Source organism: Candidatus Eisenbacteria bacterium, from assembly GCA_035712145.1.
Taxonomy (GTDB): Bacteria; Eisenbacteria; RBG-16-71-46; order RBG-16-71-46; family RBG-16-71-46; genus DASTBI01.
On sequence record DASTBI010000031.1, the window covers coordinates 1 to 44402 of the forward strand.

At 68.0% G+C, this 44402-nt stretch carries 33 protein-coding genes; 25 read left to right on the forward strand and 8 right to left on the reverse strand.

What is annotated here, in order from left to right; genetic code table 11:
* Positions 1–51: 51 nt before the first annotated feature.
* Together VFQ05_01605 and VFQ05_01610 are read right to left on the reverse strand one after the other, a co-directional pair.
* The gene (locus tag VFQ05_01605) at positions 52–492 is read right to left on the reverse strand and encodes a YciI family protein (protein ID HET9325445.1); all 441 of its coding nucleotides are present in this window, start codon (positions 490–492) and stop codon (positions 52–54) included.
* 35 nt (positions 493–527) lie between these two features.
* Entirely contained in the window at positions 528–950 is a 423-nt protein-coding gene (locus tag VFQ05_01610; protein HET9325446.1) for a YciI family protein, read from the reverse strand.
* A gap of 272 nt (positions 951–1222) precedes the next feature.
* Between VFQ05_01610 and VFQ05_01615 the strand changes: the two genes are divergently transcribed.
* The 7 genes from VFQ05_01615 (at position 1223) to VFQ05_01645 (ending at position 8573) form a co-directional block, all read left to right on the forward strand.
* A complete protein-coding gene (locus tag VFQ05_01615; GenBank protein HET9325447.1) occupies positions 1223–2908 on the forward strand; it encodes an ABC transporter ATP-binding protein in 1686 nt (561 codons plus the stop codon).
* Between the two features lie 25 nt (positions 2909–2933).
* Positions 2934–4811 (forward strand): ABC transporter ATP-binding protein, encoded by a 1878-nt coding sequence (locus tag VFQ05_01620; protein HET9325448.1) that lies wholly within the window; start codon positions 2934–2936, stop codon positions 4809–4811.
* A 203-nt stretch (positions 4812–5014) separates the two neighbouring features.
* Positions 5015–5236, forward strand: a complete 222-nt coding sequence (locus VFQ05_01625; GenBank protein HET9325449.1) for a hypothetical protein — start codon at positions 5015–5017, stop codon at positions 5234–5236.
* Between the two features lie 75 nt (positions 5237–5311).
* Positions 5312–6184: an SDR family oxidoreductase gene (locus VFQ05_01630; GenBank protein HET9325450.1), complete on the forward strand. Its 873-nt coding sequence runs from the start codon at positions 5312–5314 to the stop codon at positions 6182–6184.
* 79 nt (positions 6185–6263) lie between these two features.
* On the forward strand, positions 6264–6848 hold the full coding sequence (locus tag VFQ05_01635; protein HET9325451.1) for a hypothetical protein: 585 nt from the start codon (positions 6264–6266) through the stop codon (positions 6846–6848).
* A gap of 39 nt (positions 6849–6887) precedes the next feature.
* Positions 6888–7250 carry a hypothetical protein gene (locus tag VFQ05_01640; protein HET9325452.1) on the forward strand — a complete coding sequence of 121 codons (363 nt, stop codon included), beginning with the start codon at positions 6888–6890 and terminating at the stop codon, positions 7248–7250.
* A 348-nt stretch (positions 7251–7598) separates the two neighbouring features.
* On the forward strand, positions 7599–8573 hold the full coding sequence (locus VFQ05_01645) for a redoxin domain-containing protein (protein ID HET9325453.1): 975 nt from the start codon (positions 7599–7601) through the stop codon (positions 8571–8573).
* A gap of 313 nt (positions 8574–8886) precedes the next feature.
* Here the strand turns inward: VFQ05_01645 and VFQ05_01650 are convergent, their stop codons facing one another.
* On the reverse strand, positions 8887–9669 hold the full coding sequence (locus tag VFQ05_01650; GenBank protein ID HET9325454.1) for an enoyl-CoA hydratase-related protein: 783 nt from the start codon (positions 9667–9669) through the stop codon (positions 8887–8889).
* 187 nt (positions 9670–9856) lie between these two features.
* Between VFQ05_01650 and VFQ05_01655 the strand changes: the two genes are divergently transcribed.
* From VFQ05_01655 to VFQ05_01705, 11 genes are all read left to right on the forward strand, one after another.
* On the forward strand, positions 9857–10522 hold the full coding sequence (locus VFQ05_01655; protein ID HET9325455.1) for a TetR/AcrR family transcriptional regulator: 666 nt from the start codon (positions 9857–9859) through the stop codon (positions 10520–10522).
* A complete protein-coding gene (had, locus tag VFQ05_01660; GenBank protein ID HET9325456.1) occupies positions 10519–11625 on the forward strand; it encodes a 6-hydroxycyclohex-1-ene-1-carbonyl-CoA dehydrogenase in 1107 nt (368 codons plus the stop codon). Before VFQ05_01655 ends, had begins: the two co-directional genes overlap by 4 nt.
* Positions 11619–12722: a 6-oxocyclohex-1-ene-1-carbonyl-CoA hydratase gene (oah, locus tag VFQ05_01665; GenBank protein HET9325457.1), complete on the forward strand. Its 1104-nt coding sequence runs from the start codon at positions 11619–11621 to the stop codon at positions 12720–12722. The genes had and oah overlap by 7 nt, the downstream gene beginning before the upstream one ends.
* A gap of 28 nt (positions 12723–12750) precedes the next feature.
* Positions 12751–13488: a 3-oxoacyl-ACP reductase FabG gene (gene fabG, locus VFQ05_01670; GenBank protein HET9325458.1), complete on the forward strand. Its 738-nt coding sequence runs from the start codon at positions 12751–12753 to the stop codon at positions 13486–13488.
* A gap of 53 nt (positions 13489–13541) precedes the next feature.
* A complete protein-coding gene (locus tag VFQ05_01675) occupies positions 13542–14723 on the forward strand; it encodes a 2-hydroxyacyl-CoA dehydratase (protein HET9325459.1) in 1182 nt (393 codons plus the stop codon).
* A gap of 13 nt (positions 14724–14736) precedes the next feature.
* Positions 14737–16038 (forward strand): 2-hydroxyacyl-CoA dehydratase family protein, encoded by a 1302-nt coding sequence (locus VFQ05_01680; GenBank protein HET9325460.1) that lies wholly within the window; start codon positions 14737–14739, stop codon positions 16036–16038.
* Positions 16039–16056: 18 nt separating this feature from the next.
* The gene (locus VFQ05_01685; GenBank protein ID HET9325461.1) at positions 16057–16875 is read left to right on the forward strand and encodes an acyl-CoA dehydratase activase; all 819 of its coding nucleotides are present in this window, start codon (positions 16057–16059) and stop codon (positions 16873–16875) included.
* A complete protein-coding gene (locus VFQ05_01690; GenBank protein ID HET9325462.1) occupies positions 16872–17717 on the forward strand; it encodes an acyl-CoA dehydratase activase in 846 nt (281 codons plus the stop codon). Before VFQ05_01685 ends, VFQ05_01690 begins: the two co-directional genes overlap by 4 nt.
* Positions 17714–18067 carry a hypothetical protein gene (locus VFQ05_01695; GenBank protein HET9325463.1) on the forward strand — a complete coding sequence of 118 codons (354 nt, stop codon included), beginning with the start codon at positions 17714–17716 and terminating at the stop codon, positions 18065–18067. Before VFQ05_01690 ends, VFQ05_01695 begins: the two co-directional genes overlap by 4 nt.
* A 561-nt stretch (positions 18068–18628) precedes the next feature.
* Entirely contained in the window at positions 18629–20920 is a 2292-nt protein-coding gene (locus VFQ05_01700) for a protein kinase (GenBank protein HET9325464.1), read from the forward strand.
* Positions 20921–21218: 298 nt separating this feature from the next.
* Positions 21219–23600, forward strand: coding sequence for a FlgD immunoglobulin-like domain containing protein (locus tag VFQ05_01705; GenBank protein ID HET9325465.1), 2382 nt, complete (start codon positions 21219–21221; stop codon positions 23598–23600).
* A gap of 29 nt (positions 23601–23629) precedes the next feature.
* Here VFQ05_01705 and VFQ05_01710 read toward each other — a convergent pair whose 3' ends face one another.
* Both VFQ05_01710 and VFQ05_01715 read right to left on the reverse strand, forming a co-directional pair.
* Positions 23630–24274 (reverse strand): hypothetical protein, encoded by a 645-nt coding sequence (locus VFQ05_01710; protein HET9325466.1) that lies wholly within the window; start codon positions 24272–24274, stop codon positions 23630–23632.
* A gap of 52 nt (positions 24275–24326) precedes the next feature.
* Positions 24327–25418, reverse strand: coding sequence for a hypothetical protein (locus tag VFQ05_01715; protein HET9325467.1), 1092 nt, complete (start codon positions 25416–25418; stop codon positions 24327–24329).
* A 149-nt stretch (positions 25419–25567) separates the two neighbouring features.
* On the opposite strand from VFQ05_01715, the gene VFQ05_01720 reads away from it, so the two are divergent.
* Positions 25568–26227, forward strand: a complete 660-nt coding sequence (locus VFQ05_01720; protein HET9325468.1) for a HupE/UreJ family protein — start codon at positions 25568–25570, stop codon at positions 26225–26227.
* A gap of 18 nt (positions 26228–26245) precedes the next feature.
* Here VFQ05_01720 and VFQ05_01725 read toward each other — a convergent pair whose 3' ends face one another.
* From VFQ05_01725 to VFQ05_01735, 3 genes are all read right to left on the reverse strand, one after another.
* Positions 26246–26974 (reverse strand): CPBP family intramembrane glutamic endopeptidase, encoded by a 729-nt coding sequence (locus tag VFQ05_01725; GenBank protein HET9325469.1) that lies wholly within the window; start codon positions 26972–26974, stop codon positions 26246–26248.
* A gap of 158 nt (positions 26975–27132) precedes the next feature.
* Positions 27133–28938 (reverse strand): ATP-binding protein, encoded by a 1806-nt coding sequence (locus VFQ05_01730; GenBank protein ID HET9325470.1) that lies wholly within the window; start codon positions 28936–28938, stop codon positions 27133–27135.
* 157 nt (positions 28939–29095) lie between these two features.
* Positions 29096–29299 carry a cold-shock protein gene (locus VFQ05_01735; GenBank protein ID HET9325471.1) on the reverse strand — a complete coding sequence of 68 codons (204 nt, stop codon included), beginning with the start codon at positions 29297–29299 and terminating at the stop codon, positions 29096–29098.
* 237 nt (positions 29300–29536) lie between these two features.
* Between VFQ05_01735 and VFQ05_01740 the strand changes: the two genes are divergently transcribed.
* The 6 genes from VFQ05_01740 to VFQ05_01765 form a co-directional block, all read left to right on the forward strand.
* Positions 29537–30820 (forward strand): S1 RNA-binding domain-containing protein, encoded by a 1284-nt coding sequence (locus tag VFQ05_01740; protein HET9325472.1) that lies wholly within the window; start codon positions 29537–29539, stop codon positions 30818–30820.
* 140 nt (positions 30821–30960) lie between these two features.
* A complete protein-coding gene (locus VFQ05_01745; protein HET9325473.1) occupies positions 30961–34797 on the forward strand; it encodes an ATP-binding protein in 3837 nt (1278 codons plus the stop codon).
* Positions 34794–35738, forward strand: a complete 945-nt coding sequence (locus VFQ05_01750; protein HET9325474.1) for a cysteine synthase family protein — start codon at positions 34794–34796, stop codon at positions 35736–35738. The genes VFQ05_01745 and VFQ05_01750 overlap by 4 nt, the downstream gene beginning before the upstream one ends.
* Positions 35739–35762: 24 nt before the next feature.
* Complete coding sequence (locus VFQ05_01755) at positions 35763–37265, forward strand: DUF4403 family protein (protein HET9325475.1); 1503 nt, start codon at positions 35763–35765, stop codon at positions 37263–37265.
* An 88-nt stretch (positions 37266–37353) separates the two neighbouring features.
* The gene (locus tag VFQ05_01760; protein HET9325476.1) at positions 37354–42213 is read left to right on the forward strand and encodes a translocation/assembly module TamB domain-containing protein; all 4860 of its coding nucleotides are present in this window, start codon (positions 37354–37356) and stop codon (positions 42211–42213) included.
* Positions 42203–44402, forward strand: a 2200-nt coding sequence (locus VFQ05_01765) for a BamA/TamA family outer membrane protein (protein HET9325477.1), incomplete at its 3' end; no start/stop codon positions are given. The genes VFQ05_01760 and VFQ05_01765, both read left to right, overlap by 11 nt.

Below are 44402 nucleotides of genomic sequence, written 5' to 3' on the forward strand. Positions count from 1 at the left end.
CACGGCGACCGATCACACCAACTTCTCGCGCCTCGCGCAACCCCAGCCGGATCAGCGTTCCGGCCGTTCCCCGGCGCGTGTCTGCATCTCGGCAAAGCGATCGGCAAAGCCCGCCGTGGCTTGTTGGACGTCGGCGGGGAAGTCGGACATCTCCATCACCTGGCGAACCTCGATGACCTCGTTTTCGGAGGCCGGGCACCTCGAGGCCCACTCGAGCGCCTCCTCCTTGGACTTCACCTGGATCATCCAGTAGCCGCCCAGGACTTCCTTGGTCTCGATGAAGGGACCGTCGGTCACCTTGGGCTTTCCGCCCGCGAACGAGATCCGAGCGCCCATCGAGACGGGGTGCAGACCGTCGAGCGCGAGCAGCACGCCGGCTTTCTGCAGGGATTCGTTGTACTTCATCATCGCGGCCACGCCCTTGGCGTCGGGCATGGTTCCTGGCGCCGCCTTCTCGTAACCCTTCGGGATCATCAGCATCATGAAACGCATCGTGGTCTCCTCGGCGGTCTCGGCCGCCCGGTGGTTCAGCGCCTCGCGTCGATCTCGGCCTTTGCGCGCTGCCGCTCTCCCTGGGCGCGAAGCTCGGGCGTCAAGGCTTCACCGAAGTCCTCGGCTTCGAAGATCTGACGAATCTCGACCTCCGTTTGGTCGAACGGTGCTCGCTTCAGCCAATCGATGGCCTCCTCCCTCGACTTCACCTTCCAGATCCAGAATCCCGCCACCAGCTCCTTGGTCTCGGCGAACGGCCCATCGATGACGGTCTTCCGGCCACCCTCGAAGCGCACCCGGGCGCCCTTGGAGCTGGGAGCGAGCCCTTCCGCCGCCAGCAGGACCCCGGCCTTGGAGAGTTGCTCGTTGAACGCGCTCATTTCCCTCAACAATGCCTGGTCCGGAAGCACGCCGGCCTCCGACTCCTGGCTTGCCTTGACCAGCACCATGTAGCGCATGACTTCCTCCTTGTGGTCGCTTTCGGCCCTTCAGCCGCCTTCTACTTCCACGACGAACGAGGCGAAAGGAAATCGACAGGCCAATACTTCAAGAGTTTGTCCAGAGCAGGGACTCGGCGGTTTCGAGCGGGACGCGTCCGTCCTGAGACCGTACACCGTGCTAATCTGGCCGGCCTCGATCTCACCACGACGCTCCGCCAATCAGGGTCATCGCCATCGGACCTCTTCGCCACCTCCTGCCGTATCTGCGGCGCCACAAGACCGCCCTGATCCTGGGCGGGATCTCGGTCGTGCTCACCACGCTCTTCCAGGTGTGGTCGCCGTGGCTGGTCCGGCAGGCCGTGGATCACATCCAGGCCGGGGTCACCCGCGAGGGGCTGCTGCGGGACGCCGGTCTGATCCTGCTCGCGGTCCTGCTCCAGGGACTCTTCCTCTATACCATGCGCATGACGCTGATCCGCACCTCGAGACGGATGGAGTACGAGCTGCGGAACGATCTCTTCGACCATCTCGTTCGCCTGCCGGCCAGCGCCTATCGCGCTCGCAAGGTTGGCGATCTCATGTCCCGCGCCACCAACGATCTCGACGGCGTGCGCGACCTCCTCGGTCCGGGCATCATGTACTTCTCGAGCACGGCCGCGACGTTCGTGATGACCGTGTTCCTGATGATCCGCATCGATCTCTCGCTCACGCTGCTGGCGCTGATCCCGCTGCCGGTGCTGTCCTTGCTCATGGCGCGGCTCAGCGCTCGTCTCTACCACCACTACGAGGCCATCCAGGCGGCTTTCGCCGCGGTGACCGCCAAGGCGCAGGAGACGCTGGCCGGCATTCGCGTGGTCAAGGCCCATGTCGAGGAAGGAGGGGAGCTCGAGGCGTTCCGTGCGCTGCACGACGACTACACGGAAAAGAATCGCGCCATGATCCGCATCATGTCCGCCATGTGGCCGGCGCTGTCGCTCCTCGGCGGCATCGCCGCGGCCATCCTGCTGTGGGCGGGAGGAACCGCGGTCATCGGGGGCCGGATCACGCTCGGAGAGTTCGTGGCCTTCCAGATCTACCTCGGCATGCTGATCTGGCCGATGGTGGCGCTGGGCTGGGTGACCAACCTGTTCCAGCGCGGGGCCGCTTCGATGGGCCGCATTCGCGCGATCATGGACCTGCCCACCGAGGTCGACGTGCGACCCGAAGAGCAGGCGCCGACCACGGAGACGACGCTCGTCCTCGCGGGCGTCGGATTCCGCTATCCCGGCACCGAGCGCATGGTGCTCCAGGGAGTCGACCTCACGCTGCGGCCGGGCGAATCGGTGGCGATCGTCGGACGGACCGGTTCAGGCAAGACCACGCTCCTCAACCTGATCGCCCGGCTCTACGATCCCACCGAGGGCGGGATCTCGCTGGGCGGGGTTCCGGCGGAGCAGTGGCCGCGCGGCGCGTTCCGCAGGCGGCTCGGCATCGTGCCCCAGGAAACCTTCCTCTTCTCCGACACCATCCGCGCCAACATCGCCTTCGGAAGAGCGCCGGGCGAGGAGCCCGGCGATCCGGTCTCGGTCGCGCACCGCGCGGGACTCGAGCCCGATCTCGCGTCCTTCCCGCAGGGGTTGGAGACCATGCTGGGCGAGCGCGGCATCACGCTTTCCGGAGGACAGAAGCAGCGTGTCGCCCTGGCGCGGGCGCTGGCGCTCCAGCGGCCGGTGCTGCTCCTCGACGATGCCTTTGCGAGCGTGGACCCGGGCACCGAGGAGCGCATTCTCGAGACCCTGTTCACGCTGCGTCCCAAGCCGGCCATCCTGCTGGCCACGCACCGCCGCTCGGCGCTGTTGCGGGTGGACCGCGTCATCGTGCTCGACGAAGGACGCATCGTCGCCAGCGGGACCCACCACGAGATGATCGCGCGTGGCGGACTCTACGCGGATCTCTACCATCGGGAAGAGATGGTAGAAGAGCTGGAGGCGCTGTGACCCGAGCATCGGGAGAGCGAGGCTGATGGCCGGCCCATTCGATTCCGCGGCCGACGAAGTCGACTCACGCGGCGCGATCTACGACCGGCGTCTGGCGGGCCGTCTGCTGAGCTTCCTGGCGCCCTACCGCAAGGAAGTGGTGCTGTCGGTGTTCCTGCTCGCGGCCATCTCGCTGCTCGAGATTGCCGGTCCCTACCTGACCAAGATCGCGATCGACACGTACGTGAAGCCGGCGTCCGGGCGCGGAGCGCTGCCGGCTTCGGCGGGGCAGGGTCTCCTGGTGATCGCCACCGCCTACATCGCCGTTCTGGCCGTGGCCTTCGCCCTTCGCTACGTGCAGAGCTACATGATGTCGATGGTCGGCCAGCGCGCCATGCGCGATCTGCGGCTCGCGATCTTTCGCCATCTCGGCACCCTGACGCCGTCGTACTACGACGCTCGGCCGGTGGGGCAGATCCTCACCCGGGTGACCCAGGACGTCTCGGTGCTCAACGAGCTGTTCGCTCAGGGGGTGGTCGCGGTGCTCGGCGATCTCTTCATCCTCTTCGGGATCATCGGCGCCATGCTGTGGCTCGACTGGAAGCTCGCGCTGGTCACGCTCACCACGGTGCCGCTGCTGATCATCGCCACCGCCATCTTTCGCGCCAAGGTGCGGGTCTCGTATCGGCGGGTGCGGAGCCGGCTGGCGCGGCTCAACGGCTTCCTCCAGGAGCACCTGCAAGGCCTGGACATTCTCAAGCTCTTCAACGCGGAAGAGAAGGAGACCCGGCGCTTCGACGAGACCAATCAAGCGCACTATCAGGCGCACGTGCAGAACATCTTCTACTACGCCGTGTTCTTCCCGGCGGTGGAGATCATCGGCGCGCTGGCGATCGCCTTGATCCTCTGGTACGGCGGCGGCGGAATCCTGCAGGGCGCGGTGACCTTCGGCGTGGTGGTGGCATTCATCCAGTACGCCGAGCGCTTCTATCAGCCGGTGCGTGACCTGAGCGAGAAATACAACATGATCCAGTCGGCCATGGTCGCTTCGGAACGCATCTTCGAGCTGCTCGACACGAAGCCGGCCGTTCCCGATCCGCAAGAGCCGCGTGCGATCGGCCGGCTGCGCGGCGAGGTGGAGTTCGACCATGTCCGCTTCGCCTACGTGGACGAGGAGTGGGTGCTGCGCGATCTCTCGTTCAAGGTGGCGCCGGGCGAGAAGGTCGCGATCGTCGGCGCCACCGGCGCCGGCAAGACGACCATCGCCAACCTGCTGTGCCGCTTCTACGAATTCCAGGGTGGAGCCATCCGCGTCGACGGGATCGACCTTCGCGCCATCGAGCCCCGCGCCTTGCGCCGGCAGATCGGTCTCGTGCTCCAGGACGTGTTCCTGTTCTCGGGGACGGTGCGGGAGAACGTCGCCTTCGGCGATCGAGCACGCGCCGGCGAGGAGGTCGACCGCGCGCTGGCCGAGGTCGGAGGCCAGCGTCTCGCGGCCCGTCTGCCGCGTGGTCTCGACGAGGAGGTGGGAGAGCGCGGCGCCTGGCTGTCGATGGGCGAGAGGCAGATCCTCGCGTTCGCCCGGGCGCTCCACTACGACCCGAGCATCCTGATCCTCGACGAGGCGACGTCGAGCGTCGACGTGGAGACCGAGCGCGAGATCCAGGCCGCGCTGCACCGGTTGCTGCAGAGCCGGACGTCGCTGGTCATCGCGCATCGCCTGAGCACGATTCTCGACGCCGATCGAATCCTGGTCATGCACAAGGGCGAGCTCCGGGAGCAGGGAACCCACGCGGAGCTTCTGGCTCGGCGGGGGATCTACGCTCGGCTCTACGAGCTCCAGTACAGCCGTCAGCGGGTTCCCGAGCCTGCGTTCCAGGATCTGCCTGTCACCAGCGGAAGCCCCGGGGACGGAGCGTCGTAGGAACAAAGAGCGAATCGAGCCTCAGAGCGCGTTCTTACGAGCCGGTGATTTTTGCGCTTCCATTTCTACACGCGGCGCCGATCGCGTTCTTCCATGACGCGGATTCTCAAGCCACATGCCACCCTTCTCCGTGGTACGTCCGATGCTTGGCCCTCATGGACAGGTCGCACAACCGGACTGATCAACACGATGAAGGGACCATCATGTCGAACCGAGATCGAGAAGTGAATCGCGGGCGTGAGGACGACCGCCAGAACGACAACTGGGAGAACGAGGACGATCGTGGCTCACGTCAGGCGCCTGGACACGGCGGCTCGCAGGGTCGTCAGGGACAGCAGGGGGGCCAGGGCGGCCAGGGCCAGGGCCAGGGCCAGGGCGGCCAGGGGCGTCAGGGCGGCGGCGGGCAGCCCCGCAAGAAGAAGTAGTCCGCTCGATTTTCGAGCGTGGAAAGGGGCACGCGTACGCCCCTTTCCACGTGTTGCCGGGACCGAGATCCACTCATGCCGCAAAAACGATCGCCCAAGCGCCCGCTGCGTCCAGCTCAGCACCAGAACCGCCAGCCGGGCCGCGAGTCCCAGATGCGACCCAGGCCGCAGGTGGATGATCCCGAGCGGCGAGGCGCTGGGAAGCTGGAGCACAAAGTCGCGCTGATCACCGGCGGGGACAGCGGAATCGGGCGCGCGGTCGCCGTGGCGTTCGCCAAGGAAGGCGCGGATGTCGCGATCGTGTACCTCGACGAGCACGAAGACGCGCGCGAGACATTGCGCCTGGTCGAGGAGCAAGGGCGCCGCGCTCTGGCCATCAGTGGCGACGTCGGTGATGAACGCTTCTGCCGCGCGGCGGTGACGGCCACCGTGCGGAAGCTCCGCCGGCTGGACATCCTGGTCAACAACGCGGCTGAGCAGCACGTCTGTCCGAGCATCGAGGACATCACCGCCGAGCAGCTCGAGCGGACCTTCCGCACCAACGTCTTTTCCCTCTTCTTCATGACCAAGGCGGCGCTGCCCCATCTCGGCGAGGGCAGCGCGATCGTCAACACCACGTCGGTCACGGCTTATCGCGGCAGCGCCAAGCTGCTCGACTATGCGTCGACAAAGGGAGCGATCACGGCATTCACCCGCTCGCTCTCGCAAGCGCTGAACGAACGCAAGATTCGCGTCAATGGCGTCGCGCCAGGACCGATCTGGACGCCGCTCATTCCGTCGACGTTTCCGCGCAAGGACGTGAAGACCTTCGGGTCGGACACCCCGATGGGACGAGCCGGCGAGCCCGCCGAGGTCGCCCCGAGCTTCGTGTTCCTCGCCAGTGACGATGGCGCCTACATGACCGGACAGGTGCTGCACCCGAACGGCGGCGAGATCATCAACGGCTGACACTGGAGGTCTTCCGAAGCGTTTCGGGCGGTCTTTCGATCAGGCCACCACTCATTCCGCCATGAGGTAGATTCGGCCGATGCGGCGGACTCCGGTCACCCGGCATGGGTCGCTTGCGGCCCGTCTGCTCGCGTCGGCGTGCTGGATCGGATCGCTCCTTCTCGGTGCCATCGGCCTCGGCTGTTCCCCGGAGCGGCCGGGTGGCTCCAGCGAGCCGGCTGCGAAGCTGGCGGGCCAATGGCGTGGGCGGCTCACCGTGAACGCAGAGGGCGACACCACGGACCTGATCGTCGATCTCGACCGCGTGGCGGGACGCTGGACCGGACAGTTCGATCTACCGAGCTTCGAAGTGACGGACTACCCCGTCGAAGTCACCCTCGCGGGACGAGAGGTGACTCTTCGGCTGTCTGCCGCGGAGATCGAGTTCACCGGCGAGCTTTCGGAAGTCCTCGCCGGTGTCGCGAACACACGCGGCCATCCGGACTCCATCGTGCTTCGTCGCGTCGGAACGGCCGAGCTGTCCGAGGAGTTCCTGCGTCTCGAAGCCCTGGCCGAGGACTCGACACGGGTCGAGCACCTCTCGACCGCGGGCACCGAGCTGCGCAGGCAGTTCAACGAAGACCGGGCGCACCCCCGGCTCCTGATGCTGCTCTCGCCGACCTGACCAGGGTGCCAGCGCGGCGCCCGGCGGGTGCACGAGGCCGTGTTCCAAAGCATTTCGAATGACGAGTTGAAGGGCTATGCGGTGTGGGAACCGATCCTGCGAACGGACAACCTGCGTGGCGCCCGCAAGGCCACCACGATCCTTCCCGACGCACGGGTCCGTCACTATTGGGTCGAGGGACAGCAGGTCGCCGAAGCCTTCAGGCCCGCGCTCGGACTGAAGGACGAGCTTGCGTGGGACGTCTACCTCGTTTATCCGGCGGGCGTGGAGTGGAACGCGAATCATCCGCCGAAACCTTCCTACTACATGCATCAGCTCCACGAGCTGCCGAGCGCGCGATACCTGGATCCGACGAAGCTGGCTGCCCAGATCCGCGAGGCCATCTCGACAGCAGCCAGGTAGCCTGGCGTCCGGTCGTTACTGGTGCTGTCAAAGCGCGTCCTTCCGGGGGTAGGCATTCCCGCGGCCCGTGCCGATAAACAGGGGGAGTTTGCGCAGTATCCGGGAGGCGTCGGTGTGGAGAAGCGTGACTTCAAGGCTCCTGGCGAATGGAGCGCCGAAAGGATTCGGCGACGCGATCTGGATCATGCGAGGGCCTTCCGAGCCCTTGCCCTCGGTGTCCTCCTGATCGGAGCCGCTCCGACTTACGCTTCGACTCCGCCAGGATCCGGCTCAACCTCGCCAGCCACCCTGTTCGACCGGATGGCCAAGCGGTACCAGAATGCCACGCGCTACTGGATTCGGGCCGGCGTGACGAAGCAGCATTCGTCGCAGGCCGTCCAGACTTACGTGGTGGCAGCCGCCCCCGGCGGGAAGTATCGCAACGAGAGCCCCGACGCGCTCTGGGTCAGTGACGGCCAAACCCTCCACGAGAGCGTGCGATCGCTGGGCCAGCACAGCAGCAGCCCCGCACCCGGCGGCACGTTTCCGCTCGAGCCGATGCTGATGAATCTCGGGTTCCTCAGCCTGGCGGAGATCCTGGAGGCCGAGTCGCCGCGCTTCCTGCGGCGTCAAACTGTCGTCGCGGATGGCAGGCGTCGCGATGCCGTCGTCATGGAAACGACCAGCTCGCTCGGCTGGAAGATCACGTTCTGGATCGATGCCGAGCGAGCGCTCATCCTGCGCGACGAGACGCGCATGGATTTCACCGGAGCGTCCGGGGCCTTGCTTCCTCCTGGCCTCCGAACTGCGACCATGGTGGTGACGGACTACGTCACCCTAGCGTTCGACGGGCCGGTGCCGGACAGCGTCTTCGCGCCCTCGGCGCTGGCCGGACGGCGGGTTACGAGCCTCGACTACACGGCGCCCAGGCGCACCCTCGAGGGAACGTCTGCCCCGGATTTCACGCTGCCTGATCTCACCGGGATCCGGTGGACGCTCTCCGCTCGAAGCGGTCGCGTGGTGGTCCTGTACTTCCGGACGCTCGATGCGGTTGCGTTCCAGCCCGGCGACGATCTGCAGCTTCTCCGGAGTGTGGCAGGTTTCGGCGTCGAGCCGGTAGTGATCGCGGTGATTATGAGTCCGGACATCATCCGCGACGGCATGCGTCGATCCGGCCTCACCTGTCCGGCCCTCTTGGACGAATCGGGTACGGTCGCGGCCACATACCACGCCCTGCCCGGGATGTTCGTCGTCATCGGACGCGACGGTCGCGTGACCAAGTGCCTGGTGTCACCCAGCCACGAGCAGCTCTCGGCGGCACTCCGCGACGCCACCATGCGCTAGGAACGGGTGTCAGTGCGGTGTCATGACGGCGATGCGTCGGATCTGCCTGCTTCGTGTCGCGTGAAGCGATTACGAAGCGCTCCATGTCGAGCGCAGCGAGATTGAGGAGGCGGGCGAGTACGACCTTGAAGGCCGTTCATCCGCCTGGTCATGCCATCCGCACCATAGGGGCTAATTGCGGTCCGAAGCAGCGGTCTGAGCAGATACGCGGTGAGTCCGTGGATGCACGCACGGATTTGTTCGCGCTCGGGCAACTCGCCGCGGCGCGAACGGACGACGCGACTCGAGTGGTTGGGTCTTCACGCCAATCGGTTCACGACAAGCCCGCCCGTTCTGGAGCGGTTCCGCTCCACCGCGGCGCGCGCTTCTGTAGGAACGCCTCGAGTCCTTCGACCGCGTCCGGTGTGCGCATGAGGCGCTCGACATAGAACCGCTCGGCGGCGCGGATGTCCTCTGCGGTCCACCCTCGCGAGCGACGCATCAGTTCCTTGGTGAGGCGGAGCGACGCGGGGCTCAGCGCGAGCAACTCGCCCAGCGTCTCCTCGGCGGCGGCCGCCAGGCCCGACTCCTCGACGACCCGGTTCACCAGACCGATTCGCGCTGCCTCGGCCGCCCCCACGATACGCCCGGTGAACAGCAGCTCGCTCGCGAGGTGGGAGGCGATCACCCGCGGCAGCGCCACGGCGGCCAGTGGGGGGAACACGCCGAGCTTGATCTCCGGCTGTCCGAAGCTCGCGCGCTCGGACGCGAGCACCAGGTCGCAGGCCAGCGTGAGCTCGCAGCCGCCGCCCAGTGCCGCGCCCTGCACGATCGCGACCGTCGGCTGGGGCGATTCGAGCAGAGCGAGGCAGGCGTGGTGGAATGCCCGCAGCATGTCGGCCCCTCGGTCGGGAAGGTGGTCCCGCACGTCCACGCCGGCGCAGAACGCCCGGCCCCGGCCCGTCACGGCGATCACCGCGACCTCGTCCCGCGCCGCGACGCCCTCGATCGCGAGGGCGAGCTCCGTGGCGCTTCCCAGGTCGATCACGTTCAGCGGGGGGCGGTCCAACTCCACCCGGGCCAGGCCTCGTTCGACGGTCACGTGGACGCTCGGCATGGCGACGCTCTCCTCGTCCCCGGGTGGTTGGTCTAGCGCGGCCGGCCGATCGCGCGGGCCTCCGAGTGGCCGGGGTCTGCCTCCCGGATCGGGCGAATCCGTCAGATCCAGTCTTGACATAATTCGACTTCGAGTTCAAATTTATAATGCGGGTTCTAGAAACGTGGACAGGCGGGGGGAGGAGCCCATGGACCAGGAATCGATTGCCGAGACCGGCTCACCCCGCATTCTCGAGAAGCGCCGACGGCGGCGGGCGGAGATTCTCCATGCGGCCCTGCGAGCCTTCCGGAACAAGGGCTACCACGCCACCACGCTCGACGACATCGCCCTGCACGTGGGCGTGAGGAAGACCGCCCTCTACCACTACTTTCCCGACAAGCAGGCCATCCTCCACGAGTGTCATCGCGAGGCGAGCGCGGAGCTCTCGCGCATCCTGCGCGAGGCCCGGGCATTTGAGACCGCTCGCGACCAGCTCACTCACGTCATCCGCGAGCACGTTCGGGTGATGACCGAGACACTCGAAGGCTCGCCGCTGGCGTTCGAGGTCACGGCGTTCTCGCCCGACCTCCAGCGGGAGCTGATGGCCGCCCGCGACGCCTACGAGCGAGGCATGCGCCGCATCATCGAACGCGGCATCCGCCAGCGCGAGTTTCGCAAGGTGGATTCCAAGGTTGCGGTGTTCGTGATCCTCGGCGCCATCAACTGGATCGCCCGATGGTACCGGCCCGAGGGCGCGCTGCACGCGCCCGAACTGGGGGAGCAGTACGCGGAGCACCTCCTGCAGGGGATGGCCAAACACGACGGGGCCGGATCGGCGCCGGGCCGCCGCGCCCGCCGGGGGAGGACGACATGAAAGCGATTCGACTTCGGGCCGCCGGCGAACCCTTCGAGGTCGCCGAGGTGGCGGTGCGCGAGCCGGGGCCGAACGAGGCCCTGGTCCAGGTGGCGGGATGCGGTGTCTGCCATACCGACATCGGCTTCTGGAAGGACGGCGTGCCGACCCGCCACGGGCTTCCCATCACCTTGGGCCACGAGATCAGCGGCGTCGTGACCGCCGCCGGTCCCGCTCACAGGGACCTGATCGGCCGCGAGGTCATCGTGCCGGCGGTCATGCCGTGCGGGGACTGCGAGCTCTGCCGCGCGGGCCGTGGGAACGCCTGCCGCCGCCAGACGATGCCCGGGAACGACACCGACGGCGGATTCGCCGAGTTCGTCACGGTGCCGGCGAACGGCCTGTGCGTCGTGAAAGAACGGGAAGGCTACGAACTCGCCGAGCTGTCGGTCATCGCCGACGCGGTCTCCACACCCTACCAGGCGGTGGTGCGGAGCGGTCTCGTCCCGGGAGATCTGGCGATCGTGGTCGGCGCCGGGGGCGTCGGCACGTACGCCATCCAGATTGCCGCGGCGCTCGGTGCCCACGTGGTCGCCATCGACGTCGACGCAGCGCGCTTGTCGGCGGTCACCGGCCACGGCGCCAGCCTCACGATCGACTCGACCGTCACCGACTTCAAGGCGCTCCGGAAACAGATCCAGTCGCAGGCGCTGGCCTGGGGCTGCCCCGCCCACAGCTGGAAGATCTTCGAGTGCTCCGGCCATCCCGACGGGCAGCAGACCGCCTGGGGATGCCTGACCCACGCCGCCACGCTGGTGGTCATCGGCTTCACTCTCGCGAAGACCGAGTTGCGCCTCAGCAACCTGATGGCGTTCGACGCCACGGCCCAGGGCACCTGGGGCTGCCTGCCGGAGCTGTATCCCGCCGCGCTCGAGCTCGTGACCGCGGGCCGAATCACGCTCAAGCCGTTCATCGAGCGCCGGCCGATGAGCCGGGGCGCCGAGATCCTGCAGCAGGTCGCCGACCACGCGTTGATGCGCCGAGCCATCCTCGAGCCCGATTGGACCCCGCGGCGCGAGCACACCGAGAGCCGCGATCAGGAACGGAGGATCGTCCCATGCTGAAGAGCCACACCCTGGTGCCCGAGTGGAACTACACCCATATCGGCTACGAGCTGCGGCCGGCGCGCGATCCTTCCGGTCTGCCGGTGGACGGGCTGTTCAACGCCTGGATCGTCCTCGACAACCCGTCCCAACACAATAGCTACACCACCGAGATGGTGAAGGAAGTGATCCTCGCGTTCCGGCAGGCCAGCATGGACCGCCGGGTCGTGGCCGTCGTGTTCACGGCGGTGGGCGACAAGGCATTCTGCACCGGAGGCAACACCCGCGAGTACGCGCAGTACTACGCCGGCAATCCGCAGGAATACAAGCAGTACATGCGGCTGTTCAACGACATGATCGATTCGATCCTGCGCTGCGACAAACCGGTCATCAACCGCGTGAACGGGATGCGGGTCGCGGGCGGGCAGGAGATCGGCATGGCGTGCGACTTCAGCATCGCGGTGGACACGTCGGTGTTCGGCCAGGCCGGCCCACGGCACGGCTCCGCGCCGGACGGAGGCTCCACCGACTTCCTGCCGCTCTACGTCGGCTTCTCCGCGGCCATGGAGAGCGGGGTGTTGTGCGAACTCTGGAGCGCGCATCGTGCGCAATACTTGGGGCTGCTGAACCAGGTCGTTCCCGCGCTGCGGCTCGACGGCTCGTGGATCGCGAACCCGCTCGTGATCACCGACCGCATGCTGGACACCGAGGGGCGTCTGGTGTTCGGCACGTTCAAGACCGGAGCGGAGCTCGAGGCCGCACGGCAGACGTTGGCCCGCGCCACGCCGGACCTCACCCGCCTGGACGAGGCCGTCGACCAGCTGTGCACGCGGCTGCTGATGCTGATGCCCGAGTGCGTGTCGAAGACCCTCAGCAGCCTGCGCAAGCACAAGCAGTGGCACTGGGACAACACCAGCGTCACCAATCGTGAGTGGCTCGCGCTCAACATGATGACCGAGGGCCGGGCCGGGTTCCGCGCCTTCGACGAAGGACCGAAGTCGAATCGCGAGGTCGACTTCATCAAGCTTCGCCAGCTCCTGGCGCAGGGTCATCCCTGGGACGAGGCGCTGATCCACGCGGTCTCGCCCCAGTTCCAGAGCGTCGCGGCCCGGCCGTGAGCGCGATCGCAACCGGCAGGAGCGCGCGATGAACCTCGGGCTCGAGGGGCGGGCGGCGCTGGTGACCGGCGGCGGCTCCGGCATCGGCGCGGCCGTGGCGGCCTCGCTGGCCCGGGAGGGTTGCGACGTCACGATCGTGGACCTCGAGCCGAATGGGCCGATCGCCGCCATCGAATCCCTGGGTCGGCGCGCGCGCCCCGTCCAGGCCGACGTGCGCAACCATGCGTGCGCCGCCGGCGTCGTGCGGGAGGCGCGCGAGAGCTTCGGCCGGCTCGACCTGCTGGTGTGCAGCGCCGGCGTCACCGCCGATGCCCCGGTATGGAAGATGACCGAGGCGCAATGGGACGACGTGCTCGCCGTGAACCTCAAGGGGGCATGGAACTACAACCATGCGGTGGCCGGCTCGTTCCGGGAGCAGCGCGGCGGGCGGATCGTGAACATCGCCTCGATCAACGGTCTGCGCGGGAAGTTCGGGCAGGCGAATTATGCCGCGTCCAAGGCCGGGATGATCGGAATGAGCAAGTCGCTCGCTCGCGAGCTGGGCAAGTACGACGTGAACGTGAACGTGGTCGCCCCCGGCCTGGTGGCGACCCCGATGACGCGCGATTTGCCCGCCGAGGTGATCGAAGCCGCCACCAGGGAGTCGGCGATCGGGCGTCTCTGCACGCCCGAGGCGTGCGCCGCGGTGATCGTGTTCCTGTGCTCCGACCCCGCTCGGCACATCACCGGCGCGGTCGTGCACGTGGACGGGGGCCAGTACATGTAGGGCCGGAAGGCCGCTCGCCGACCCGAGCGGCGCGGCCGACCCTGGAGGCTCGCGTGAACGCAGCGACCATGGACGTCAGAACCTTCCCGGAGTGGGAGGGAAAGCCGATCGACGAGCTGCTCTATCACTGCCGCGAGCTGCTCGAGGATCCGGATTTCCCCACGGTGCGCCGCTGGCGCGAGGCGGGCGGCAAGGTGGTCGGCCACTTCCAGGTGTACTTCCCCGAGGAGATCGCGCACGCGGCCGGCCTGCTGCCGTTCAAGCTGCGCGGCGCGCCGCTGGAGCCCACCCGGGCGGACTCGCATTTCGGCTCGTACCTGTGCTCGATCGTCAAGAGCACGCTGGAAGTGGCGCTGTCCGCGCACGCAACCGTGGATCTGTTCGTCACCCATCCGATCTGCGACGCAGCGCGGAACCTGGCCGGCGTCTGGGGCCGCAACTTCGCGTTCCCTTGCCAGATCCTTTACCTCCCACAGAACGCCAACTCCGCGCACGCCGGTACGTACCTGCGAGCGGAGTATCAGAGGCTCGCGGGGACCATCGAGGACATCGCGGGCCGGCCCGTCCGCGATGCGGAGCTGCGCCGGTCCATCGCCGTCTACAACGAGAACCGGGCCTTGATGCGGCGTCTCTACGACCTCAAGCGTGAGACTCCGTGGCAGGTGTCGGCCGACGATGCGTACTCCCTGATCGCGATCGGCGGGATGATGCCACGCGAGGAGCACAACGCGATCCTCCGCGCCGCCTTGCCGCAGCTCGAATCCAGGCAGGCCCGGCGGCAGGACCGGGTGCGGATCGTGTTCGAGGGCGGTTTCTGTGAGCAGCCGCCGCTCGATCTGGTCCGGACCATCGGTCGTTCCTGTTACGTCGTGGACGACGATTTCATGATCGGCCTTCGCTGGATCGTCTCCGACGTCGAGGCCGGCGCGGACCCACTCAGGGCGCTGGCCCACGCCTACCTCGAGCAGTCGTCGTACAGCCCGGTCCAGCACGACCTGCGTAAGCCCAAGGAGAAGATGCTGCTCGAGCGCATCGCGCGCGCGCGCGCGCAGGCTGTCATCGTGGCCGCGGCCAAGATGTGCGAGCCGGGGCTCGAGGAGATCGTGGCCCACACTCACGCGCTGGATCAGGCCGGTATCCCGTACTTCGTGAGCGAGTTCGAGGAGAACATGTCGAGCTTCGAGACCCTCGCGGTCCAGCTCGAGACGTTCGTCGAAAACCTGATGTTCGATTGAGAGGCGGTGGGGCATGACGTCCACGACCGGATACGACAGCACCCTCGTTGGCAGGGGCAACCGGGACGGCGCACGCCTGTTCCGCGAGTGGTTCGACCAGCTCTCGGAAGCTGCGGCCGCCGGCCGCGGCGGCGCTTACGTGTTCGTCATGGGGAGCCTGGGCGAGCTGTTGCGCACGTTCGACCTGCCGCTGGTGTTTCCCGAGATCAACTCGCTCCAGACTGCAGTTCGCCACGTGGCACACGAGTACCTGAACCAGGCCGAGGACTACGGCTACTCGCCCGACATCTGCGGCTACGTCAAGGCCGACGTCGCCACGCAGCTGCGATCTGGCGCGCTGCCGATGGGGAAGATCCCGCGGCCGGTGATCGCCGTCCACACCAACGCCTGCAACACGTACATCAAGTGGGCCGAGATCTGGGAGCGCATGTACGGCTGTCCGATCGTGACCATCGACGTGCCCGGCAGCCGCGCCGCGGGGCGCCACACCTGGCCCGGCGATCCCGAGTTCGAGAGCGACCGGCGTTACGTGTCGGCGCAGATCCACGAGCTGATCCCGCTGCTCGAGCGCGTCACTGGCGTCCGCTTCGACATCGACCGGCTGCGCGAGAACCTGAAGCACGCGAACGCGCTGTCCCGCGGCTGGCAGCGCGTGCTGGCGCTGAATCGCAACCACCCCGCGCCGTTCAACGCGCTGTCCGACGGGACGATCTTCCTCGGCGTCGCGAACGCCTACCGGGGCACCGAGGCTGGCGCCCGCTATTTCGATGACCTGGTCGAGGAGATGGAGTACAAGGGCGCCCACGCCATCGGCACCGCGATCGCCGAGTCCTTCCGCCTGATCTTCGTGGGCGTGCCGTGCTATCCGCTGTTCCGACGCTTCAGCGAGATGTTCGGCGAGCAGCGGGGAAACTTCGTGCACTCCACCTACCTGTGGTTCGCCTCGGGCGGCGCGAACACCGGATACCAGTGCCCGCTCGAGAATCCGATCGATGGCCTCGCGGAGGGGCTGCTGATCGGGGTCCGCGACGCCATGGACAGCATGTTCTTCCACACGCTGCCGCTGCTCACCATGGTTCAGGAGTACGAGGCCGACGGCGTGGTGTACCACCCGATCAAGAGCTGCCGCACCGTCTCGACGGGACTCGCCGACAGCCGGCGGGCGCTGATGCAGGCGGCCGACATCCCCAGCTTGTTCATCGAGTCCGACATGATGGACCGGCGCGTGGTGTCCGAGGCGCAGCTCAAGAATCGCATCGACGCCTTCTTCGAAGGACTGGCGAGCCGCCGTCATCTGGCGGCCACCGGGCATTAGCCCAGGACGGAGCACGGCATGGCCTACGCAGCTGGCGTGGACGTCGGGTCGACCCAGACCAAGGCGGTGATCGTCGATGAGGATCGGCGCATCGTGGGCCGCTCGTTAACCGAGACCGGGTCCAACGTGATGCGGGCGGCCGAGGACGCCTTCCAGCAGGCGCGGGCGGCCGGCGAGGTGCGGGAGGAGGAGATCGAGTACGTCGTCGGCACCGGTTACGGGCGCTACAGGGTCACCTTCGGCAACGCGCAGGTGACCGAGATCAGCTGCCACGGGCGCGGCGCGGTGCAGATGTTCCCCGCCACCCGCACGGTGGTGGACATGGGCGGGCAGGACACCAAGGCGATCCGGGTCTCGCCCGGGGGCGAGATCCTCGACTTCTGCATGAACGACAAGTGCGCCGCCGGCACCGGCCGGTTCCTGGGCGCCGCCTCGGCGGCGCTGCACATCCCGCTCGACGCGCTCGGACCGACGGCGCTGCGCGGCGAGCGCCCGGTCAAGATCAGCACCACCTGCACCGTGTTCGCCGAATCCGAGATCCTGTCCTGGCTCGGGAAGGGCAAGAAGATCGAGGACATCCTGCTCGGGGTCCACCAGTCGATCGCCACCCGATCGGTTGGCTTGCTGCGCCGCGTCGGCGTCGAGGAGCAGGTGACCTTCACCGGCGGCGTGGCGAGGAACGTCGCCATGATCGCGGCCCTGAACGACAAACTCGGGCTCACCGTCAACGTGAGCGAGGAAGCGCACTACATGGGCGCGCTCGGCGCCGCGCTGTTCGCGCTCGATCACATCCGCGCGGCCCGCGCCCCGGCGCCCGCCAGGACGCGTGACCCATGAGAATCACCTTGGGTATCGACATTGGCTCCACGTACACCAAGGCGGTGGTCGTGGGCGAGGATCACGTCATCCGCGGACGCGCCGCGATGCGGACCGGGTTCCAGCTCGCCGAGGTCGCGGAGCGGGCGCACGACGAGGCGATCGCGGCGGCGAGGATCTCGCCCGCCGACGTCGCCTACACAGTGGCGACGGGCTTCGGCCGGCATCAGGCGCCGTTCGCCGATCTGAAGGTTACCGACCTGACCGCCGCCGCGCGTGGGGCGACCGCGCTGTTCCCACGCACCCGCACCATCCTGGACGTCGGCGGCCAGACCATGAAGGCCAGCCGGATCGATGACCAGACGCACGTGAAGTCGTTCCGACTGAACGACAAGTGCGCGGCGGGCACCGGTGCGTTTCTCGAGAAGACCGCCCGCTACATGGGCTACAGCACCGAGGAGATCGGCCCGCTGGTCGCGACCTCGAAGGAACCGACCACGATCTCGGGCGTGTGCGCGGTGTTCGCGGAATCCGAGGTGATCAACCACCTGTCCCAGGGCGTCTCGCCCGCCGACATCATGCACGGCGCGATCGTCTCCCTGGTGGGCCGATCGATGCAGCTCATGAAACGCGTCCAGATGGAGCCGGAGTTCACCTTGATCGGCGGCATCCTACGGTTCGAGACCATGGTCCGCGTCATTCGCAGGGAGCTCGACGCCGAGGTCAACGTGCCCGACGGCGATCTGGTGCAATTCGTTGCAGCCTTCGGCGCGGCCGTGCTCGGACACCGGCGCCTGCGGTCACGCGACCGGGACGCCGCGGCCGCGGCGTCCGCTCCGGCGAGCGGGGGGAGCGTTCCATGAGCCGCGAGCCCGACACCCGGGAAGCGCCCGGCCCGGGCGACCGGCCGGAGGAGACACTCCTCAGGTCGCTCCGGCTCGCGGTCGAAGGCGAGGCCCGGCGCGTCCTGTCCGATGCTCAGGTCGCTTCCGATCCGGAACGCATCGCCAAGGGATGGGAACGACGCTTCATCGCCGACGAGACCCGCATCGCCGAGATGGTACAGCTCTACCACGAGCTGGGCTACGAAACGGTCGTCGATCCGGTCCGTGCCGCGGACGTCGTCGAGGATTGCGGCGATTGCCCGCTGGTCGTGCTCCAGCGGCTCAAGATGATCTACACACGCTCCCACGCCGGCGCGCAGAACGCCTGAAGGACCTGGGAGGAACTCGGGTGCACCCCATCGATCGTCTGCTTCGAGGGTGGATGCCTACATGCTGCGGCGGAGAAAGGTTCGATGAGGCTAGTCAAGCTGGTCAGTAGTCTGGTGTGCACCCCTCGAATACGCAGCCATGAGCACTGTCTTTGAGATCCGGGGTAGGATCCGCGGCACCCCGCGAACCTACGGCGCGCGTCACTCCGAGGATGCGTGGCGCCGTTGCGTGGTCGAAGGTGCGTGGTCGGGACATGAAGACCTCGCCTTCCCGCTCTCCTGCGATCTAGAACTGGAGTTCTCGTTCCGGATCGACGCGGCCTCGCCCGATTACGGATGGAACCCGCACCCGAACGGCCGCGATCTCGATACGCTTGTGGTGCAGAGCTCGACGTGTGCGGCGCCACTTTGCGGCAGGAACGAAAAGCGGCCGAGCTTACGATGGATCGCCGATCCGAGGTGCGTGCGCCGCCTCTGGGCGACGAAGACGATCGTCACCGACGGATCGCGGGCCGGCGCAGACATCGTCATTCGGCCTCTCGGGTGCGGTAGAGTCCCGCCATGCCGCTGAGCCTCGGAAGCCGCTTGGGCGCCTATGAGATCGTCGCCCCGCTCGGCAGTGGCGGCATGGGCGTGGTCTATCGCGCCAGGGATCTGCACCTGGGGCGCGAGATCGCGCTTAAGGTCCTGCCCGCCGAGATGTCCGCGAGCGCCGACTGGCTCGCCCGCTTCGAACGCGAGGCGCGCATCGTGGCGGCCCTCAGTCACCCGAACATCGTCGTGCTCCACACCTTCGAGGACGAGGGCGGCGTGCGCTTCCTCACCATGGAGTTGGTGGAGGGGCAAAGCCTCGATCAGGCGCTAGCGCCCGGAGGACTTCCCATCCCCAGCGTGCTGGACATCGGCATCGCCCTCGCCGACGCGCTCACGGCCGCGCACGAGAAGGGAGTCATCCACCGCGATCTCAAGCCCGGGAACGTGATGCTGACCACGGATGGGCGGATCAAGGTCCTGGATTTCGGGCTCGCCAAGCTCACCGAGTCCGCGGCGCCGATCGCGGCCTCGCAGGCGGCAACCCTCGCGGCGCCGATTTCGGGAGCGGGGATGATCCAGGGCACGGCGCCTTACATGGCGCCGGAGCAGATCCGGGGCGAGGCAGTCGACGCGCGCAGCGACCTATTCGCGCTCGGCGTGGTGGTCTACGAGTTGGTGGCGGGGAAGAGGCCGTTCACCGGCGAGACGTACGTGGACATTGTCCACGCCATCCTGCACGGCGGACCGATGCCACTGACCAGCGTGCGGTCGGACGTGCCGCGTGACCTCGATCGAATCGTGACCCGGTGTCTGGAGAAGAACCGGCGGCAGCGGTTCCAGACCGCGCTCGACGTTTCGAACGAACTGCGCCAGCTGCGCAAGGAGTGGGAGCGTGGCGAATCGGGGCCGGCCACGGAGAAGGTCGCCTCCATCGCGGTGCTGCCATTCGCGAACCGCAGCGGCAGCGCCGAGGACGAGTACTTCTCCGACGGGCTGGCCGACGAGCTGCTCAACGTGCTGGCGAAGATCAAGGGGCTGCGCGTGATCGCGCGCACGTCGTCGTCCCAATTCAAGGGCTCGACGGACGACGCCGCCACGATCGGGCGCAAGCTGGATGTGGTCACGTTGCTCGAGGGCAGCGTGCGCAAGGCGGGGAACCGGGTGCGGATCGGCGTCCAGCTCGTGGACGTCGCCGACAGCTCGCAACTGTGGTCGGAGACCTACGACCGCAAGCTGGACGACATCTTCGCGGTGCAGGATGACATCGCACAGTCGGTGGTGAGGGAGTTGAGGACGACGCTGCTGGGGCAGGCGGCGGACTCGGACGCGAGCGGCAAGGCGAAGGCTGATGTGGCCCGGGCGGCGAAGGGACGCGCGACCGATCCCGAGGCCCATCGGCTTCACCTGCTGGCGCGACACCTGCTCGAGCGCATGATGCGCGAGGACGTGGCGAAGGCGATCGAGTACTTCGAGCAGGCCCTCGAACGGGACCCGAAGTTCGCGCTCGCCTGGGCGTGGCTGGGCCGGGCGCAGGCGACCGAGGCGGATCGGGGCTGGGAACCGGCTGCCGAGGCCTATGCGCGGGCGCGGGAGACGTTGGGTCGGGCGCTCGAGCTGGAGCCGGATCTCGCCGAGGCCCACGCCTTCCTGGGGTGGGTCCGGATGAGCTTCAACTGGAACTGGCGCGGCGCGCAGGCATCCGTCACGCGCGCGCTCGAACTGGCGCCGGGGAGTGCCGACGCGCTCCTCACCGCGGGCGCGCTGGCCAGCGCGCTGGGTTCCTTTGACGAGGCGATCGGGCTGCTCCGCCGCGCGGTCGAGCAGGATCCGCTGAATCGCAGGGCCCATTCCAATCTCGGGCTCGTGCTGTGGGCGGCGGGGCGGCCCGATGAGGCCGAGGCGCAGTTCCGGAAGGTCCTCGAGATCGCCCCGCACTGCGTCGTCTCCCGGTCTCATCTCGCCCTGACGCTGCTCGACCTGGGCCGCGGCGAGGAGGCTTTGGACCTGGCGATGGCGGAGCCGGCAGGTTCTTCCCGGCTGAAGGCGCTGTCGATCGTCCATTGGGCGCTGGGCCACCCCTTCGAATCAAGCACGGCGCTCTCGGAACTCACTGAGCAGTACGCCGAGGGCGACGCGTTCCAGATCGCCCAGGCGCACGCGCGGCGGGGCGAGGTGGACCAAGCGTTCGCGTGGCTCGATCGAGCCTACGAGCAGCAGGACCCCGGGCTCACCGACACGAAGCACACGCCGAACCTGCGTCCCCTCTACAGCGATCCGCGATGGGGCACGCTCTTGAGGAAGATCGGACTCGCAGACTGAGGGACACGACCACCGCCGCCGACCCTACTGGGTGCGGAAGTCGGGTGCTCGGCCTCTAGCTTCGCGCTCGCCTGGAGTAGATTCCTCTGATGTCACCTACCAAATCCGGGCGCCCTCTCACGAGGGCGCCCATCTCGTTGTGCGCCCGGACATGAGGCAGGACGAGGAGGAGGCGGCAGAGGCTCGGCCATCGGGTCGCCCTGTGTGAGACCAGGATAGTTCTGGCCAGGCCGTTCGTTTCCTGCGCCGGCATCGTTTCTCCATGTAGGCCCCAAGCGTCCCGTTCCCGGAGGTTCCGATGCGCCGCCGTGCAGCTCTCCCCGTGCTCCTCGCCTGGACTGTGTGCGCCGTCTCAAGCGGCGAATCCCTGGCCGCCTGGCCGTACGATCCCGTGAACGGCAACGTGCCGATCGCGACGGGCCCCGGCCATCAGCGCTACCCGAGCATCCTCGCCGACGGCGCCGGAGGAGCCTTCATCGCGTGGCACGACTCCCGGAACGGCGGCGCTAACTACGACATCTTCGTCCAGCGCATCGATGCGGCCGGTGTGCCCCTGTGGACGGCCAACGGGGTCGCCGTCTGCACCGCCCAATTTGATCAGGCCAACACGGCTCTCGTTTCGGACGGAGCGGGTGGCGTGATCGTCGCCTGGCACGACCTGCGCTCCGGCCCCTCGTGGGACATCTATGCTCAACGGCTGAACGGCGCCGGAGTCCCGCAATGGACCGCCAATGGCGTGGCGCTCTGTGCCCTCGCGGCTAATCAGCTCAATCCGGTCATCGTCACCGACGGAGCGAGCGGCGCGGTCGTGATCTGGACGGACTCGCGGAACGGCAACGACGACATCTTCGCGCAGAGGGTCAGCGCCGGCGGCGTCCCGCAGTGGACGGCGAACGGTGTCGCTGTGAGCGCTGCGTCGGGCCCGCAGAGTGTTCCCGACGCCATCCCGGACGGGATCGGCGGGGCGTACGTGATCTGGCGGGACGGTCGGAACGCGTTTCCGAACGACGGCATGATCTTCGGGATCTGGGTCTACAACGATGGAACGATCATAGGGATCCCCAACGGCCAACTCATCGACCAGGGCCATGCGACGACGATGCCCCGGATCGTCCCGGACGGCTCCGGAGGCTCGATCATCACGTGGCACCAGGTGCAATCGGGGTCGCAGAACATCCTGGCCCAGAGACTGACCCTGGGCGGCGGTCGGAGCTGGAACAACGGCACCTCGGTGGTCGTGTGCGGAGCCGCCGGCGATCAGATGTACCCATCGATCGCCGCCGACGGTCAGGGTGGAGCCTTCATCGTCTGGAAGGACCTGCGGGCGGACGCCGGCGACATCTACGCCCAGCGGCTCATCACCGGCGGATCGAAGTTGTGGCCGACGGAAGTCGTGATGTGCGCCGCGAGCGGCCACCAGAGCGAGCCCGTCGTGGTCTACGACGGCGTCAGCTCGAGCATCGTGACGTGGTCGGACAGCCGGAGCGGATTCACCGACGTCTACGCGCAGGCCGTCACCGCGAGCGGTGGCTGGGGCGGAAACGGGGTTCCCGTCTCGATCGCGGCGGTCGACCAGCTGCTCCCCAGGGCCGTTGTCGGCAACGACGGCAGCGCGATCGTCACCTGGTTCGACACACGGAACGGAATCGACAACGACATTTATGCGCAACGCGTCGGGCGCCACGGCGAGCTTGGCGCGGCGGAGCCGACGATCGTCGACGTGCGCGACGTGCCCAACGATCAGGGTGGTCGCGTGCAGGTCGAGTGGACGGCGAGCTACCTCGATGTCGCTCCGGACCTCGCCATCGAGGGCTACTCGGTGTGGCGGCGCGTGCCGGAGCCGGCGTCACAGGCGGCGCTCGCCGGTGACGCGCGTTTCCGCCGGATGGCGCCGGCGCTCGGGATGCAGGCGGTGTACTGGGAGTACCTCGTGACGCTCCCGGCGCGCGGATTCCCCGGCTACAGCTTCGTGGCCCCCACCACCAGCGACCAGCTGCCCGGATCGAACCCCTACACCTCGTTCATGGTGCTCGCCGAGAAGGAGGGCGGCTATCCCTACTGGAGATCGGCCCCGGACTCGGGGTACTCGATCGACAATCTCGCGCCGCCGGTGCCCGCACCGTTCACTGGTACGTACGCGTCCGGCAGCACGACCCTTCATTGGGGCGTCAACCCGGCCGCGGACTTCGCGGAGTATCGGATCTATCGCGGTAGCTCGGCCGGCTTCGTCCCCGGGCCGGGCAACCTCGTGGCGACCGCTCCGGACACTGGCTACGTCGATGGGGACGGCACGACGTCCTCCTATTACAAACTGTCGGCGGTGGACATCCACGGCAACGAGAGCGTGTTCGCGCTGCTCTCGCCCTCGGGCACGGTCGCGACGGAGGACGGCGCTCGGCGGATCGAGCTGCAGCTCGCGTCGCCGCGGCCGAACCCCGCGCTGACGTCGGCGCGCATCGCGTTCGACCTCCCGCGCGCGACGCCCGTCTCGCTGATGGTCCACGACGCGACCGGCCGCGTGGTCCGCACGCTGTTCCAGGGTGTGCACGCGGCCGGACGATTCAGCCTGCCGTGGGACCTCCGCGACGGCTCGGGGTCTCGTGTGCCGAGCGGCGTCTACTTCGTCCGCCTGGAAGCCCACGCACAGCGCCACAGCCGCCGCGTCGTCGTGATGCGTTGAACCCGGGGGCGGGTGAGGGCGGAGGTTTCCTAAACCGCGCCCGCGGTCTTCTGCCTTACGGTCCGTCGGCGGAGCGGCTCGAGCCGCGGAGGGCGCTTGCCGTGGCGGAGCGCGCCGGCGACCGGAACGTATTCGAGCGGCTTCCCTTCGTCGACGCAGCGCAGCATCAGACCGCCGCGGCTCATGTCACCGCGCCCCACGAACGCCGAGGGGAACTGCAGCCGGCTCTGGAAGTGTCGCTCCACGACGTCCGTGTACTTGCCCGTGGCGATGCTGCCGAGCAGGACGACCTGGTCCGCATCATCCAGAGCGCGCGCCAGCGCCGCGCAGTCGCGCTCGAGCGGCGCCCGGAATCGCGGCTCAGCAGGGTCGACCCCCACGCCGGCGATCCCCAGGAGATCGGACATGGTGATTCGCTGGTCGGGAGGAATCAGTCCCCACCCTGGCGTGATGACGAGCACGCCGTGCGGCGCCCGCGTCGGGCGTGCGAACGCGCGCCCATAGGCGAGCTTGCCCCGAAAGTAGAGACCGCTGAGGAAAGTGAAGACCTCGCCGATCGACGCTCCGTTTTCCCTCAGCCGCACGGCCAGGGGGAACGCGGCACGCCCGCTCATCAGGATCTGTGCCCGCCGCCCGCCGCAATGGGCGGGGGAGAGCAGGAACACGCTCTGCATGGATGGTCTTCGTCTCGGTGGGGCCCGCGGGTCGCTGCGAAGAAGCCGAAGATTACTGCTTCGTCTTCGCCCACTCCAGGAGCCGCTCGACCGGCCAGGTGTTGAGGACACGCGCCGCGGGGATGCCGGCCCTGCGGGCGTGAGCCAGAGCGAACTCCGCGTACCTCAGCTCATTGCCGGAGTGGGCGTCGCTGTCCAGCGCGAACAGGCATCCGGCCTCGAGCGCCAGTCGAGCCGTCTCGTGATCCAGGTCCTGGCGGTAGGGATCTCCGTCGATCTCGATGGCGACGTCCTGTTCCCGCGCCTGCTCGAACACTTCGCTCCAGCGCGCCACCACCCCACGCCGCGTGAACATTCGTCCACGAGGATGAGCGAGGACGTGGACCTGCGGATGACGAACCGTGGCCACCATCCGCTCGGTCTGGTCCTCGGCTCGGCGCAGCTTGGAGTGCGGCGCCGCCAGCACGATCTCGAACTCGGCCAGCTCGTCGGACGTCATGTCCACGCCGCCTTCGGATGGAATGTTCGCCTCGATCCCCTTGAGCACCCGAAATCTCCCGGCCCATTCGCGATTGAGGCGGTCGGCCTCGCGATGCTGGCGCCGCACGTCCTCCATGCTGACACCGCCGGCGATCTTCAGCCCGTACGAGTGATCGCTGACGCCGATGTATCCATATCCGCGCGCCATCGCGGCCTCGGCCATGGCGGCAACCGACTCGGCGCCGTCGCTCCACTCGGTGTGCATCTGCAGGTCGCCTCGATAGTCCTCGAGGCCGATCGCACCCCTGGCCGGGGAGCGCAGGATGCGCAGCGCTTGGGCCCGGCTCAGGAAGTGAGTGCGCAGGGCGCGCGCCTGGTCCAGCTCGGTACGCCGCGCGCTCTTCTCGACCGCCCGCTCGACGGCCGGGCTGCGACCGAGCTGCAGGTGCTCGAGGATCACCCGCTCGCTGGCAGGTCCGACGTAAGGGATCTCACGGGGGGCGTGCTCGCGGACGAAGTCGTCCAGCGGCTGCTCGAGCGAGACGACGGCTCGCGCCGCACGTCGATAGGCCCTTGCTCCATGAGTGGACTGGTGGACGAAAGCGAGATCGTAGAGCGCTTCGGCCACCTCCATGTTGAGGTCGCGATCGACATCCGGGGACATGGGACGAGCCTAGGCTTCGGCCGCGTTCGAGACGCCATCGACCGGCAAACTCACTCGGGGGACGAGGGTCGGGATCGCACGCCCTTCAGGCCGGACCGATGAGGTAGTGTCTCCGTCCTTTCGGACCGACCCTGGGAAGGAGACTCGTCGTGCAGGTGCTCACACTATTGGGTTTGGGTCTCTTGTTGGGCCTGCGACACGCGGCCGATCCCGACCATGTCGTCGCGGTCACCACGATCGCCGCGCGCACCCGCCGTGTGCTTCCCGCCACGCTGCTCGGAATCGTCTGGGGGCTGGGCCACACGCTGACGCTGTTCGCGGTGGGGGCGGCCATCATCGTCTTCAACTGGTCCGTGCCCCCGCGGATCGGTCTCACGCTCGAGCTATGCGTGGCGCTGGCGCTCGTGGTCGTGGGTCTCCTCAATCTCAAGCCACACCGACACGACCGAAGCGAGCTCGGACAGGAGCCGGGAAGACCACCGGCGGGACGCGCCTTCCTCGTGGGGCTCGTTCATGGACTGGCGGGAAGCGCGGCGGTGGCGCTGCTGGTGCTGGCCACGGTCGGCGATCCGCGCTGGGCCTTCGGCTATCTCCTGGTCTTCGGTCTCGGAACGCTCATCGGCATGGCGCTGATCACCACCGGCTTCGCCCTGCCGGTCGCCCTGGCCATGAATCGCTGGGCTCATGCCGGACGGCTGATCCGCGTGTCCACGGGCGCTCTCTCGCTCGCGTTCGGGATCTGGCTCGTCTATCAGATCGGCTGGCTCGATGGCCTGTTCATGGGCACGCCGCATTGGACGGCCCACTGAGTGGCGCTCGGGCCGCGCTCAGCGCGACGGGGTGACGAGCGGCCGAGGCTCGGGGCCCGACCGCTCGACGGCCAGGCGCTTCGGCATGCGCGCGAGCAGTGCGAGCGTGGCGATCGACAGAATGCCGACGGTTGCCCAGCTCATGGGCGACGCCGACCATCCGAACACGCCCTGACCCACGGACGTTGCCGAAGGCACGATATCCTTGGTGTTGTTCACCGCGGCGTGCATCACCATCACGATCCACAGGCTCCCGGTGCGCGCATAGAGCCAGGCCATCGCCACCGAGAGTCCCACCACGGTGAGCATGTAGACCCAGAAGGAGTGCTGGTACGTGTCAGCACCGCGCGCGAAGAAGAGCGGGACGTGCCATGCGGCCCAGAGCAAGCCGAGCACGACACTCGCGCCGCGCAGACCGATCCGCGACGCGAGCCGCGGCAGCGCGTAACCTCGCCAGCCGATCTCCTCGCCCGCCTGGATTGGCGCGGAGAAGACGATCGCGAACGGGATGAGAAACAGCGCCTCGGTCTGGAAGGCCGGCCATGCCCCGGTCCAGAGTCGGACGACCAAGGCGGCCAGCAGCTTCACGGAGATCAAGAAGAGGATCGCGAACGCGTACCAGCCCGGCTTCAACGATCCGCGGAAGACCGGATCGACGAGCCGGCGAACTCCATCGCGTCCTTCGGCGCGCCACGTCAGCAGCAGCGCGCTCACCGCGGGAGAGAAGGCGCCGAGAGTCGCCAGCACGGAGTGGATTGGCCTGAGAGTGGGCCCCGCCGTCACCGCGACGGTGACGAAGAAAAGCCATCCCAGCGCGAAGGCCAGCGAGAAGAAGGCCGCCAGATCGCCGAGGCCCGGGAGAGACCGAGGTCCGTCGCTCGCGGAACTCAGGGCGGTGTGGCCGCTCAGACGGCGAGACCTGAACGACCGGCGGAGACGCGAGCCACGAGCTCGCCCATCACCCGCAGGAGTGTCGGCGGATCCATCGGCTTCACCAGATGGGCATCGAAGCCGCTCTCGACCGATCGGCGCCTGTCTTCCTCCTGGCCCCAGCCCGTGGCGGCGATCATCACGACGTTTTGCCCTCGAGGAAGAGCGCGTACCCGCTCGGCGACCTCGTATCCGCTGAGCCGCGGCATGCCGATGTCGAGCAGCAGGATCTGGGGAAAGCCGCTCTCCGCGATGCTCAGCGCTTCTTCACCGTCGTAGGCGACACGCACCTCGTGGCCGTCGAGTTGAAGGAGCATCGCGACCGAATCGGCGGAATCGCGGTTGTCGTCCGCGACGAGGATGCGCCAGGGTCCGGCGGAGGATGGCGCGGCCGCGCCGGGATGATGCGGCTCGTAGGTTGGACTCTCGAGCATCGGAAGCCTCACGCTGAAGCAACTGCCGCGATCCAGGCCTTTGCTCTGGACCTCGACCGAGCCGCCGTGCATCTCGACCAGCCGTTTCACCAGCGTCAAGCCGAGCCCGAGGCCGTCGGGATCACGACCCACCCCGCGCCCGCTCTGAAAGAAGAGATCGAAGATGTGGTCCTGATCCTCGGCGGGAATGCCTCGCCCTTGATCGATGACGTGAATCGCGACGTCGGGTCCCTGTCGCTCGGTCAAGACCTCGATCCTGGTGCCGACGGGGCTGTACTTGCTGGCATTGTCGAGAAGGTTGGCGAAGACCTGCGAGAGGCGAACGACGTCGGCGTGGAGCCGAACCTCGACCCCCGAAGGCCGCACCACCAGCGACTGCCCTGCCGCCTCGATCAGGGGCCGAGCCGACTCGATCGCCCCATCCAGGATGTCGTCGAGCGGAACCGCGTGCTTCCGCAGCTCGAGCTTTCCCTGCGTGATGCGGCTCACATCCAGAAGGTCGTCGATCAGCCGGGTCAGATGGACGATCTGGCGCTGGATGATGTCCTGGAAGCGCTGTGCCTCCTGGTTCCCGGGCGTCGCGCGGCGGAGCAGCTCCACGGCGCTCCGGATCGGGTTGAGCGGATTGCGCAGCTCGTGTCCGAGAGTGGCCAGGAACTCGTCCTTCCGGCGATCGGCCTCGCGCAGCGCCTCTTCGGTCTGGCGCAGCTCACGCTCGGCGCGTCGGCGCTCCTCGAGCTCGTCCTGCGCGCGACGAAAGAGCCGCGCGTTCTCGAGCGCCACGGCCAGCAGCAGGGAGATGCCTTCGAGCAGCTCGAGGTCGAGCGGCGTGTACACGCTCTCCGCGTCGGCGCTCACCTGCACGACGCCGACGACTTCGCCTTCGAGGCGCAGCGGCGCCATGATGGCGTTGCGCGCCAGTGGCGGGTCGGCATCCCGCAGATCCCGGACGACTCCGGCGCCGTCGACTTCGTAGTACTTCCCCTTTGGATCGCGCACGCGGTCGGCCACGTCGGTGAACAACATGGGCCGGCCCGTGCGGATCACCTGGCTCTGCATGCCCGCGGATTCCTCCCGGTAGGCCAGCGCTGGCAGCGTGGACGGATCGAGCACGTTCCCGCTGACATACGCATAGAGGCACCGGATCGACCCGGAGGCCCGGTCCAGCTCCGACACGATCAAGCCGTCGCAACGCATCGCGGAGCGCACGCTGTCGAGCATGCGGGCGAAAATCGCGGCCGGATCGAGGCTGCTCGCGAGCTGCCGGGCGGTGTCGAGCAGGATCTGATGAAGCCGGTCCAATCCCGACGAGGCGGGGATCGCGGAGGATTCGGGCTTCTGAGTCACGGAGCGGTGGACCTGCAGGAGTGAAAGGGGACGGCCAAGGGCGGACCCTACCACGGCCCGAACGCCGACCCAGGGGAAAATCGGAGTCTGATCCAACGCGAAGGGCGGCGTCCGGAAGGACGCCGCCCCTTCGGCGCGAGGTGGTACCTCGAGCGACTTAGACCTTGCGGACGTTCGCCGCCTGCAGCCCCTTCGGACCGCGGGTCACGTCGAACTCCAGAGACTCTCCCTCGGCGAGCGTCTTGAAGCCGTCGCCGTGGATCGCGGAGAAATGGACGAAGACGTCCTCGCCGCCATCCGCCTGGGTGATGAAGCCAAAGCCCTTCGCCTCGTTGAACCACTTCACGGTGCCACGTGCCACTTGAAGCTCCTTGTATCCGGGTCGATCGACCCGCCCTTTGCCGCGAATCAACGCTGCGGCCGCGTCCGGTCTTCGTGACCTTCGCCTCGATCCGGAAGTTCGGCCAACAAAAAGCCGCCAGGGGAGTCCTCTGGCGGAATCTGATGAGCCACACATCCCGGCAACCGAAGACGCCGACAGTATCGGCGGCTCGATCCCGGAGCGCCAGTCAATTCTTCGGTGAGGTATGATCGGCCCATGGATAACGATTTCATCGAGCCGGACGACGAGGAGCGCTCGCCGGACTTCGCCAAGGCCCTCGAGGAACACGAACGACGGGGAGAGACCGCCGACCTCGCGGCTCGCGCGGCGTTCGAGCCGAGGATGGGCGCGCGCGTGCGTGGCCGCGTGGTGGCGCTCACCAGCGAGCACGCGCTCGTGGACATCGGCGCGCGGAGCGAAGCGATCACGGAGCTCTCGCACTTCCGGACCGGCGAGGAGCCTCCGCGAATCGCCGTGGGGGATACCGTCGACCTCTTCGTGGTCGACGCCGGAGAACCCACCGTGCTCGCGCCGTCCATGCGCTCCGATCCGCATGCCGGGCTCGGCGCCTTGCGCGAGGCGCAGAAAGCGGGCGTGCCGGTCGAAGGGCGCGTGCTGGAAGCCAACACCGGAGGCCTTCGAGTGGACCTGGGCGGCGCCCATGGATTCTGCCCCGTCTCGCAGATCGAGCTTTCGTTCTGCTCCGATCCGTCCTCCTATGTCGGCCGCACGCTGGAGTTCCTCGTCACCGGGATCGAGGACGCGCGGCGGAGCGCGCTGCTCTCGCGCAAGCAACTGCTGCAGCGCCGCGAAAAGGAAGAGTCCGAGCGTCGCATCGCCACGCTGGCCGTGGGGCAGGAGGTGGAAGGCGTCATCCGCCATCTCGAGGCGTTCGGCGCCTTCGTGGACATCGGGGGCGTCGAAGGGCTGGTCCACGTCTCCGAGATCCAGCACGCGCGGGTCGCGCATCCGCGCGACGTGCTCGTCGAGGGTCAGAAAGTGAAGGCGCGCATCCTGCGCATGGAGACTCGTCCCGGCGAGCGGCCGCGCATCGGACTTTCGATCAAGGCAGCGGCGCCCGACCCCTGGACGGGAATCGAGACGCGGCTCGCTCCAGGCGCGCGCGTGCACGGCGTCGTGGCTCGTATCGCCGACTTCGGCGCGTTCGTCACGCTGGAGCCCGGAATCGACGGCCTGGTTCACATCTCCGAGATCGCGCCGCGACGGATCGAGCGGGTGAAGGAGGTGCTGTCGGTCGGCCAGGAGGTCGACGCGGTCGTGCTCGGAGTCGATGCGAAGAAGAAGCGCATCTCGCTGTCCGTCAAGGCCGCGGGAGAAGCGATGGCGACGCCCGAGCCGCCACGGGAGAGGAAGCCCGAACCTCGAGCCCCCGTGAGCGGGCCGCCGGCCATGGAAGAGCCCACGACCATGGCTCTGGCCTTCCGCAAGGCAGCCGAGAAGGCGCGCCAGAAGCAGTCGAAGGCGGACCCGCAGGCTTGAACGCCTGACGCGCCAGCCAGGGACACTTAGCGCGCGCTTGTCCCCCGAGCCGAACTTTGCCAGCATCGAAGTCCACGCGCGCTCCTCCGATGTCGCCGTTCTCGCGAGCGGCGACGCCATAGCGCTTGCAGGGTGCACCCATGATCACCAAGGACGCTCCCGAAGATCCGCCAGCAGGGCGCGAGGTCGTCTCCTCGTCCGGCGAGATGGCGGCTCGGATCCATGAGTACGATTGGGGACGCACGCCGCTCGGACCCATGGACTCCTGGTCGCCGAGCCTGAAGATGATGGTGCGGTTCCTCCTCGTGAACCGCTTCCCGCTCCTCCTGTGGTGGGGTCCTCGATTTCTGCAGATCTACAACGACCCCTACCGGCCGGTGCTGGGGTCGAAGCACCCGAACTCCCTGGGACAGCCTGCGGCGGAATGCTGGCCCGAGATCTGGCCGATCATCGGCCCGCTGGTCGAGACTCCGTTCAGGGGCGGACCGCCGACCTGGATGGAGGACATCGCTCTCGAGCCCAATCGCCACGGGTTCGCGGAGGAGACGCACTTCACCATCGCCTATAGCCCGGTCCCCGACGAGACGGTGGAGAGCGGCATCGGCGGGGTGCTCGCCACGGTTCATGAGATCACCGAGAAGGTGATCGGAGAGCGGCGCGTGGCCGCCTTGCGCGACCTCGGTACGCGCGCCCTGGAAACAAAGACCGCGGAGGACGCATGCGAGGCGGCCGCCGAGATCATGTCGAAGTACCCCAAGGACGCGCCTTTCGCCCTGATCTACCTGGTCGACGAGAGCCGCAGGCAAGCTCGCCTGGCGGCATCCAGCGGTGTCGGCATCGGAGAGAGCGCCAGTCCCCGAGCCATCGACCTCGAGGGCGAAGCGGCCGAGTCCGCGACCTGGCCGCTGGCCGAAGTGATCCGCACCGAATCCTCGATCGTGGTCGAGGACCTCGCGACGCGACTTCCTCGATCGGTTCCGGCGGGTCCATGGTCCGACCCGCCGCGCCAGGCCGTCGTGGTTCCCATTCGATCGAACATGCCGCACCAGCTCGCCGGCATGCTGGTCGTGGGCGTGAGCGCGAGGATCGCGCTCGACGATTCCTACAAGAGCTTCTTCGAGCTGGCGGCCTCGCAGATCGCCACGGCGATCGCGAACGCGCGCGCCTATGATGAGGAGCGCAAGCGTGCGGAAGCGCTGGCCGAGATCGACCGCGCGAAGACGACCTTCTTCTCCAACGTCTCGCACGAGTTCCGCACGCCGCTGACCCTCATGCTCGGCCCTCTCGAGGAGGCACTGTCCAGGGCCGAGGGGCAAGACCTTCCCGGCGGCAAGGATCTCGTCGAGATCGCGCATCGCAATGGCCTCCGTTTGCTGAAGCTCGTGAACGCGCTGCTCGACTACTCCCGGATCGAGGCGGGTCGCGCCAAGTTGTCGACCAAGACCGAGGACCTGTGCGAGCTGACTGCGGTGTACGCCAGCATGTTCCGCTCCGCCATGGACCGGGCCGGGCTGGAGTTCCAGGTGGAATGCGAGCCGCTGCCGTCGCTGGTGCGCGTGGATCGCGACGCCTGGGAGAAGATCGTGCTCAACCTGGTGTCGAATGCGTTCAAGTACACGCTCGAAGGCCGCGTCACCGTCACGATGCGATCCGACGAGGACCGCGCCGTGCTCACCGTCACCGATACCGGCACCGGGATCGCGAGTCATGAGCTACCCAATCTCTTCAAGCGCTTCCATCGGGTCGAAGGCGCGCGCGGAAGGACCCACGAGGGCACGGGCATCGGGCTCTCATTGGTGAAGGAGCTGGTCCATCTCCACGGCGGAAGGATCACGGTGAAGAGCGAGCTGGGGCGCGGCAGCACATTCCGCGTCGAGCTTCCCCTGTCCACGGACGCGGCCCCGACGGCCGCGCAGGATCGGCGGCAGCACGAGGCGGAAGCCAAGGAGGCCAGGGCGTTCGTGGAGGAAGCGCTGCGCTGGCTTCCGGATGCCGATGTGGGCGACCGGGACCCGGCGTTGCCACTTCGCCAGGGCAGGGTCCTTCTGGCGGACGACAACGCGGACGTTCGGCAGTACTTGCGCGGCCTGCTCGAAGCCGTCGGATATTCCGTGATGGCCGTGGCCAACGGCCAGGAGGCTCTGGCCGCGGCGCGCCATGAGCGCCCGGATCTGATTCTGACCGACGTGATGATGCCGATCATGGATGGCTTCGCGTTGCTGGCCGCGGTGCGCTCGGATCCATCGCTTACCGAGACTCCGGTCATCATGCTCTCCGCGCGCGCCGGCGAAGAGAGCAAGGTCGAAGGTCTCGAGCACGGCGCGGACGACTATCTCGTGAAGCCGTTCTCGGCGAAGGAGCTGGTGGCCCGCGTCGCCTCGAACCTGAGCCTGGCGCGGATCCGAAGGGAGAGCGCCGAGCGCGTCACGTCGATCCTGGAAAGCCTTTCGGATGCCTTCCAGTCGATCGACGCGAACGGCCGCTATCTCTACGTCAACGGCGCCATGCGCAAGCTTCTGACCGAACAGGGCATCGATCCGAGCTCGATCATCGGCAAGCACGTCTTCGAGGCTTTCCCCGAGTGGCGAGACACCGAGATCGGCCGCGCGTTCCTGAAGGCGCACGAGGAGCGCACGTACGTCGAGCTCGAGAGCAAGTACGCGCCTTTCGACCGCTGGTATGCGGTCCGCTTCCATCCCGACCGTGAGGGCGGGCTGTCCGTCCTTTCGGAGGACATCACCGCGAGGAAAGACGCGGAGGCCAACCTCCGGCAGCGGACCGAGGAGCGCCAGCACCTGCTGGAGAGCGAGCGTGCGGCGCGCATGGAGGCCGAGCGACTCGGCCGCGTGAAGGACGAATTCCTGGCGACGCTCTCGCACGAGCTGCGCACGCCGCTCAACTCGATCCTCGGCTGGGCTCGCCTGGTGAGAAAGGATTCGGAGAACCGCGAGCTGCGAGAGAAGGCGCTGGAGGTCATCGAGCGGAATTCGCACGCCCAGGCACAGCTCATCTCGGACCTTCTGGACATGAGCCGGGTGATTTCCGGAAAACTCAGGCTCGAGTTCGACCAGGTCGACTTGCCGCTGGTCATCGAAGGCGCCGTCGAGCTGTTGAAGCCGACCGCAGAAGCGCGCGGCGTGACCCTCCGGACCGCCCTTGGGCCGCTGCGCGGAACGGTTCACGGCGACGCCGAGCGGCTCCAGCAGGTGGTCTGGAATCTGATCTCGAACGCCATCAAGTTCACGGAGACGGGCGGCTGGGCGGAGATCGAGCTCTCGGATGTGACGACCGGCGCCGAGATTCGCGTGCGGGACTGCGGCAAAGGCATCCGGGCAGAATTCCTCCCTCATCTGTTCGAGCGCTTCCGGCAGGAAGACCCCTCGGCCGCGCGCGAGCACGGCGGCCTCGGCATCGGCCTGGCGCTGGTGAAGCAGCTGGTCGATCTCCACGGCGGGCTGGTCCGGGCGGAAAGCCAGGGCGAAGGGCTGGGAGCGACCTTCCGCGTCATCCTTCCGTACGTCATGGCACCTTCCCGCTTCTCGGAGGACGATCCCGCCGTGACCACCAAGGGCTGGGCCCGCGGAGACATGCCCAGGCTGTCGGGGATCAAGGTGCTGGTGGTCGACGATGAAGAGGACGCGCGCGAGCTGCTGCGGCGCTTGCTCGAAGAGTCCGACGCTCAAGTGCTGACCGCCTCGTCGGCCGGCGAAGCGATGCGCCTCCTGGCCCGCGAGAGTCCGCAGGTGCTGCTGAGCGACGTGGGCATGCCGGGGCACGATGGCTACCAGTTCATCCGCGAGGTGCGGGCGAGTGGTAGTACCATTCCGGCCGTCGCGCTCACCGCCTTCGCGCGCTCGGAGGATCGCACCAAGGCGCTGCTCTCGGGATTCCAGTCACATCTGGCCAAGCCGTTCGAGCCCGCCGAGCTGCTGGTGACGGTCGCGGCGCTCGCCGGAAGGATGGGAGCGAAAGCATGAAGGTGGCTTCACCGCCGCGCGACGTCCTTCAGGCCATCGGAAACACGTCCATGGTCCAGCTCCGGAGGGTGGTTCCGGAGAACTGCGCCGAGCTCTTCGTGAAGCTCGAGTGGGAGAACCCCACCGGCAGTTTCAAGGACCGCATGGCGCTGGCGGTGATCTCGCGCGCCGAGATGGACGGGCGGCTCGAGCCCGGGTTCTCCGTGGTGGAGTACACCGGAGGCAGCACCGGCGCCGCGCTGGCCCTGGTGTGCGCGGTGAAGGGCTATCGCATCCGTATCGTCACTTCGGACGCGTTCGCCCGCGAGAAGCTGGATCAGATGGCGGCGCTGGGGGCCGAGCTCACCATCGTCGGGAGCGAAGGCGGCCACACCACGAAGAAGCTGATCCTCGAGATGATCGAGAAGGCGCGAACGCTGAGCCGTGAGCCGCGCACGTACTGGACGGATCAGCTGAACAACCTCGACAGCATCGCCGGCTACCACCCGCTCGGCGAGGAGATCTGGACCCAGATGGGCGGCGAGATCGACGCCTTCGTGCACGCGGTGGGGACCGCGGCGTCCATCCGTGGCGTGGGAGGGGTGCTCAAGCGCCACCGCCCTGACATCGAGATCATCGCGGTCGAGCCCGCCGAATCGTCGGTGCTGCTCGGCGGCGCACCCGGGCCTCACGCGATCGAAGGCGTCGGCGTGGGCTACACGCCGCCGCTCTACGATCCGGCGCTGGTGAATGAAGTCGTTCCGGTCGCCACCTCGGAAGCGCAGGCCATGGCGCGGCGCCTTGCGCGGGAGGAGGGCCTCTTCTCCGGGACGTCCGCGGGCGCCAACGTCCTCGCGGCCATCCGCGTGGGGCAGCGGCTGGGCGCAGGCGCGCGCGTAGTCACCCTGATGGGAGACTCGGGGATCAAGTATTTGAACACCGACGTCTACCGGCGAAGCTGAGCACGGCTCACTTCCCCGGAATTCGTGACTCGTCCCTCCGGCAGGCTGCTGATCGCGCTCGTGGTGGTCCTGGCCGGGGCGGCCGTCTGGCTCTACGTGCGCCGCACCACGATCACCCTCGATGCGCCCGAGCCGGTCATCGCTCCCGAGACGGCCGACAGCCTGCCCGAGCTGCCGTCTTCGATGCTGGAGGCGCCGGTGACCTACGACCTGGCGACCGCGATCGACTCGATCGAGGCGGCGGTGCCGCGAACCTACGGGGATCTGGATCAACGGATCCAGCTCGCGCGCAATCGGCGGGTCAGCTTCAGCTTTCGGCTCAAACGCTCACCCTTTCGCCTGAACGTCACCCAGCAGACGGTGACCATCTCGGCCAACATCGAGTACTCGGGAAGGATCTGGTACGACCCGCCGATCGGACCCGAGATCGAGGTCTCGTGCGGCACCGACCACGAGCTGCCGCGGCGCGCGCGTCTCACGGTCGAGTCGACGGGTGAGCTTTCGCGCCAGTGGGGCCTGCGCACGCGAACGCACGTGGTTCGTCTCACGGCTCTCTCGGACAGCGCGCGCGACCGCTGCCGCCTGTCCTTTCTGAGGCTCGATGTCACCGACCGGGTGCTCGAGACCACTCGCGTGCTGCTCGAGGAGAAGCTGGCGGCCTTCGACGAGACGGTCGCGCGCTGGCCGGTGAGAAAGCGGTTCGAGAAGATCTGGGGTGATCTGCAGAAACCCGTGCGCCTCGCCGACAGCGTGTACCTCACCATCAATCCCTCCGAGGCGCAGGTCGGGAAGATCGGCGCGATCGGCGAGACGGCGTACGCGAACCTCCGGCTCGTCGCCGCCCCACGTGTGATGACCGGGCCTCGGCCCACGCTCGAGAAAGTTCCCCTGCCGGACCTTCGCATGGCGAACGACGTCGGGCGCGGCGCGCGCGTCCTTCTCGACGCTTCCTTCACCTATCCGGTGGCCACGGCCATGCTGCGCAAGGCCCTGGTCGGACGCAGGCTCGAGCATCAGGGTCATCGCATCCGCATCCGTGACGTGCGGCTCATGGGAATCGGCGGGGGAAAGGTCGCGTTGCGCGTGCAGATCTCCGGAGCGGTTCGCGGCCGTCTCTTCTTCACCGGAACGCCGGGCTACGATCCGGGCACGCGACAGATCACCGTGCCCGATCTCGATTACGACGTCGGCACGGCCGAGATCCTCGTCCGCGGTTACGAGCTGCTGAGCGACATCCAGCTGCGCGATTTCCTGCGCGCCAAGGCGCGCCTGCCGGATTCGGCGGTGGTGCGCAAGCTCTCGCGGCTCGCGGAAGACGGAATGAATCGCAAGCTTCCGGCGCGCGGCACGCGCCTGAGCGGTCGCATCCACCAGGCCAGGGTGATCGCGGTGCACGCGACGGCGTCGGACATCCGTGTGCGCGCACTGGCCGACGCGGACCTCACCCTCTCGATCGATCGCGCGCCTTCGATTCCGCGGCCTCCGGGGCCCGTCGGCAAGGAACGCGAGGACGAGAAGGATTTCTGAGGCGTGCCCGCCGCCCATGAGCTAGGGAAGCTATACTGAACCCAATCGTGAACTTACCCTCGCAGAGCTGTCGCGGAGGGGCGCTGGCGTGACCCAGGGTAGCGTCGATCCCGACTCGGCCGACCCGACCTCCATTCGAGCGAAGTCCCCGCGGTGGCGCTGGACCCGCTGGCTGCTCCGCGCCGTCCTGCTGATCAGCGGGCTGCTCGTGGTCCTCTTCGTCGCGATGGGCCAGCCGCCGATCGCGACCGCGGTCGTGAAGGCCGTCCTGGCTCGAGTCCATCCGCTGCCGGGCTCGTCCCTCGGCGTGACGGAAGTGCGCGGAGACTGGTGGACCTCCCTCGAGATCCGTGGCCTCCGGCTCACCCGGGGCGACACCTTGATCGCCGGGGTCGAATTCCTGCGCGCCCGCTACGGTCTAGCTTCGCTGCTGACCGGCGAGCTGCGGGTCCGCGACCTGGACGTCGAGGGTCTGGTGTTGACTCCCGACCTCTGGAGCGGCCCACCCAAGGCTCCGCGCCGCAAGCCCGCGCGACCTCCACTCACGCTCGCGCGCCTTCTGCGAGGGCGCTTCTATGATGGGCCCGCCTTCCGCATCGACCAGCTGACGCTTCGAGGCGTTCTCCGGACTCTGGCCGCGCGGGAGTCCTCGCTCACCACGCTTTCGCTCGATGGGCGTCGGATTCGCATGGGCCGCGCGTTCTCGTTCGCCATCGACTCCTTGCGTGCGCGGCGTCAATCGCCTGGGTCCGGGATCGAGCTCGATCTCAGGGCGCAGCTCGAGGACGGCCGATTCGAAGCGCCGCTGCTTCGATTCCGCGGCGATTCCAGCGCGGTCGATGGCCACGCGCTGATGACGGTCGATCGCGCGGACTCGCTCAGGGAAGCCCGACTGGTCCTCGACGCCCGTCCTCTCGACCTGCACGATCTCGCGCCCTTGCTCCCGCGGCTGAATTTGGGAGGCGCGCTGGTCGCGGACATCGATCTTCGAGGAACGCGTCGTGATCGGCTTTCGGGAACGGTCGCCGCCGCGACGGATGGGTTCCACGTCGGGGCGTGGGCCTTCGAGGACTCGCGTCTGAGCGCGACGCTGAGCGACGGGCGCTCCGAGACGTCCCTCTCCGGATCGTTCGCCGGTGCGCGTATCGACGTCCGCGGATGGATTCGCCCCTTCGATCTCGCGCCGACGTACGACCTCCAGGTCGCCTCGGATCGCCTGCCGGCTGGAGTCCCGGGTGCAGCCGGATGGAACGCATTCGCCGAGCGTGCCTCGAGCCGGGTGGCGCTCCGTGTCCAGGGAACGGGGTACGCGCGACCGGTCGCGGAGGTCCAGGGAGGCACCGCGGGCGAGATCGGCCGGCTCGACATCGACGGCCGCATCGATCTCACACGCGGGCTCTCCTGGTCCGTTCGGCGTTTACGGTTCGCCGGACTGGACGTGGCGCGGATGACGGGTCGATCCGGGCGAAGCTCGGTGAGCGGCACGCTGACGACCACGGCCCGGGAAGCCACCGGCGCCTCGCGTCGCCTGACCGCCGATCTCGACATCGGCCCATCGACCTACGGTGCGTGGCGGATCGACCGCGGCCGCGCGCGCGCGACCATCGATGGCGCGAGCGTCGGCGCTTCGCTCGAGCTCGTCACGCAGGCCGGATCCCTGGACGTGGACTCGCTGACCGGACGGTGGGAGGAGGGCGGCGTCTTCCGGCTGATCGGCGCGCGCTTCCGTGATCTCGATCTCGAGAAGGTCACCGCCAGCCCCGCGCACTCGAGCCGGCTCACGGGGAGAGTGAGCGGGCGCTTCCACGGCCTCCGCGCGCTGATGAAGCCGCCCTCGCCTCTGCAGGCGCTGCGAGATGGGCGCGCCTCGGGAGAAGCGCGTGTCGATCTCGAGCCTTCGCGGTGGAGGCGGCAGAACATCGGCAAGGGATCGGTGGCGTTGACTCTGTCCGGCGGCGTCGTGCGCTTCCAGGGGAGCGTCGACTCCGACGCCGGAGTGGTCGACCTGGCCGGCCGCGCGCGACCGTTCGATGCCACGCCTGGCTACTGGCTGGAGCGGGGGCGCTTCTCGGACCTCGATCTCGCCGGCTGGACCGGATCCAAGGCGCTGCGGTCGCGTCTGACCGGAAGCGTGACCGCGAGCGGGCGCCCGGGAGGAAGCCCGGGCGCGACCGGAACGTGGCAGGCTCGGCTCCGGCTCGACCGTTCGAGCTTGGGTCAGGCGACCCTCGCGGCGGGGGACCTCACAGGATCGTGGTCGGAGGGTCTCGCGCGCCTGGACGGCATGGTGCTCGTGGGAGAAGACACGGTGTCCGCCCGTGGCGAAATGCTCGCGCGCAATGAGGATCCACGCGGCCACGCCGAGCTGTCGATTCCGCTGGCCGTGCTCGCCGCATGGGCGGGAGACACCGCGAGAGCCACCGGGAGCGTGACCGCGCGGGCCCGTTTCATCGGACTTGCGCCGCGGACCGCCACGCTCGACGGCATGGTCGTCGGGCAGGGCACGATCGGCCTGGCTCGGCTCGACTCCTTGTTCGCGGGCTTTCATCTGCGTCAGGGAACCCTTGCTCTCGACACGCTGATCGCGCGCTCGAACGTGGCGGTGGCGGCGGGATCGGGCCACATCGCGCTCTTCGACTCGACGGCCGACTCGCGGCTCCGCGTGACGCTGCGCGTCAACGACCTGGCGCCGATTCGCCGGCTGGTGGGCGCGGACACGGCGGCGGTGGACACCGCGACCGTGGACCTGCAGATCTTCGCGTCCCGCGGCGTGCGGCGCTTCGACCTCAGGAGCTCGCTCCGCTCTCTCGCCTGGAATCAGGCCCGGCTCCAGCGCGCGCACGGCTCTGTCTCGGGTGAGCTGGATGCCGGATGGCGCCCTCTCCGAACGCGCGGGGAGGCATCGCTGGGCCGGCTCAGGGGAGTCGGGCTGGTGGTGAACGACGCGGTCGCGCGCGTCGAGATCGATCCTTCAGGGACGCGCTTCGACCTGACCGGAACAGGCGACGAGCGACATCGTCTTCGCCTGATCGGGAGCTCGCTCACCGACTCCCTCGGCCAGCACCTGGCGCTCGACAAGCTCGACATCCGGGCGGATTCCGCTTCATGGGCGCTCGCTCGTCCAGCCGCGATCGATCTGGGATCCGATCGCTTCGACGTCAGGTCCTTCGAGCTCCGATCCGCCACCGGACGGATCTCGGCGCGAGGCGTCGTCGACCGCCGTGGCCAGCAGGACTTCCAGCTCGATCTCGAAAACGTAGGCCTCGACGTCGTCTCCACGTGGCTCGGCCGTCCCGGCCTCAGCGGCGTCTTGAACGCCCACGTCGCGCTGGAGGGCGCCGCCACCGCTCCGCGCGGGAGCGGAAGCCTGGAACTGCGGTTGCTCAGCGACGACCGGCCTGCCGGCAGGATCCGCTCCAGGCTCGCGTGGGACGGAACCAGGCTCGGCTTCGGTGGCGGCTTCGCCACCCCACAGGGCGACTCGATGGTCTGGACCGGTGACCTGCCGCTGGCGTTGTCGCTGGCAGTGTCCGATTCGGCGCATGCGGTTCGCGTCGCCGAAGGCGACGTCGACGTGCGGCTCGCCGCCCAGCGCTTCCCGCTCGCCGCGTTCTCGGCTCTGGTGGATCCACGAACCGTCGGCGATCTCGAGGGAACACTCGACCTGGATGTGCGGCTGAAGGGCACGAGCCGCGCCGTCTCGGGACAAGGCCGCGTCGACGTCACTGGAGCAGCGGTGCCGTTGCCGGGGCTCGGGGTGACGTACGAGGACATCGATATCCACGGCGCGTTCCAGGGCGACCGCCTGGTCGTGAATCGGGCCCATGCAACGTCGTCCAAAGGATCGCTCGACGCCACGGGGAGTCTGCGTTTCATCGGCGTGACACGCGTCGAGCCGAACCTTCGCATCGACAGCCGCAAGTTCGTCTTCGTCGAGTCCACGGACCTGCGCGCGGTCGCTTCCGGCAAGATCGATCTCACCGGAACCCTGACGAGCCCGCTCGTGAAGGGAAACGTCACCATCGAGAACTCCAACGTCTACCTCGAGCCGGCGGAAGAGGGTGCTATGGAGGCCGCCGCCGCCGTGCAGCTCACGGAGGCCGACTTGCGGATGCTCGAGGAGACGTTCGGCGACGTGAAGACCTCGGCCCCCAACGCGGCGCTGCAGCTCTACGACGCCTCCGACCTGGATCTCGCCATCCGTCTCGAGCGCAACAATTGGGTGCGCCAGCGGGCGCGGCCCAAGCTCGCGGTGGCGCTCACCGGGGATGTCCGCCTCAGGAAGGCGCCGCACGGCGAGCCGCAGCTCTTCGGCCGCATCGAGCCGCTGCCGAACCGCGGCTACGTCGAGCAGTTTGCGCGCAGCTTCGACATCAAAGGCGGGGAGGTGCTCCTCAATGGATCCATGAAGGACCACCGCTTGGATCTGCAGGCCCAGTACAAGCCGCCCACCGGCTCCGAATCCGACGATGACGAGACCGTCATCAACCTCGACGTCGAGGGAACTCCCGAGAAGCCGAGGCTCATCCTCTCGTCGGAGCCCGCGATGTCGGAGGTGGAGATCATCTCGTTCATCGCCACCGGACAGTCACCCGACAAGCCGGCGACGAGCGACCAGAGCGCGTCCCTCGCCAAGGACATCGGGCTCTCCCAGGTGACGGGCTTCGCCGAAGAAGCCGCGCAGGAGGCGATCGGCCTGGACGTGCTGCAGGTGCGATTCGACGCGCTCCAGGGAGCCACTCTGGTCGCCGGTCGCTACCTGGACAACCAGCTCTACGTCGGCTTCCGGCAGCCGCTCCAGTACAAGGAGTCGGGGACTCCGGAGGCCGGCGTCACCAACAAGACCAGCTTCGAGGTCGAGTACGCCCTCTACCGGTGGCTGCTCCTCAACCTCCAGGGCGAGACCTCGAAGGTCCGCTCCTTCTTCCGGGTGCGCCATGCCTACTAGGCGTTCGTGCGCGCTCATCAGCGTGCTGATCGTCCTCGGCTTCGTGGCGCCGGCGAGCGCACAGGTGCGGGTGGACGGCGCGACCGAGGTGCGCTCGCTCCAGTTCTCGGGAGTGAAAGCGCTGAACGAGCACCGGCTCGAGAAGGTGCTCCAGACGCGGGCGCGAGGCCCGGCCTATGGTCTGCGAAGAGCGCTCGGAAAGCTGCCGCTGGTTCCCGATCCCGCGACTCATCCATTCAGCCCCCTGACGCTGCAGGAAGATGTTGTCCGGCTGCGCGGGGCCTACGCGGCCTCCGGCTTCTTCCACACGGGCGTCCGCTACGACGTCCGGCGTGACGACGCGAAGAACCTTCTCGACATCACTTTCCTGATCGACGAAGGCCCGCCCACGCTCGTCGCCGACGTGGTGGTGAAGGCGCGGGACAGCCTCGCGACGTTGCCGGTCCCCGAGGGTGAACAGAGCTCGTGGGATGGCGCGCAGCGCGCGGCCTTCAAGCAGCGAGGCGGGCGGCTGGTGGTCGACGATGCACGCAAGGCTCGGGACAAGCTCGAGAAGTGGTGGCGCAACCGCGGCTTTCCGCGCGCGGAAGTGGCGACGGCGCTTGGCGTCGACAGCACGGGATCCCGGGCATGGCTCACGTATCGCGTGGCGCCCGGCTCGTTCGCACGCTTCGGCGACCTGAAGGTCGAGGGAGCCGAGACGATTTCGGACGTCACGGTGGGCAAGATGGTGCCCATTCATCGCGGCGACCCCTACTCGGAGAGCGCGCTCGAGCAGGCAGCCCTCGATCTGCAGAAGCTCGACATCGTGCGCGTGGCCAAGGTGGACGTCCCGGCACTCGGGCCGGCCGACTCCACCTTCGAGTCTGCGACCCCGGCTTCCGCACCAGCCGCCGAGCCGGTGGACCCGGTGCTGCCGCCTCGCGTGCGGATCACCGAAGGCGATCGTCGGCTGATCGGGGGTGATGTCGGCTACGTCACGGACGCGGGCTTCACCACCGAGGCGCGCTGGTCCCACCGCAACTTCTGGGGCGGCGGCCGCTCGCTGACACTCACCGGCATCGCGCAGACCGGCTGGCTGGCCCTGGTCGACGATCCCGATATCCGCTACCGGCTCTCGCTTTCACTCAAACAGCCCGCCTTCGGCCATCGTCACGTCTCCGGAATCGTCAGCCCCTTCGTGGAGCACCGCGACGACAGCCAGGACCTTTCGACCCAGATCGGGCTCAACACCACGCTGATCTATCAGCGGAGGGCGTTGAATTCCGTGTCGCTCGACTATCAGGTCGCGCGACGCGAGGTGAAGCAGTACCGCTTCGGAGACCTCGCTTCCGGCGATATCGACTTGTTCACGTTCCTCGTGCACGTCGCGCAGGGCCTGGTCGATTCGCTCGGCTCCCACGTGAACAGCAGCACCGTCACGTTGTCCGGCACGTACGGCATGCTCGACGACCCCGCCAATCCGCGTCAGGGAGCCATCGCGCGTCCGGCGTTCCAGGTGACGGCCCCCACGTCGATCTCGAGCACGGCGTACTGGCGCATCGACGCCTCGGCCAACGGCTTCGTTCCGCTCGGGCGCTCGATCGTGATCGCCACTCGCGCCCGGTTCGGGCAGCTGTTTCCCTTCGGAAAGAGCGTTCCCGGGCCGGGGGAGGACCCGCGAGCCAAGTTCCTCCAGCTTCACGACGCGGCCTTCACGGCCGGCGGAACCGGCGACGTGCGCGGCTGGGAGAACCGCCTGCTCGGACCCAAGGTCCCCGACGTGCGCTTCAATACGGTCGGGGATTCGCTGGTGCCGTTCACCGAAGGGTACGACCCCTACGGCGGTCTGGCTCGGGCGACGTTCTCGATCGAGGCGCGCATGCCGGTGCCACGGCTCGGACCGAGCTTCGGATCGGTGCTCTTCCTCGACGGCGGCCGCGTCTGGACCAGCGACGAGAGGTTCGGACTTCGCGACGATCCCAACGGACAGGACGAGCTGTTCTTCGCCGCAGGCGGAGGATTCACGCTTCGCACGCCGGTCGGGCCCATCGAAGTCAGCGCGGGTTACAAGCTGAACCCGTCGGTCACGGATCTCGTGGATGCGCAGGACGCTCTGGCCGGAGCCCAGGCCGGGATTCCCCTCGAGAGCCTGCCCCGTCACAGCAACCGGCGGTGGCAATTCCATCTCGCGATCGGCACCAGCTACT

What these genes read in the sequence shown, in the direction of transcription:
- VFQ05_01705 (HET9325465.1), top strand. Translation starts at nt 21,219, where the DNA reads ATGCGCCGCCGTGCAGCTCTCCCCGTGCTCCTCGCCTGGACTGTGTGC.
- VFQ05_01745 (HET9325473.1), top strand. Translation starts at nt 30,961, where the DNA reads ATGATCACCAAGGACGCTCCCGAAGATCCGCCAGCAGGGCGCGAGGTC.
- VFQ05_01710 (HET9325466.1), bottom strand. Translation starts at nt 24,274, where the DNA reads ATGCAGAGCGTGTTCCTGCTCTCCCCCGCCCATTGCGGCGGGCGGCGG.
- VFQ05_01620 (HET9325448.1), top strand. Translation starts at nt 2,934, where the DNA reads ATGGCCGGCCCATTCGATTCCGCGGCCGACGAAGTCGACTCACGCGGC.
- VFQ05_01695 (HET9325463.1), top strand. Translation starts at nt 17,714, where the DNA reads ATGAGCCGCGAGCCCGACACCCGGGAAGCGCCCGGCCCGGGCGACCGG.
- VFQ05_01680 (HET9325460.1), top strand. Translation starts at nt 14,737, where the DNA reads ATGACGTCCACGACCGGATACGACAGCACCCTCGTTGGCAGGGGCAAC.
- VFQ05_01690 (HET9325462.1), top strand. Translation starts at nt 16,872, where the DNA reads ATGAGAATCACCTTGGGTATCGACATTGGCTCCACGTACACCAAGGCG.
- VFQ05_01750 (HET9325474.1), top strand. Translation starts at nt 34,794, where the DNA reads ATGAAGGTGGCTTCACCGCCGCGCGACGTCCTTCAGGCCATCGGAAAC.
- oah (HET9325457.1), top strand. Translation starts at nt 11,619, where the DNA reads ATGCTGAAGAGCCACACCCTGGTGCCCGAGTGGAACTACACCCATATC.
- VFQ05_01685 (HET9325461.1), top strand. Translation starts at nt 16,057, where the DNA reads ATGGCCTACGCAGCTGGCGTGGACGTCGGGTCGACCCAGACCAAGGCG.
- VFQ05_01625 (HET9325449.1), top strand. Translation starts at nt 5,015, where the DNA reads ATGTCGAACCGAGATCGAGAAGTGAATCGCGGGCGTGAGGACGACCGC.
- VFQ05_01650 (HET9325454.1), bottom strand. Translation starts at nt 9,669, where the DNA reads ATGCCGAGCGTCCACGTGACCGTCGAACGAGGCCTGGCCCGGGTGGAG.
- VFQ05_01700 (HET9325464.1), top strand. Translation starts at nt 18,629, where the DNA reads ATGCCGCTGAGCCTCGGAAGCCGCTTGGGCGCCTATGAGATCGTCGCC.
- VFQ05_01630 (HET9325450.1), top strand. Translation starts at nt 5,312, where the DNA reads ATGCCGCAAAAACGATCGCCCAAGCGCCCGCTGCGTCCAGCTCAGCAC.
- fabG (HET9325458.1), top strand. Translation starts at nt 12,751, where the DNA reads ATGAACCTCGGGCTCGAGGGGCGGGCGGCGCTGGTGACCGGCGGCGGC.
- VFQ05_01715 (HET9325467.1), bottom strand. Translation starts at nt 25,418, where the DNA reads ATGTCCCCGGATGTCGATCGCGACCTCAACATGGAGGTGGCCGAAGCG.
- had (HET9325456.1), top strand. Translation starts at nt 10,519, where the DNA reads ATGAAAGCGATTCGACTTCGGGCCGCCGGCGAACCCTTCGAGGTCGCC.
- VFQ05_01605 (HET9325445.1), bottom strand. Translation starts at nt 492, where the DNA reads ATGCGTTTCATGATGCTGATGATCCCGAAGGGTTACGAGAAGGCGGCG.
- VFQ05_01655 (HET9325455.1), top strand. Translation starts at nt 9,857, where the DNA reads ATGGACCAGGAATCGATTGCCGAGACCGGCTCACCCCGCATTCTCGAG.
- VFQ05_01740 (HET9325472.1), top strand. Translation starts at nt 29,537, where the DNA reads ATGGATAACGATTTCATCGAGCCGGACGACGAGGAGCGCTCGCCGGAC.
- VFQ05_01635 (HET9325451.1), top strand. Translation starts at nt 6,264, where the DNA reads ATGCGGCGGACTCCGGTCACCCGGCATGGGTCGCTTGCGGCCCGTCTG.
- VFQ05_01610 (HET9325446.1), bottom strand. Translation starts at nt 950, where the DNA reads ATGCGCTACATGGTGCTGGTCAAGGCAAGCCAGGAGTCGGAGGCCGGC.